38 protein-coding genes (1 of these 38 running past the window's edge) are annotated in these 44,824 nt (G+C 68.1%); 19 read left to right on the top strand and 19 right to left on the bottom strand.

The genetic code is table 11. From position 1 onward, the window contains the following. Positions 1-271 carry the end of an isochorismatase family protein gene (locus TSO5_RS06305; protein ID WP_109150792.1) on the top strand. It extends 482 nt beyond the left edge of the window, so only the last 271 of its 753 coding nucleotides appear in the window; the start codon falls outside the window, past its left edge; the stop codon is at positions 269-271. A 12-nt stretch (positions 272-283) separates the two neighbouring features. Here the strand turns inward: TSO5_RS06305 and TSO5_RS06310 are convergent, their stop codons facing one another. From TSO5_RS06310 to TSO5_RS06320, 3 genes are read right to left on the bottom strand one after another with little or no spacing between them, the layout of a single operon-like run. Next, positions 284-1,492 carry a glutathionylspermidine synthase family protein gene (locus tag TSO5_RS06310; RefSeq protein ID WP_109150793.1) on the bottom strand — a complete coding sequence of 403 codons (1,209 nt, stop codon included), beginning with the start codon at positions 1,490-1,492 and terminating at the stop codon, positions 284-286. Positions 1,493-1,496: 4 nt separating this feature from the next. Beyond that, a complete protein-coding gene (locus tag TSO5_RS06315; protein ID WP_109150794.1) occupies positions 1,497-2,081 on the bottom strand; it encodes a DUF1190 domain-containing protein in 585 nt (194 codons plus the stop codon). Between the two features lie 19 nt (positions 2,082-2,100). Next, positions 2,101-2,514, bottom strand: a complete 414-nt coding sequence (locus TSO5_RS06320) for a DUF350 domain-containing protein (RefSeq protein ID WP_109150795.1) — start codon at positions 2,512-2,514, stop codon at positions 2,101-2,103. A gap of 217 nt (positions 2,515-2,731) precedes the next feature. Here TSO5_RS06320 and TSO5_RS06325 point away from each other — a divergent pair, with 217 nt between their 5' ends. Genes TSO5_RS06325 through TSO5_RS06345 form a run of 5 tightly spaced genes read left to right on the top strand, consistent with a single transcriptional unit; the run spans position 2,732 to position 9,057 of the window. Beyond that, the gene (locus tag TSO5_RS06325) at positions 2,732-3,316 is read left to right on the top strand and encodes a TetR/AcrR family transcriptional regulator (RefSeq protein WP_199230813.1); all 585 of its coding nucleotides are present in this window, start codon (positions 2,732-2,734) and stop codon (positions 3,314-3,316) included. Further along, on the top strand, positions 3,313-6,726 hold the full coding sequence (locus tag TSO5_RS06330) for an acyl-[ACP]--phospholipid O-acyltransferase (RefSeq protein ID WP_109150797.1): 3,414 nt from the start codon (positions 3,313-3,315) through the stop codon (positions 6,724-6,726). Before TSO5_RS06325 ends, TSO5_RS06330 begins: the two co-directional genes overlap by 4 nt. Then, positions 6,723-7,400, top strand: a complete 678-nt coding sequence (locus tag TSO5_RS06335; protein ID WP_199230814.1) for a CDP-alcohol phosphatidyltransferase family protein — start codon at positions 6,723-6,725, stop codon at positions 7,398-7,400. The genes TSO5_RS06330 and TSO5_RS06335 overlap by 4 nt, the downstream gene beginning before the upstream one ends. Next, positions 7,397-8,083: a lysophospholipid acyltransferase family protein gene (locus TSO5_RS06340; protein ID WP_109150799.1), complete on the top strand. Its 687-nt coding sequence runs from the start codon at positions 7,397-7,399 to the stop codon at positions 8,081-8,083. The genes TSO5_RS06335 and TSO5_RS06340 overlap by 4 nt, the downstream gene beginning before the upstream one ends. Positions 8,084-8,103: 20 nt before the next feature. After that, positions 8,104-9,057, top strand: a complete 954-nt coding sequence (locus tag TSO5_RS06345; protein WP_109150830.1) for a phosphatidate cytidylyltransferase — start codon at positions 8,104-8,106, stop codon at positions 9,055-9,057. 58 nt (positions 9,058-9,115) lie between these two features. Here TSO5_RS06345 and TSO5_RS06350 read toward each other — a convergent pair whose 3' ends face one another. Then, positions 9,116-9,955, bottom strand: a complete 840-nt coding sequence (locus TSO5_RS06350) for an isocitrate lyase/phosphoenolpyruvate mutase family protein (RefSeq protein WP_109150800.1) — start codon at positions 9,953-9,955, stop codon at positions 9,116-9,118. A 328-nt stretch (positions 9,956-10,283) separates the two neighbouring features. Here TSO5_RS06350 and TSO5_RS06355 point away from each other — a divergent pair, with 328 nt between their 5' ends. From TSO5_RS06355 to TSO5_RS06400, 10 genes are all read left to right on the top strand, one after another. Continuing rightward, a complete protein-coding gene (locus tag TSO5_RS06355; protein ID WP_109150801.1) occupies positions 10,284-10,808 on the top strand; it encodes a sigma-70 family RNA polymerase sigma factor in 525 nt (174 codons plus the stop codon). A gap of 101 nt (positions 10,809-10,909) precedes the next feature. Beyond that, entirely contained in the window at positions 10,910-11,935 is a 1,026-nt protein-coding gene (locus TSO5_RS06360; RefSeq protein WP_109150802.1) for a FecR family protein, read from the top strand. A 129-nt stretch (positions 11,936-12,064) separates the two neighbouring features. Then, a complete protein-coding gene (locus tag TSO5_RS06365) occupies positions 12,065-14,554 on the top strand; it encodes a TonB-dependent receptor (protein WP_247870611.1) in 2,490 nt (829 codons plus the stop codon). Positions 14,555-14,590: 36 nt separating this feature from the next. Next, positions 14,591-15,739 carry a PepSY domain-containing protein gene (locus tag TSO5_RS06370; protein WP_109150803.1) on the top strand — a complete coding sequence of 383 codons (1,149 nt, stop codon included), beginning with the start codon at positions 14,591-14,593 and terminating at the stop codon, positions 15,737-15,739. Beyond that, a complete protein-coding gene (locus tag TSO5_RS06375; protein ID WP_109150804.1) occupies positions 15,736-15,921 on the top strand; it encodes a hypothetical protein in 186 nt (61 codons plus the stop codon). The genes TSO5_RS06370 and TSO5_RS06375 overlap by 4 nt, the downstream gene beginning before the upstream one ends. Positions 15,922-16,135: 214 nt before the next feature. Continuing rightward, positions 16,136-17,926, top strand: a complete 1,791-nt coding sequence (locus TSO5_RS06380; protein ID WP_348981049.1) for an ABC transporter ATP-binding protein — start codon at positions 16,136-16,138, stop codon at positions 17,924-17,926. Between the two features lie 47 nt (positions 17,927-17,973). Continuing rightward, complete coding sequence (locus TSO5_RS06385) at positions 17,974-19,509, top strand: ABC transporter substrate-binding protein (RefSeq protein ID WP_109150806.1); 1,536 nt, start codon at positions 17,974-17,976, stop codon at positions 19,507-19,509. An 85-nt stretch (positions 19,510-19,594) separates the two neighbouring features. After that, positions 19,595-20,518, top strand: a complete 924-nt coding sequence (locus tag TSO5_RS06390) for an ABC transporter permease (protein WP_109150832.1) — start codon at positions 19,595-19,597, stop codon at positions 20,516-20,518. Positions 20,519-20,523: 5 nt separating this feature from the next. After that, positions 20,524-21,378, top strand: a complete 855-nt coding sequence (locus TSO5_RS06395; protein ID WP_109150807.1) for an ABC transporter permease — start codon at positions 20,524-20,526, stop codon at positions 21,376-21,378. Beyond that, positions 21,375-23,129, top strand: a complete 1,755-nt coding sequence (locus tag TSO5_RS06400) for a M14 family metallopeptidase (RefSeq protein ID WP_109150808.1) — start codon at positions 21,375-21,377, stop codon at positions 23,127-23,129. Before TSO5_RS06395 ends, TSO5_RS06400 begins: the two co-directional genes overlap by 4 nt. Before the next feature lie 76 nt (positions 23,130-23,205). Here the strand turns inward: TSO5_RS06400 and TSO5_RS06405 are convergent, their stop codons facing one another. After that, the gene (locus TSO5_RS06405; protein WP_109150809.1) at positions 23,206-24,432 is read right to left on the bottom strand and encodes an ABC transporter substrate-binding protein; all 1,227 of its coding nucleotides are present in this window, start codon (positions 24,430-24,432) and stop codon (positions 23,206-23,208) included. Between the two features lie 51 nt (positions 24,433-24,483). Next, the gene (locus tag TSO5_RS06410) at positions 24,484-25,773 is read right to left on the bottom strand and encodes a hydroxymethylglutaryl-CoA reductase, degradative (RefSeq protein WP_109150810.1); all 1,290 of its coding nucleotides are present in this window, start codon (positions 25,771-25,773) and stop codon (positions 24,484-24,486) included. A 246-nt stretch (positions 25,774-26,019) separates the two neighbouring features. Between TSO5_RS06410 and TSO5_RS06415 the strand changes: the two genes are divergently transcribed. Then, complete coding sequence (locus TSO5_RS06415; protein WP_109150811.1) at positions 26,020-27,402, top strand: PLP-dependent aminotransferase family protein; 1,383 nt, start codon at positions 26,020-26,022, stop codon at positions 27,400-27,402. 39 nt (positions 27,403-27,441) lie between these two features. On the opposite strand, the gene TSO5_RS06420 is transcribed toward TSO5_RS06415, so the two are convergent. Beyond that, positions 27,442-28,410, bottom strand: a complete 969-nt coding sequence (locus tag TSO5_RS06420; protein WP_109150812.1) for a LysR substrate-binding domain-containing protein — start codon at positions 28,408-28,410, stop codon at positions 27,442-27,444. Positions 28,411-28,520: 110 nt separating this feature from the next. Between TSO5_RS06420 and betC the strand changes: the two genes are divergently transcribed. Beyond that, positions 28,521-30,062, top strand: coding sequence for a choline-sulfatase (gene betC, locus TSO5_RS06425; RefSeq protein WP_109150813.1), 1,542 nt, complete (start codon positions 28,521-28,523; stop codon positions 30,060-30,062). Between the two features lie 75 nt (positions 30,063-30,137). After that, entirely contained in the window at positions 30,138-31,127 is a 990-nt protein-coding gene (locus tag TSO5_RS06430) for a choline ABC transporter substrate-binding protein (protein ID WP_247870612.1), read from the top strand. Between the two features lie 163 nt (positions 31,128-31,290). Here the strand turns inward: TSO5_RS06430 and TSO5_RS06435 are convergent, their stop codons facing one another. From TSO5_RS06435 to TSO5_RS06490, 12 genes are all read right to left on the bottom strand, one after another. After that, on the bottom strand, positions 31,291-31,998 hold the full coding sequence (locus TSO5_RS06435) for an ABC transporter ATP-binding protein (RefSeq protein ID WP_109150814.1): 708 nt from the start codon (positions 31,996-31,998) through the stop codon (positions 31,291-31,293). Positions 31,999-32,003: 5 nt separating this feature from the next. Continuing rightward, a complete protein-coding gene (locus tag TSO5_RS06440; protein WP_247870613.1) occupies positions 32,004-32,786 on the bottom strand; it encodes an ABC transporter ATP-binding protein in 783 nt (260 codons plus the stop codon). After that, positions 32,783-33,835 carry a branched-chain amino acid ABC transporter permease gene (locus TSO5_RS06445; protein ID WP_109150815.1) on the bottom strand — a complete coding sequence of 351 codons (1,053 nt, stop codon included), beginning with the start codon at positions 33,833-33,835 and terminating at the stop codon, positions 32,783-32,785. Before TSO5_RS06445 ends, TSO5_RS06440 begins: the two co-directional genes overlap by 4 nt. After that, positions 33,828-34,721, bottom strand: coding sequence for a branched-chain amino acid ABC transporter permease (locus tag TSO5_RS06450; RefSeq protein WP_109150835.1), 894 nt, complete (start codon positions 34,719-34,721; stop codon positions 33,828-33,830). Before TSO5_RS06450 ends, TSO5_RS06445 begins: the two co-directional genes overlap by 8 nt. Positions 34,722-34,746: 25 nt before the next feature. Next, a complete protein-coding gene (locus TSO5_RS06455) occupies positions 34,747-35,958 on the bottom strand; it encodes an ABC transporter substrate-binding protein (protein WP_109150816.1) in 1,212 nt (403 codons plus the stop codon). Positions 35,959-36,065: 107 nt separating this feature from the next. Beyond that, positions 36,066-36,875: an enoyl-CoA hydratase-related protein gene (locus TSO5_RS06460; protein ID WP_247870614.1), complete on the bottom strand. Its 810-nt coding sequence runs from the start codon at positions 36,873-36,875 to the stop codon at positions 36,066-36,068. A 30-nt stretch (positions 36,876-36,905) separates the two neighbouring features. Then, positions 36,906-38,477: an AMP-binding protein gene (locus TSO5_RS06465; RefSeq protein WP_109150818.1), complete on the bottom strand. Its 1,572-nt coding sequence runs from the start codon at positions 38,475-38,477 to the stop codon at positions 36,906-36,908. After that, complete coding sequence (locus tag TSO5_RS06470; RefSeq protein WP_109150819.1) at positions 38,470-39,009, bottom strand: (2Fe-2S)-binding protein; 540 nt, start codon at positions 39,007-39,009, stop codon at positions 38,470-38,472. Before TSO5_RS06470 ends, TSO5_RS06465 begins: the two co-directional genes overlap by 8 nt. Continuing rightward, the gene (locus TSO5_RS06475; protein WP_109150820.1) at positions 38,997-39,833 is read right to left on the bottom strand and encodes an FAD binding domain-containing protein; all 837 of its coding nucleotides are present in this window, start codon (positions 39,831-39,833) and stop codon (positions 38,997-38,999) included. The genes TSO5_RS06470 and TSO5_RS06475 overlap by 13 nt, the downstream gene beginning before the upstream one ends. Further along, on the bottom strand, positions 39,830-42,868 hold the full coding sequence (locus TSO5_RS06480) for a molybdopterin cofactor-binding domain-containing protein (RefSeq protein WP_109150821.1): 3,039 nt from the start codon (positions 42,866-42,868) through the stop codon (positions 39,830-39,832). Before TSO5_RS06480 ends, TSO5_RS06475 begins: the two co-directional genes overlap by 4 nt. A 90-nt stretch (positions 42,869-42,958) precedes the next feature. Then, positions 42,959-43,834, bottom strand: a complete 876-nt coding sequence (locus tag TSO5_RS06485) for an AraC family transcriptional regulator (RefSeq protein ID WP_109150822.1) — start codon at positions 43,832-43,834, stop codon at positions 42,959-42,961. 567 nt (positions 43,835-44,401) lie between these two features. Beyond that, positions 44,402-44,824 (bottom strand): transposase (locus TSO5_RS06490; protein WP_247870615.1); only part of this gene is annotated, 423 nt, incomplete at its 5' end.

Consider the following 44,824-nt stretch of genomic DNA (forward strand, 5'->3'; position numbering starts at 1 on the left):
GGTGGACGGCATCTGCACCGACATCTGCGTGCTTCAGGCGGTGCAGGCCCTGCTGTCGGCGCGCAATCACGGCATGACCGGGCCGCTGCGCGAGATCCTGGTGTATGAGCCGGGATGTGCCACCTACGATCTGCCGCTGGACACCGCCCGCGACCTCGGCCTGCCGGACACCGCGGCCCACCCGCAAATGATCGCCCATCACATCGGGCTCTACCTGATGCAGGCGAGCGGCGCCATCATCGCCAACGAGCTTCTCTTCCGCGGCGCGTGACCGCAAGCACCGTCAGGGCGACGCGATCATGTGCGGGACGAAGCGGCTGGTATTGCCGGTGATCAGCGCGCGGTCCTCGCGAATTCCCAGACCGCAGGCCTTGTCGCCGGCCATCCAGACGCCGAAGACGGCATGGTTGCCATCGGCCTCCGCCAGCGGCGTGAAGGCCTGATACACCCAGCCCTCGTCGACATAGGGCCCGTCGGTCTGCGCGATCGGCTGACCGACCGGGAAGCCAGCGGCGTCGAGGGTGGCGATGCTCACGTTGCTGCCCTCGCGGCCGAGCAGCGGCTTTGCCACCACCATGCTGCCGGCCGGAAAGCCGGTGCGGTCGAGGGCCGTTGGCAACAGGTTGGGGTGGCCAGGGTTCAGTTCCCACAGCAGGGCGAACAGCCCCTTCGACGCCATCACCATCTTCCAGGCCGGCTCGATCATCCGGATCCGCCCTTGAGCGGCGGCGGCCACCAGTTCGCGGCCGGTCGTCTCCCGGATCATCCAGTCCCAGGGATACAGCTTCATCAGGTGCCGGATCGGCAGACCGGCATCGTCCAGAAAACAGCCGGAGGCGTCGTCATAGCGGATCGCCTGGATCGGCATCGCCTTGGTGGTCATGCCGGCGCGCAGGGCCAGGGTCTGGAGATAGGCGATGGTCGCCTCATCCTCCGGGTGCGGCATCAGGCAGGCGAAATGCACCGCCTCGGCCTGCGATGCCAGGGCAGGGAACGCCTGCTTGCGGGCCTGCCAGCGCTCGACCAGAGCCTCCTCCAGGCTGTTAAACTGGTCGGCGTCCGGATGGACGTCCTGAAGCCAGCACCATTGGGCGACGGCGGTCTCGTATAGGGAGGTCGGCGTTTCCGCATTCAGCTCCAGCGCTTTCGGCGGCCCGCCCTTGCCGTCCCAGGCGAAGTCGAAACGGGCGTAGAGCGCCATGTCCCGTCCCTCACGCTCCATCCAGCTCGCCTCGATGGCGGGAGCAGCCCAGCGGGGAAGTCCGACCGCCTCGTACAGGCCCCGCGTCACCACATGGCCGACCGCCTCCTCGCACAGCCGGTAGACCTCCTCGGCGGCGGCCTCCAGCGTCTCGATTTCGGCGAGGGAGAAGCGCCAGTAGGCGCTTTCGTCCCAGTAGGCCGTGCCATCGGCGTCGGTGTGGAAGGGAAAGCCGATCTCGTCGAGCTTGGTCTGCCACTGCGGGCGGGGGGCCGTCGGCACGCGCTCCATAGCCTCAGCTCCCCGAAAAGCCGCGTGACGACCCGGTCGAGCCGAAGCCGGCGCTGCGCCCGCTCGTGGTGACCGTGACGGACTTGCCGGCGTTGCCCGAACCCGGCCGATAGTAGGATCCGGAACTGGAGGTCACGCCCCCGCTGCCCTGGCGAATCTCGTCCCGGCGCTGCGGCGGGAGCGGTGTCTCGGCGATCCGGGTGTTGCCGCTGCGGGCGTAACCCTGACGGTCGAAATAAACCGGCTGGGCGTAACCGCCGGTCAGGCTGCGGCCGATCATGAAGCCGACCAGTGCCGGAACGAAGACGTTCCCCGTGCTGCTTCCCACGCCTTCATTTGCCGGAGTGCAGGCACCATCCCCCATCTCCGCTTCGCAGGCTTCCCGGCTTGAAAAACGGGGTGCGCCCGCCAGATGCTCTTCGCGGGCGGCGGCAAAGGCCTCGGCACAGTCGCTTGCCGGCTTCTCGGCGGTGCAGGCCTCGACGGAGGGATAGACGGTCGCCTCTTCAGGGCCGTCCTCGCCGCAAGCGAACAGGACCGGGCTGATTCCGCCCAGCAGCAGGGCCGCCACGGTGCGGGAGCGCTTCATCGGAAAGCCTTTCCTCGAATCAATAAGTCAGCGAGCCGTAGTTCAGCAGCCCGACCGCGATGGACAGGCTGGCGAGCAGGATGCCGTAAGCGGTGCGGTCGGCTTCGACACCGGCACGGAAATCCGGCAACAGCACGCGCGAGCCGATGACGTAGACAAGAAGCTGCGACACCAGCGCGATCATTCCCCACACCGTCAGATCGACGATGCTGGTCGTGTGGGAGGCGACGCTCGTCAACGGCAAGGCGAAGCCGATCATGGCGCCGCCCAGGGTCAGGGCCGCGGTCGAGTTCCCCTGACGGACCAGCGCCAGATCGCGATAGGGGGTAACGGCGGTGTAGGCCAGGATGAACAGCAGCAGGAACCCCAGCATCACGACAGCGAAGAGCAAATAGGACGGAAGGGTTGTCAGAGACTGGAGAACCGACGTCATACCTTCATCCAACGTTGTATCGCCACCCCCCAGCGTTGCATCGTTCGTGGACGTTCGACAAGGACGGATCGGGATGGCGGGGGGCAGAGCGCGGTGGCTCAAAGGTGGTATATCCATAGGCTGCGACTGGAACGCCCTGACTTATACTTTATCGTCGTTGTGCCCGTGAAATGGCCTCGTCACCTTGTGAGTGAACATTCACTCACAGGGAGGCGTCATGTCCACCGATGTTCGCCACAAGGTCCGCGATGCCGCCATCGCGCTGTTCGCCCAGAAGGGGGTGAAGGCGACGACGGTCCGTGACATCGCCCGTTCCGCCGGGGTATCGGAGGGAGCGCTCTACCGCCACTGGCCAAGCAAGGAGGAACTGGCGGCCGACCTGTTCGCGGCGGAATACACGGCCATGTCGCAAAGCCTGCGCGACGAGGCGGGCCAAGGTCCGGCGCCGGAGCGGCTGCGGCGGGTCATCCACCACGCCTTCCATCTGGCGGAGGCGGCTCCCGACCGCACCCGCTTCCTTCTGCTGTCGCAGCATGAATCGCTGCCCCTGGTCCCCAAGGGCCAGGAGACGCCGGTCGACGTGATCTGCGGCATCGTCGCCGACGGGATCGCGGAGGGCAGCATCGTTCCGGCCGACCGCGATGCGCTGTCCCACATCGTCATCGGCGCCATCGTGCTGAACGTGCAGTCGCAGGTTTACGGCCGGCAGACGGCGCCGCTCTCCAGCCTGGCCGACCCGATCGCCGACGCGATCCTCACCGGCATCGCGACCTCCACCGCCAGGACCGGAGCCGGACAATGAACGCGTCATCCCTTCTCGCGTCGCGGCGCTTCCTGCCGCTGTTTCTCGCCCAATTCCTCGGCGCCTTCGGCGACAATGTCCTGCGCGGCGCCATCGCGGTGCTGGCGGTGTATGGCGTGTCGGGCGGCGGCGCGCTGAGCGGAGCGATGATCTCGACCCTGGCGGCGGGCGCCTTTACCCTGCCCTTCCTGCTGCTGTCCGCCACCGCCGGCCAGCTGGCCGACCGTTACGACCGCACGGTGATCGCCCGCATCGTCAAGCTGGCAGAGATCGGGCTGATGGCGATGGCGTCCTGGGGCATCGTCGACGCCGACCTGCCGGTCCTGATCATCGCGCTGGTCGGCATGGGCGCCCATTCGACGCTGTTCGGGCCGGTCAAGTACGGCCTGCTGCCCGACCTGCTCGACCCGTCCGAACTGACCACCGCCAACGGTCTGGTCGAGGCCGGAACCTTCGTCGCCATCCTGCTGGGCACCATCGCCGGCGGCTCGCTTGCTCTGCTCCATCCCTGGGCGGTGCCGGGGCTGCTCGGCGCTTCCGCGGTGCTGGGCCTCGCCGCGTCGCTGTTCATCCCGCGCGCCGGCAATGCCGACCCGGCGGTGCGCGTTGGGCTGAACCCGCTGTCGGTGACGGCAAAGGTGCTGCGCGCGGCCTCCGGCGACAGGCCGTCGATGCGGGCGATCCACGGCATCTCGGTGTTCTGGGGCGTCGGCGCGGTGGTGATGGCGCAATTCCCGTCCATCGCCCGCGAGACGCTGGGAACCGACAGCGGCGGCGCCACCCTGTTGCTGGCGGTGTTCGCCATCGGCGTGGCCGCCGGCTCGGTGTTTGCCGGCCTTAGCCACCGCACGCCGTCCACCGCCGATGCCGGCCGCGCCGCACTGGCCGGTCTGGTTGCCGCGCTGGCGGGTGCCGTCCTGCCCCTGCTGACCCCGGCCGCCCCGGCGGCGAACCCGCTGTCGCCCCTGGCCCTGCTGGCTCAGCCCTGGGCGCTGCCGTTGCTGGCCGACCTGTTCGTCATCGCCGCCGCGGGCGGAGCCTTCGCCGTTCCGCTCTATGCCCTGATCCAGCATCGGGCGCCGGCGGGCTCCCGCGCCCGCGTCATCGCCGCCGCCAACGTGGTCAACGCGCTTTACATGGTGGCCGGTTCGGCCGCTGCCGCCGCGATGCTGGCGCTGGGTGCCTCGCCGCTGGCGGTCGCGTCGGTGGGCGGCGCCAGCATGCTGGTCGCCGTCGTGATGACGCTCGCCGTCGATGCGCAGGCGCTGATGCGCGTGGTCTTCCGTGGCCTGTTCCGGCTGGCCTTCCGGGTCGAGGTCCGCGGGGCGGAGCATCTGGCCGGTCTCGACGGCGCCGCCGTGGTGACGCCGAACCACCAGTCCTTCCTGGACGGCGCTCTGCTCGCCGCCTTCCTGCCGGGCATGCGCTTCGCGGTCGACACCCACATCGCCAAGCATCCGCTGGTCAAGCCGTTCCTGGCAATCGCCGACCATGTCACCATCGACCCGACCAACCCGCTGGGAACCCGCATCCTGGCCCGCGCCCTTGCCGACGGCGACAAAGTCTGCGTCTTTCCGGAGGGGCGGATCACCGTAACCGGGTCGCTGATGAAGATCAACGGCGGTCCCGGCATGCTGGCTGACAAGGCCCGCTGCCCGGTGGTGCCGGTCTGCATCGAGGGTGCCCAGCGTTCGATCCTGTCACGCATGCAGGGTCGGCTGCGGTTGGGCCTGTTCCCGCGCATCACCATCACCGTGCTGCCGCCGGTGACAACCCCCGACGTTGGCGGTCTGATCGGCAAGAAGCGGCGTGCCGCCCTGAAGTCCTGGCTGTCGCGCGTGATGACGGAGAGCGTCTTCGCCGCCCGCCCGCGGCAGGAGACGCTGATGCTGGCCCTGCTCGACGCCCGGGCCAAGACCGGCGCGCGGGAGGAGGCCGTCCAGGACGGCGACTTCTCCACCCTGTCCTATCGTGCGCTGGCGTCCCGCGCCCTGGTGCTCGGCCGCATCCTGACGCGCGGCACGCAGGCGGACGAGCCGGTGGGCGTGCTGCTGCCGACGGCATCGCCGACCGCGGCGGTGTTCTTCGGCCTCGCCGCCCATGGCCGTCCGGCCGCCATGCTGAACTTCACCGCCGGCCCGGACGCGGTGAAGGCCGCCTGCCGCGCCGCCGGGGTGCGCCGCATCGTCACCTCCGCCCAGTTCATCGAGAAGGCCCGCCTCGGCGCGCTGGTCGAGGCGCTGGCCGCCGACCACGCCATCATCCATCTTGAGGAGGTCAAGCGCGGGCTGCGGCTGGGCGACAAGCTGCGCGCCCTGGTAGCACTGGTCGTGCCGGAACGGCTGCTGCCGCCGCAGGGCAGCGGCGACGACATCGCCGCCATCCTCTTCACCTCCGGGTCGGAGGGGCCGCCGAAGGGCGTGGCGCTCAGCCACGGCAACCTGCTCGCCAACATGGCGCAGGTCGCGTCGGTGGTGGATTTCACCCGGCGGGACGTGGTGTTCAACTGCCTGCCCACCTTCCACTCCTTCGGCCTGACCGGCGGCATGCTGCTGCCGATCCTGAACGGGGTGAAGACGGTGCTCTACCCCAACCCGCGCCATGTCCGGCTGATCCCGGAACTGGTCTACCAGACCAACGCCACGGTCCTGTTCGGCACCGACTTCTTCCTGAACGCCTGGACGCGGTCCGCCGACCCCTACGACTACCGCTCGCTGCGCCTCGTTTTCGCCGGGGCCGAGCGGCTGCAGGACGAGACGCGGCGCGTCTACACCGAACGGCTGCGTGTCCATCTGCTGGAGGGCTACGGCACCACCGAGACCGCGCCGGTGATCGCCGTCAACACCCCGGCCCGTTTCCGTTCCGGCAGCGTCGGACAGGCGCTGCCCGGCATCGAGACCGAACTGGTGCCGGTGCCGGGCGTCGATGCCGGCGGGCGGCTGCGGGTGCGCGGGCCGAACGTGATGAAGGGCTACCTGCACGCCGACCGTCCCGGCGTGATCCAGCCGCCGCAGGATGGCTGGCACGACACCGGCGACATCGTCGAGATCGACGCCGACGGCTTCATCCGCATCGTCGGCCGGGTCAAGCGCTTCGCCAAGGTGGCTGGCGAGATGATCCCGCTCGGCCTGGTCGAAGAGTTGGCGAGCCTTGCCGATCCGGACGCCACGCACGCCGCCGTCGCCCTGCCCGATGCCAAGCGCGGAGAGCGGATCGTGTTGGCGACCACCAGCGCCGTCCTGGCCCGCGATGCGCTGGTCGCCGCCGCACGCAGCAGGGGAGCGCCCGAGATTGCCATTCCGCGCGACATCCTGCGCATCGACGCCGTCCCGCTGCTGGGCACCGGCAAGACCGATTATCCGGCCGTGACGCGGTTCGCCGCCGAGGCCGTTGCCAAGGAGCCTGCATGATGGAAACCTCTGCAACCGCCGCCAAGGCGGCCGCCGACCGGCGCCCCATCGCCACTCGGTCGGCCCGCTGGGCGCAACGGCTGGCGGCGTGGCTGACCACGACACCGGTGACCCCCAACCAGATCTCGCTGCTGTCGGCCGTGTGGGCGGCAATCGGCGGCGCCTTGCTGTTGCAGGGCGGTGTCCTGGCCTGGATCGGCGCCGCGCTGTGCGTCCAGCTGCGCCTTGTGTGCAACCTGCTCGACGGCATGGTCGCGGTGGAGGGCGGCAAGGGATCGCCAGTCGGCGCGCTCTACAACGAGATTCCCGACCGTGTCGCCGACACCGCCTTCCTGGTGCCGCTGGGCTATGCAGTCGGTCTGTCCTGGCTCGGCTGGGCGGCGGCGCTGGCCGCCATGATGACCGCCTATGTCCGCACCTTCGGCGGCGCCTTGGGGTTGGCGCAGGATTTCGGCGGCGTGATGGCCAAGCAGCGCCGGATGGCCGCCCTCACCGTCGCCCTGCTTGCCCAGGCGGCCGAGCATGCGCTGTGGGGTACGAGCTACAGCCTGCTTGCGGCAGCCTGGATCATCATGGCCGGCAGCCTGCTGACCGTCGCGACGCGCACGCTCGGCATCGCCCGCCGCCTGAACGCCCAGCATCTGGAAGCCCTCAAACCGGAGGTCCGGTCATGATCGCTCTTTTCCAACCGGCGCTCCGCCACGGTCTCTTGGGGCTGACCCGCCTGCTGGTCGGTGCCCGCGCAAGCTGGGAAGGCAGTGCCCCTGCGGACGTCCCGCGCATTTATTTCGCCAACCACAGCAGCCATCTCGACACGCTCGCCGTCATGGCGGCCCTGCCGGCGAAGCTGCGGGCGCGCACGCATCCGGTGGCCGCGCTCGACTATTGGGGCGGCTCGGCCCTGCGCCGCGCGGTGGCGGTGGGATGCCTGAACGCACTGCTGGTCGACCGCACCGGCAAGGCGACGGCGGAAGTGATGGATGCCATGGCGGCGGTGCTGGAAACCGGGCAGTCGCTGATCCTCTTTCCCGAAGGTACGCGCGGCGACGGCACCGTGGCGCCGTTCAAGAGCGGTCTCTTCCATCTCTCCCAACGTGTGCCGAAGGCCGAACTGGTGCCCGTCTTCATCGAGAACCTGCACCGCGTGATGCCGAAGGGCATGCCGCTGCTGGTGCCGCTGATCTGCACCATGCGCTTCGGCGCGCCGCTGGAACCGGTCGAGGGCGAGGGCAAGGCGGCATTCCTGGAGCGGGCGCGCGACGCGCTGGTGTCGCTGTCCCGGCCCGCCTCGCAGTCCAACTCCCAATCCGGCTCCCAGGCCAACCCCCAGCCCTCTGACCAACGGACCACCCGATGAGCAGCGTGATGAACTCAGTGATGACTGTTTTCACGACCACCGAACCGCTGTTCCTCTGGCTGTCGGGCGCCGCCCTTGGCCTGCTGGTCGTCGCCACCCTGATCGGCACCGTCCTGGCCTACCGCGTCCAGACGCCGGCCGGGCGCGACACGGTGCGCAACCTGAACGCCCGCATCCGTTCCTGGTGGGTGATGGTGGCGCTGTTCGCCGCGGCGATGCTGCTGGGCAGCGTGGTAACGCTGGTCCTGTTCACCCTGCTCTCCTATCTGGCGCTGCGTGAGTTCATTACGCTGACGCCGACCCGGCGCGGCGATCATGCCGGACTGTTCCTGTCCTTCTTCGTGGTCGTGCCGCTGCAATACTGGCTGATCGGGATCGGCTGGTACGGGCTGTTCTCGATCTTCATCCCGGTCTACGTGTTCATGGCACTGCCGTCGCTGTCGGTGCTGGGCGCCGACCCCACCGACTTCCTGACCCGCACCGCCAAGGCGCAGTGGGGGCTGATGCTGGCGGTCTATTGCACCAGCCACGCGCCGGCCCTGCTGTGGCTCGACATCCCCGGCTACGAACTGCCCAGCGCCCTGCTGCTGCTATACCTGATGACGGTGGCGCAGCTGAGCGACGTCTTCCAGTACGTCTTCGGCAAGCTGTGGGGCAAGACCCGGCTGTCGCCCGGCATCAGCCCGTCCAAGACGGTGGAAGGGCTGGTCGGCGGTGGGCTGACCGCCGTCGCCATCGGCACCGGGCTGCACGTCATCACGCCCTTCTCGCCGCTCCAGGCGGCGGGCATGTCGCTGATCATCGTGATCGCCGGATTCTTCGGCGGCTTCGTCCTGTCGGCGATGAAGCGCGACCTCGGGGTCAAGGATTGGGGCACCATGATCGAGGGTCATGGCGGCGTCCTCGACCGCCTCGACTCCATCGTGTTCTCGGCGCCGCTGTTCTTCCACCTCACGCGCTACTGGTTCACCTGACCAAGGGATGCGCCTGACAATGGGCAAAAGCTGAAAGTTGCTCCCTATTGCGACACACTCAATCGGAGCTGCGGCCGTGGGTCCGGAAGAAACCGTTGAGTGTGTCGAACGGTTCGGCTTCGGAAAGGGCATCGAAACGGCCTTGATCGGCCAACATCCGCGCCGCCCGGAGAAAGCCGCCCCACGCGGCGCGGCTGAGTGCGCTTCCAAGGCTGATCCGCCGCACGCCCAATTCGGCAATCTGCTGCACCGACAGACCGATCGGCGAGGAGACAAGCAGGTTGAGCGGCTTGGGTCCCACAGCATCGACCGCAGCCTTTATCACGCTCGGATTCCGCAGGCCCGGCGCATACAGGACGTCAGCCCCCGCCGCCGCGTAGGCAGGCAACCGGCGCAGCACCTCCTCGACAGCAGCCGAATGATCGACCAGCACGGCTTCGCAGCGGGCGGTCAGGAGAACGCCCGTTCCCCGCAGCGCCTCCGTCGCCGCCGCGATACGCTCGACGCCATGGGCAAAATCGTACAGCGGCTTCGATGGATCGCCGGTGGCGTCCTCCACGGACAGGCCGGCCACGCCGGTTTCGGCGCAGAGCCGCACATTGCGGGCCAGACCCTCGACATCATGGGCATAGCCGGATTCAAAATCGGCATTCACCGGCAGATCGGTTGCCTGAACGATGTCGGCGATGTGGGTCAGCATGTCTGCACAGGACACCGCCCAATCAGCATCTGAAAGCCCCCGCGAAAAGGCAAACCCCGCCGAGGTGGAGGCCAGTGCGCGGAACCCGAGGTGTTTCAGCATCATGGCGCTGCCGATATCCCAAGGGTTGGGAATGACGAAGCAGCCGTCCTTGTGCAGGTCGGAGAACGCGGTGCGAGTTTTGCTGTGGTCAGCCATCACGGACTCTTTCTGGAATGGCAGCACGGTCTCGGCTGAATGCCTCCCGCAAGGTACGGCAGCGGTCCGGCACAGTCCATTGGCAACGGCAGTTGCCCCGGCGGCGGCCTTGGTTCTGACCGCATTTCACCGCGATCCGGGCATGAAGGGCACCCTGCGATAATAAGAATCGTTCGCATTTCAAGTTCAGTGCGGCTATACCGGTGTGACCGGCATCAAAGGCGAAGGCCCCACGGATGCCGATCCCTTCGCATCCGCCATTCCGCGCATCCGTGACCGACCTTTCCTGCCCTGCCCTGTCCGATGACCTCCGTTCCTGGCCCGCCAGATGACCGGCCCTGTCGGCAATTGGGCGCGCAGGATCGCGGAACTGTTCGATGCGCATCGGCTACGGGTGGAGCGTGCCATCGCCCGGCGGACCGGCGACCCGCAGACGGCAGGCGATCTGGCGCAGGATGCCTTCCTGCGGCTGGCACGCCTTCCCGATGGCGAGGCGGTGCAGAACCCCGCCGGTCTGCTCTATGTGGTGGCCGACCGTATCGCGCTGGACCATTGCCGGGCAGCCCGGCGTCAGCGCATGCGCGAGGCGGGTCCGCCCGACGAGGAGTTGCCGGCCGCAGGCCCCGGCGCCGATGCGGTGGTGGAGCGGAACCAGACCATGGCCCGGCTGCGCGGCGCCATCGATGCCCTGCCGCCCAAGACCCGCGAGGTCTTCCTGCTCTACCATGTCGAAGGCCTGCCCTACCGCGCCATCGGCGAACGGCTCGGCATCTCCCCGCGCACGGTGGAGTACCATCTGCGCACGGCGCTGGAACAGTGCCGCGCCCACATGAAGCGGCGCCCGCTGCGATGATCGGCAATTTCCTTTCCTCTGCAGGGAATTTTCTTTGAGGGATCGGCCTGTGCTGGTCGTCTTATCCAACATGAGGCAACGGGAGCTTGCGGCAAGACGCGATGGATCATCGGGATGAACGGCATCGGGACCCGGCAGACGGGGAGCCGGCGGACGGTGGACCGGATGAGGACCGACTGTTCTCGGAAGCCAACGCGTGGTTCTTCCGCCTGCAGTCCGACGACCTCAGCCCGGCGGAGCGTACCGCCTTCGCCGGGTGGCTGAGCCGGAGCCCGGCTCATTCCCGCGCCTGGAGCGAACTGCGGACCCTCCTGCACGACCTGAAGGAACCTGCCCGTGCCGCCTATGCCGGCTCCCGCATTGCGCCTCCCCGCCGCCCCGTAGCGGTTCGGGTGCGACGCTTCGCTGCGGCGCTGGCGGTCCTGCTGGTGGCCGGCGGGTTTGGCGTCTGGCACGGACCGACGCTCTACCAGAATGCCGTCGCCGATCAGGTGACCTCGACCGGCCAGCGGCGGACATTGGCACTGCCGGACGGCTCCACCGCTGAGATGAACGGCGACACCGCGCTGGTTCTCGATTTCCGGGATGGTGAGAGGCGAGTCCGTCTCCTGCGCGGGGAGGCGTGGTTCCACGTCACCCGCGATCCCGACCATCCCTTCGTCGTCGATGGCGGGGCGGGCGCCGCCCGCGTGCTGGGCACCCGCTTCAGCGTCCGGCGCGAGGACGACCGCACGACGGTCACGGTCGGCGAGGGACTGGTGGAGGTCGCCGCCCAACGAGACGCCGACAGCCATGCCGCCTGGCCCGACAGCATCCGCCTGCACCCCGGCGAGAGCGCGGAGGCCGACTCACACGGCCTGACCGGGCCACGGGCGGTGGATCCCGCCGTTGCCTTCGCATGGCGCCAGGGCCAGATCGTCTTCCGCCAGCAGTCGCTCGCCTCGGTCATCGCCGCGCTGAACCGGCAATGGCCGGGCCGCATTGTCCTGCTGAACGGCGAGGCGGCGGAGCGCGTGGTCTCCGGCGTCTTCGCGCTCGACCGGCCGGATGCCGTGTTCGATGCGCTGGAGCGCGGCCTCGGCGTGCGTGCCACCCGCATCACCCCCTACCTGACCCTGCTCCGCTGAAAAAGTTCGGGAAGTCCGAAAAAACTTCCCAGGGATCTCCGTCTGCCCATCGTCATCACCGGGAAAGAAGAGAATGAGACGCAGTCGCAGAACGCGGCGCGGTCTCTCACCGGATGACAGAGGCGAGTGATGGCATCGGCAAAGTTTGGACTGGTGGATGTGATGATCGGACGCCGGAGCAGCGTCCATGGTGGTCGGTTCGGCCGTGTGTTCCTGGGGCGGCTGCTGGCGACGACGGTGATGATCGCGCCCGGCCTGCTGCTGTCCAGCGTCCCCGCAGCGATGGCGCAGACGAACCCGGCCGGCGCGGTGACCTTCGCCATTGCGCCGCAATCGGTGGACGGGGCGCTCGCCGCCTTCTCCGCCGCCACCCGCATCCAGGTGCTGAGCCCCGGCGTGGTGACGCAGGGCGTCGACTCCCCCGGCGTCAGCGGTTCGATGTCCGCGCGCGAGGGGCTGAACCGCCTGCTGTCCGGCACCGGGCTGGCCGCCCGCTTCCTCAACACCGAAACCGTGACGGTCGAGCGCGTGGCCGCCGGTGGCGCCATCCAGCTCGACCCGGTGCAGATCGAAGGCAGCGGGGCCGCGACCGGTCCCGGTGCGCTGCCCCCGGCCTATGCCGGCGGTCAGGTGGCGCGCGGCGGACGCATCGGCGCGCTGGGCAACCAGGACGCGATGGACGTTCCCTTCTCCGTCACTGGCTACACCGGCGAAACCATCCGCAACCAGCAGGCGGATACCGTCGCCGACGTGCTGGCCAACGACCCGGCGGTGCGCAGCGGCCTCGGCTACGGCAACTTCGCGGAGAGCTTCGTCATACGCGGCTTCCAGCTGATGGGCGAGGATCTGTCGATCGACGGACTCTATGGAACCGCACCGCGCCAGATCGTCGCCACCAACATGTTCGAACGGGTGGAGGTGCTGAAGGGCGCCAACGCCTTTCTGAACGGTGCGGCCCCCAGCGGGTCCGGCATCGGCGGCGGCGTGAATCTCGTACCCAAGCGGGCGGAGGATGAACCTCTGACCCGCCTGACCGCCAGCTATGCGATGGACAGCCGGTTCGGCCTGTCCGCCGATGTCGGCCGCCGGTTCGGTGACGCCAACCAGTTCGGCGTGCGCGTCAACGCCGCGATCCGCGGCGGCGAGACCGCCATCGACGACGAGGAGCGGACGCTGAAGCTCGGCTCCCTAGCGCTGGACTATCGCGGCGAGCGCGCCCGCGTGACGCTCGACGTCGGCACCCAGACCCAGCGGGTGGAGCAGGGCCGCCCCGTGGTCTATTTCGGCAGCTTCGTCCCAGCGGTGCCGTCGGCTTCCCAGAACTATGCGCAACCCTGGAGCTATTCGCAGATGCGCGACACCTTCGGCCAGATCCGCGCCGAATACGACATCCTGCCGAACCTGACCGCCTATGGCGCCTTCGGCCTGCGCAGCATGCGCGAGGACGGCGACTATGCCTCCCCCACCATCACGCGGCCCGACGGCACCGGCACCGTCAGGCGCCTGACCGTCCCGCGCGAGGATTTCACCAGCACCGGTCAGGCCGGAATCCGGGCCGACCTGCACACCGGTCCGGTCAGGCATCAGTTGAATGCCGGCGCCTCCGCGCTGCGGACGACCAACAACAACGGCTTCGAGTTCGGCACGACCACCGCCATCAACCTCTACAACATGGTCGGCTTCCCGCGACCGGCGACGACATCGGCCAGCGGCATGGTCGGCGATCCGCCAAAGGTCAGCGAGTCGGTGCTGCGCAGCGTCTATGCGTCGGACACGCTGTCGATCCTCGACGACCGGGTGATGGTCACCGCCGGCCTGCGCCAGCAGAACATCCAGGTCCGCGGCTTCAACCGTGCCAACGGCGCCCGCACCTCCGATTACGACCAGTCGGCGCTGACGCCGGTGGTCGGGCTGGTGGTGAAGCCGATCAAGGAACTGTCGCTCTACGCCAACCGGATCGAGGGGCTGGCGCAGGGGCCGACCGCCCCGTCCACGGCGGCCAATTCCGGAGAGATCTTCGAGCCCTACCGCTCCGTCCAGTACGAGGTCGGCGGCAAGTTGGACTTCGGCAGCTTCGGCGGCTCGCTGTCGCTGTTCCAGACCACCCAGCCCAGCGGCGTCACCGACGCGTTCACCCGCATCTACAGCGTGTCCGGCGAACAGCGCAACCGCGGCATCGAGCTGATGCTGTACGGCGAACCGGTGCAGGGCGTCCGGCTGCTGGGCGGCGCCACCTTCATCGATCCGGAGCTGACCGACACCGGCAGCGCCGCGACCGAGGGCAAGGACGCCGTCGGCGTTCCGCGCCACCAGTTCAATGCCAACGTCGAATGGGACCTGCCCTTCCTGCCGGCTTCCTTCCCCACCGTGACACTGACCGGGCGCGTGATCCACACCGGATCGCAGTATCTCAACACCGCCAACACGCTGAAGATCCCCAGCTGGACCCGCTTCGACGTCGGCGCGCGGATGGTCACCGACATCCAGAACCGTCCGGTCATCGTCCGGGCGGCGGTGGAGAACGTCACCGACAAGGCCTATTGGGCGTCGGCTTACGGCGGCTACCTGAGCCAGGGCGCTCCGCTGACCGCCAAGCTGTCGCTGTCGGTCGATTTCTGAACGCTGCATTCATGACGGCGGCATGAGGAGTGCCCGATGACCAACCGAACCATCCGGATTTGGACGCTGATCCACAAATGGACCAGCCTGATCTGCACGGTCTTCATGCTGCTGCTGTGCCTGACCGGCCTGCCGCTGATCTTCCATGACGAGATCGAGGCGCTGACGGCGGAGGACACCCTGCCGCCGATGCCGGCCGAAACGCCCTTGAAGTCATTGGACGAGGCGGTCGCCTCGGCGCTGGCCACCTATCCCGGCGAACGTCCGCTGTTCCTCAGCTTCGACGAGGACCGGCCAGTGGTGAACGTCACGACCGGCCCGACCGCCCGCCCGCCGGTGTCGCAGATGCACATCTCCGCCATCGACCTGCGCACCACGCGGATTCTGGCCGACCTGAACGACGACCAGGGCTTCATGCATGTGATGCTGCGCCTGCATGTGGACATGTTCGCAGGTCTACCCGGCGAGCTGTTCCTCGGCTTCATGGGATTCCTGCTGTTCCTCGCCACCCTGTCCGGCGTGGTGATCTATGCCCCCTTCATGCGCAAGCTGTCCTTCGGCACCGTGCGGGCCGGGCGCAGCAGGCGGCTGAAATGGCTCGACCTGCACAACATGCTGGGGATCGTCACGCTGATGTGGGTGGTGGTGGTCGGGCTGACCGGCGTCATCAACACCCTGTCGGTTCCGCTGGTCGCCTATTGGCGCGCCAACGAGCTGGCGGCGATGATCGCCCCCTATGAGGGCAAGCCGGTGCCGGAACGCTTCGCCTCCGTCGACGCGGCCGTCCGCACCGCGATGGAGGCCGCCCCCGGCATGCGCCCGCAGTTCATCGCCTTCCCCGGCGTACGGTTCTCCAGCAACCATCATTACGCGGTGTGGTTGAAGGGAGCCACTCCCGCCACCAACCGGATCCTGACCCCCGCCCTGATCGACGCGGAAACGGGGGCCTTCACCGACATGCGGTCCATGCCCTGGTACATGCTGGCGTTGCGGCTGTCGCAGCCGCTGCACTTCGGCGATTATGGCGGGCTGCCGATGAAGATCCTGTGGGCGGTGCTGGACATGCTGACCATCCTCATCCTCGGCAGCGGCCTGTATCTGTGGATCGCCCGCCGCCGCAACGTCCAGGAACAGGCCGGCGCAAGCCCCAGCCTGCGCGCCGTCGCCGGGGAGGCCGCGGAATGAAGCCGCGCGCTCCCCTCCCCCTGCTGGCGATCTTCGGCATTCCCATCGCTATCGCGCTCGTCACCACCGCCGGGCTGGTCACCGCCCTGCTGGACGACGGGCTGGTGGACGCGTTGTCCTGGGCGGCGCTGTCCGTCCCCATTCTGGCTGCGGCCTGGTCCTGGCGGAAACGCGAGCGCTGAACGCTCCTTCCGACACCACGGCGGGGAGCGGATGATAACATCGGGCGCCGCTATCGATCCGAAATAATTCATTGACGGAACTGGTAGATCCGGGAAACCTCAACCCCTTGACAATAGGGACACCAAGGTTCCGCGCCCGATGCAGCCATCCACCCGGAACGCCTCTCCAACTCCCGCACCGCCGACCACACCACCTTTGCTCAGCGTCGAGGACTTGTCTGTCGCGTTTGGCGGGCAGCGCGTCATTGAAGATCTCAGCTTCCGTGTCCATCCGGGGCGGACGCTGGCGATCGTCGGCGAGTCGGGGTCGGGCAAGTCGGTGACGTCGCTGTCGGTGATGCGGCTCGCCGACATGGTGGGGGCGCACTATCCCACCGGCCGCATCCTGTTCGAGGGCAGTCGGGGGCCGCGCGACCTGCTGACGGCCACGCAGAAGGAGATGCGGGCGATCCGCGGCAAGGAGATCGCCATGATCTTCCAGGAGCCGATGACCTCGCTGAACCCCGTCTTCACCATCGGCGACCAGATCGGCGAAACGCTGACCCTGCACGAAGGCATGGGCAAGGCCGCGGCGGCGGCGGAGGCCCGGCGGCTGCTCGACATGGTCCGCCTGCCGGATGCCGCCCAGATACTGAAGCGCTACCCGCACCAGCTCTCGGGCGGCATGCGCCAGCGGGTGATGATCGCCATGGCGCTGGCCTGCCGGCCCAGGCTGCTGATCGCGGACGAACCGACGACCGCGCTCGACGTGACGATCCAGGCGCAGATCCTGACCATCATGCGCGACCTGCAGGCCGAACTCGGCATGGCGATGATGTTCATCACCCACGATATGGGCGTGGTGGCCGAGATGGCGGACGACGTCGTCGTCATGTGGAAGGGCCGCAAGGTCGAGGAGGGCCGCGCCGCCGATCTCTTCGCCACCCCGCGCCAGCCCTACACCCGCGCCCTGCTGGCCGCCGTGCCGCGGCTGGGCGCCATGGCGGGAGAGGACCATCCCCGCCGCCTGCCGCTGACCGTCCTCGACGGCGACCACGTCACCACCATTGGCGAGGCCAGGGTGCAGGACACGGCCGACTACGGCGCGGCCCCCCTTCTGTCGGTTCGCGATCTGTCCGTCAGGTTCAAGTCCAGGACCAACTGGCTCGGCCGCGCGACGCATCAGGTCCATGCGGTGACGCAGGTCTCCTTCGACATCCATCCGGGCGAAACGCTGGCGCTGGTCGGCGAGTCGGGCTCCGGCAAATCGACGATCGGGCGCACCATCCAGCAGTTGCAGGACGCGACCTCGGGCCGCATCTCGTTCCGCGGCCGCCCCCTGTCGGAGATGGGGGCGGCGGACCGCAACCGGCTGCGGCGCGACGTCCAGTACATCTTCCAGGATCCCTTCGCGTCGCTGGATCCGCGCAAGACAGTCGGCTTCTCGATCGCGGAGCCGATCCGCACCCATGGCCTGCTCGACGGCGAGCGGGAGATCCGCAAACGGGTGGACGGCCTGCTGGAGCGGGTCGGGCTCGCCCCTGCCCACGCCGCCCGCTACCCGCACGAATTTTCCGGCGGCCAGCGCCAGCGCGTCTGCATCGCCCGCGCGCTCGCCTCCGACCCGAAACTGATCATTGCCGACGAGGCGCTGTCGGCGCTTGACGTGTCGATCCAGGCGCAGGTCATCAACCTATTCATGGACCTTCAGGCCGAACGCGGCCTCGCCTACCTTTTCATCAGTCACGATATGGCGGTGGTGGAGAAGATGAGCCACCGGGTGGCCGTCCTCTTCCTCGGCCAGATCATGGAAATGGGAAGCCGGCGGCAGATCTTCGAAAGCCCGGCGCACGACTACACGCGCCGCCTGCTGTCCGCGGTCCCGGTCGCCGACCCCTCGCGGCGCAGCCGCCGGGCGCTGCTGGATGGGGAGATCCCGAGCCCGGTCCGCGCCGTCGGCGACGACCCCGCGGTCCTGCCGCTGGACGAGGTGCAGCCGGGGCATTTCGTCCGCCGGAGCGCATGACCCGGCGCCCTCGTCAACCAACAACCATCGATCAAGGAACAGGTGTCATGGCATTGGGAGTGAAGGGATTCAGGGCCGCGTTCATGGCGGCGCTGCTGGCGGGGACGGCCTTCATGGCGACGCCCGCGGATGCCGCCGGGAAGCTGACGATCTCGTCGCCGCAGGATCCCGGAAGTTGGGACCCGATCGACACCTTTCTGGTCAACTGGGCCTCGGTCGGCACCAACATCTTCGACGGGCTGACCTACCGCGGCCCGGACCGCAAGCTGGTGCCCGGGCTGGCCGAATCCTGGACCGAGATGGACGGCGGCAAGCGCATCCGCTTCAAGCTGCGCAGCGGCGTGACCTTCCACGACGGCGAGCCGTTCAACGCCGCCGCCGTGAAGTTCACCTTCGACCGGCTGCTTGGCGAGGAAGGAGCTAAGGGGCCGCAGCGCTCCAACTACATCGCCATCGACAGCGTCGAGGTCATCGACGACACCACCGTCGATCTCAAGCTGAAGGCCCCCGATCCGGTCCTGCTGACCAAGCTGGCCGGCTATGGCGCGATGATCGTGCCGCCAAAATACATCCAGGAGAAGGGCGACGCCTTCTTCAACGTCAACCCGGTCGGCACCGGGCCTTTCAAGTTCGTCTCCTACGCCCCCAAGACCAGCATCAAGCTGGAAGCCAATCCCAACTACTGGGGCGGCGCGCCGAAGCTGTCGGAGGTCGAATACCGCTTCATCACCGAGCCGGCCACTGCGGTCGCGGAGCTTCAGGCCGGCCGCGTTGACGTCGTCCTGCCGCCGACCATTCCCATCGGCATGGTGCCGGTGATCCAGGCCGACCCGAAGCTGACGCTCCTCAGCGTGCCGGGGCCGACGGTGGACGCGCTACGCTTCAACACCAAAAGCGGTATCACCGCCGATCCGCGGGTGCGCAAGGCACTGATCATGGCGGTGGACCGCGCCGCCATCGTCAAGTCGATCCTGGCCGGTCAGGCGTCGGAAATCGCCAGCTTCCAGGGCGAGCTGTCCTTCGGCTACGATCCGACGCTGAAGCCGCTGCCCTTTGATCCGAAGGGCGCGCAGGCCCTGCTGGCCCAGGCCGGGGTGAAGCCGGGCGCCACGGTGCAGATCGACATCCGCGGCAACGACGCCACGATGAACGAGGTGGCCCAGGCCGTCGCCGCCTATCTGGGCGCGGTCGGCGTCGTCGCGACGATCAAGCCCTATGAGACCAACGTGCTGCTGAACGACATCATCCCGCAGGGCAAGACCGGCGCGATGTTCCAGCAGAAATGGGGCGGCTGGACCTTCGACTACGACAACACCGCCTACGCCATGTACCATTCCGGCGAGAAGTGGAACCCGTACGAGCAGGACGCCGATCTGGACAAGCTGCTGGAATCGCAACGCGCCATCACCGACGTGGCGGAGCGCGAGCGCATCCTGAAGCAGATCGCGCACACCGTCGCCGACAAGGCGCTGGAAATGCCGCTCTACAACTCCAACGCCATCTACGGCGTCGCCAAGCGGGTCAAGAACTTCCCGCCGGCATCGGACAACCGTCCGAAGCTGACCGAGGTGACGGTGGACTGACCGCCCGTCCGGCGCCGCCCGTCCCCTCTGGGGAGCGGCGGCGCCGGATATGGTTTCGCTCGGTTTCTTTTCAGGGTGGCATGTCTTGGCCGGTTTCCTTCTCAAGCGCCTGATCCAGGCGATCTTCGTCATGGTCGTGGTGACGCTGGTCGTCTCCTTCGCGATCCGCCTGACGGGCGACCCGGCCCTGATGCTGACGCAAGGGGCGGGCAGCATCACCGAACAGGATCTGGAGCGCATCCGCGAGGCGCTGGGGGTCAACCGGCCCTTCCTCGTCCAATACGGCGGCTTCCTGACCGGGCTGTTGCGGTTCGACTTCGGCAACAGCTTCCTTGGCGGCACCCCGGTGTCGCGGCTGATCGCCGACGCGCTGCCGGCCACGCTGCTGCTGGCGCTGATATCGATGGCCGTTTCCATCGCCCTGTCCATCCCGCTCGGCATCCGGGCGGCGACGGCGCGGGGCGGGGTCGCCGATCAGGCGATCCGCATCCTGTCGCTGGTCGGCCTGTCGGTGCCCAACTTCTGGCTGGCGACGATGCTGGTGCTGCTGTTCGCCATCACCTTGGGCTGGCTGCCGCCGAGCGGTATGGAAAGCCCCTCCAACTTCATCCTGCCGGCGGTCACCATGGGGGTCATCCTGACCGCGACCAACGTGCGGCTGGTGCGCAGCGCCATGCTGGAAACCCTGCAGTCGCAGTATGTCATGGTGGCGCGCGCCAAGGGGCTGAGCGAGGGCAAGGTCCTCTACAAGCACGCGCTGCGCAACTGCGCCATCCCGCTGATCACCTATTTCGGCCTGCAGTTCGGCGGCCTGCTGGGCGGCATCGTCGTGGTGGAGCGCGTCTTCAACTGGCCGGGGCTCGGCACGCTGGCCTTCGACGCGGTGGCCGCGCGCGACTACCCGGTGCTGCAGGGCGTCATCACCGTCCTGTCGCTGCTGATCGTCGGCGTCAACCTGCTGGTCGACATCGCCTATGGGCTGGTCGATCCGCGCATCCGGACCTCGTGACCGCCATGGCCGCTGCGCTCTCCTTCCTGCGCTCCCCGCGCTTCCGCAACCTCGAATTCCTGCTCGGCGCGTCGCTGACCCTGGTCATCTGCGTGGCCGTGCTCTTTTCCGACCAGCTGTTCCCCGGCGGGGCGGACAAGATGGACCTGCTGGCTCGTCTGTCGCCGCCCTTCCGGAATGCGGCGCACCCGCTGGGCACCGACCCGCTCGGGCGCGACGTGCTGGCCCGTGTGGTTGCGGGCGGCAAGATCTCGCTGCTGGTTGGTTTCGTCTCGGTCGCCGGGGCGGCGGTGATCGGCGTGCTGATGGGCCTGATTTCCGGCTACTACCGCGGCATCTGCGACATCGTGGTGATGCGCTTCGCCGACGTGCAACTGGCGCTGCCCTTCATCCTGCTGGCGATCACCTTCATCGCCATCGTCGGCGGCAGCCTGACCAACACCATCATCCTGCTGATCGTGTCGCAGTGGGTGCAGTACGCGCGCCTCGTCCGCGGCTCCGTCCTGGCATTGCGCGAGCGGGAGTTCATCCAGTCCGCCCGCGCCATCGGGGTCAAGGACTGGCGGATCATCGTCCAGCACCTGCTGCCGAACCTGATCGGCCCGGTGATCGTGCTGCTGACGCTGAACGTCGCCAACAACATCCTGCTGGAAAGCAGCCTGACCTTCCTCGGGCTCGGCATCGATCCGACCATCCCCAGCTGGGGCGGCATGCTGGCCTCCGGGCGCACCTATCTCCAGGTCGCCTGGTGGGTCAGCGTCTTCCCCGGCCTTGCCATTCTTCTGACCGTGCTGGGCCTGAACCTGCTCGGCGACTGGCTGCGCGACAGCCTCGACCCCACCGGGAGAACGTCACGATGACCGTCCTGTTCGAAGCCTCGTTCGAGCGGACGCTCGATCAACTGTGCGCCCAGCTGAACGGCGGCGCCCAGAGCGGCAATTCGGTGGAGGCCTGGACCTTCGACGATGCGCGGAGCCGCCGCGCCGCCGAGCGGCGCCTCGCGGAGCGCGGCGTGTCCGCCCGAATCCGCAGCGCCTACAAGCCCCTGCTGCACTTCTTCCTGGAGGAGGTGGAGCGGGGCGATCTGGCGGCCGTGACCGTCGCCTATCCGGTCCACCCACAGGCTCCGGCGAACCGCTTCCTGCTGGAGGCCTATCCGCTGGCCGCCCTGCTGGACGGGTTGAAGGTGGCGTTCCACCCGCGGGCGGACGGCGCGTTCCATTACGACGTGACGCTGACCTTCAAGGATGGCCGGCGGGAGGAACAGCGGGTGGCCGCGCCCAACCGCGTCCACACCGACATGGCGGGGGAGACCAGCGTTTCGCCGACCGGCTGGCTGCGCCTGGGCGACAATGAGGACGGGGAACGGCTGGAGACCGATTACGAGCGGCTGTTCGAAGCCGCCATGACGGCCATCATTGCCCACCCCTGGACCGGCGGCGAGCCCTATTTCGAGGAACTGAGCATCCGCGTCGACTATCCGGCGGCGGACGAACCGCTGGGCTTCGCCGACGAGGTTGTGAGCCTGCGTGAAGCCTTGCACGAGGACTTCTATTTCTCCCTGCTGGAGGTGTTCCAGCGCAAATCCGGCCGGCCGCTCGGCGACCGCGGGCTGAAGCCGGGCCAGATCGCACCGGACATCGGGCTGAGCGATGGCGCAGTGCGGGTGCGGGTGGAACTGCGTCCCCTGTCATGCGACGCCGCCACGGCCGCCGACGAGCCATTGGACGTCCCCTCGCTGGACCGCGCCGCCGCTCCGGTCGGAGACGCGGCGATCCGTGCCGGATTGGAGCGGATCGGCGGTGACCCGTTCGAGGCGGGAACGCGTAGCGGACGCCCGGTGCTCGCCCGCTATGTGCGGGGCAGCGACGTACCGGTGATGATCAGCGGCGGCCAACACGCGAACGAGACGACCGGCGTGGTGGGCGCCCTGCGGGCGGCAAGCCGGCTGGCGCAGCGTCCGGGCGCGCATTTCACCGTTTCGCCCCTGGAGAATCCGGACGGCTACGCCCTGCATCAGCGGCTGCGGGCCGCCAACCCGCGCCACATGCACCACGCGGCGCGCTACACCGCGCTCGGCGACGACCTGGAATACCGCGATCCGGCGACGGCCGGTCCCCATCTCAATGAAAAGGCCATCCGGCTGGAGGCGGAACGGTTGAGCGGCGCCCGTCTCCACCTGAACCTGCACGGCTACCCCTCGCATGAATGGACCCGGCCGCTGTCGGGCTATGTCCCCCGCAACTTCGCCATGTGGACCCTGCCCAAGGGCTTCTTCCTGGTGATGCGCCACCACGCGGGTTGGGAGACGGTGGCGGAGCGCCTGCTCGACCGGGTGACGGCGCATCTTGCCACGATTCCTGAACTGGCGGCCCGCAACGCCGAACAGATCGCACTCTACGAAATCCATGCCGGCGAGACTGGATTCCGCATCATCAACGGCTTCCCCTGCCTTTCGTCACTGGATGAACGCAGCACGGTGCCGGTGACGTTGATCACCGAATATCCGGACGAGACCATCTACGGCGATGCCTTCATCCAGGGCCACACCGCGCAGATGGCGACGGTGCTTGCCGCCTACGAGGCCTGGCAGGAGCTTGTCGTGAGCTGACCGGCGCCATCATGGCATGCCCAGGCCCACGAGAGCGGGCCTGGGGCTGTCGGTTAAGCCGGGCCGGTGACCCGCCTTACTTCTCCACCAGCGGGCAGCCACCTTCAGACAGCGGGCGGAACGCTTCGGGGCCAGGGATGGTCTTGACCAGCTTGTAGAAGTCCCAAGGTCCCTTCGATTCTTCGGGCTTCTTGACCTCGAAGAACAGCATGTCGTGGACCGCCCGGCCGTCAACGCGAACGCTGCCCTTGCCGAACAGGGGATCATCGGTCGGCAGGTCCCGCATCTTGGCGGCGACGACGGCGCCATCGGTGCTGTCGGCGGCCTTGACCGCCTTCAGATAATGAAGGGCGCCGGCATAGACGCCGGCCTGGTTGCCGGTGGGACGGCGCCCGTCCATCCGGGCAGCGAAGCGGTCGGCAAAGGCCCGGGTGCCGGGATTCAGATCCCAATAGAAGGCCTCGGTCAGATACAGTCCCTGCGCATCCTTCAATCCGACGGCGGCGACGTCGCTCAGCTGCATCAGCAAGGCGGCCAGCCGCTGGCCGCCGGCGGTGATGCCGAACTCGGTCGCCTGCTTGACCGACCCGATGGTGTCGCCCACCGCGTTGGCCAGCCCGATGACCTGTGCGCCGCTGCCCTGCGCCTGTAGCAGGTAGGAGGAGAAATCAGACGCGTTGGGCGGATGGCGGACGCTGCCGACAATGGTGCCGCCCATGCTCTTGACCACCGCCGAGGCGTCGCGCTCCAGCGCATGACCGAAGGCGTAGTCGGCGGTCATGAAGAACCAGCGCTTGCCCCCGCTCTCCGTCACCGCCCGCGCCGTGCCGTTGGCCAGCGCCCAGGTATCGTAGGTCCATTGGATGGTATTGGGGGAGCATTTCGGGCCGGTCAGCTCCGTCGTACCGGGACCGGATGCGATGAAGACGGCCTTGGACTTGCGCGTCACCTCGTTCACCGCCAGCGCCACCGACGAGAAGGGCACGTCCAGAACCGCGTCGACATGCTCCTGGTCCAGCCAGCGGCGCGCGGTGGCGGCGCCGATGTCGGGCTTGTTCTGGTGGTCTGCGTGGATGACCTCGATGGTGACGCCGGGCAGCTCCTTGGCGAAATCCTCCGCAGCCAGTTCCGCAGCCACCACCGAGCCCCGGCCGGTGCTGTCGGACGCGAAGCCGCTCATGTCGGTCAGCACCCCCAGCTTCACCCGGTGATTCGCGATCTCGGCCGATGCCGGGACGGTGCCGATCGACAATGCGACGAGGCTGGCGGCGGCCATGCCGGCCAGCGTGTATCCGGTCTTCATCAAGGTCCTCCCCTTATTCATTTTGATGCTCTACGGTTTTGCCCGCTGCCGTCAGGCGCCGGTGGCCCCGCCACGCAGATCCCGCAGGACCTCCTGGGCGATGTCCTGGCGCACGCTGCCGCGCTCCACCAACGCGGCGGCGACGCGGTCGATCTCGTCGCCGACCGCGCCGGCCATCATCGCGATGTTCTGGGCGTGCAGAGCCATGTGGCCTTTCTGGATGCCGGTGGTCGCCAGCGCCTTCAGCGCCGAGAAGTTCTGTGCCAGCCCAACCGCGGCGATGATGCGGGCGAGACGTTCGGCGCTGGTTACGCCGAGGATCGCCAGACAGGCCTGCGCCGTCGGATGCGCCTTGGTGGCGCCACCGATCAGCCCGACCGCCATCGGCAGTTCGATGGAGCCGCTGAGCTGTCCGTCGGCGGTTACCTCGAAGCGGGTCAGGCTGCCATACTGGCCGCTACGGGCGGCAAAGGCATGGGCGCCGGCCTCCACCGCACGGGTGTCGTTGCCGGTCGCCAGCACGACGGCGCTGACGCCGTTCATGATCCCCTTGTTGTGGGTGGCGGCGCGATACGGGTCGGCGGCGGCAAAGTGATAGGCGCTGATGATGCCGTCGCGCACCGACTCGCCGCCGATCTGGTCGAGCGGCCACACCGCATGCGCCCGCGCCAGCCGGCGGTCGGCCAGATTGGACAGGATGCGCAGATACACCCGGCCGCCGCTCCAGGCGGCGATGTGGGGGGCCAGCTTCTCCGCCATGCTGTTGACGGCGTTGGCGCCCATCGCGTCGCGGGTATCGACGATCAGATGGGTCACCAGCATCGGGCCGCCCTGGCTGTCGAGCACACGCACCTCGACATCGCGGAAGCCGCCGCCGAAAGACAGCAGTACCGGATCGCAGCCGTCGCAGATCGCCTTGATCTCCTCGCGTCGCCCGAGGATGCGCAGGCGGGCCGCATGGGGATCGGCCACGTCGACCGCCTGGATCTGCGCGATCATCAGCGTGCCGGACATCGAGGTGGTGAAGCCGCCGGCGTCATAGCATTGCCGGGCCGCGTTGCAGACCGCGGCGACGACCGACGACTCCTCCGTCGCCATTGGGATCAGCACATCCTCGCCGTCGACCCTCATATTGGTCGCGATCCCCAGCGGGATATTCATCGACCCGATTACGTTCTCGACCAGACGGTCGGCAAGGCCCAGATCCAGGTTCCCGGTGTCCGACAGCCGCGCGGCGGCGGCGGCATCGAGGCCGGCGAAGTCCGAGACGATGCCCAAGCGCTCCGCCGGCGATTTCTTATGGAATCCGGAAATGCGGGAACTGCGGGTGGTGTCGTTCATTCCTGAACCCTGTCGTGCGCTTTGTGGATGCATTCCCTTCCGGCGCCGCGCGGCGGAGCGCACCGGATGGGATAATGAGGGCGGGACAATGCTGGTGCTGGTCGAACGGGCGCCGCGGGCTGCCCCGCCATCACCATTCGTTTCATTGATGATCAGTGATACAAAGGGACAGCACAAGGGACAGTTTCCCGAAATCTCCGGGACACTGTACCAGCGCATTTGTTGGGACACTGAAACGGTGACGCGATGACACGGGTGGGTAGCATCGTCGACAGGATCGCCGGCCTGATCGGCGAGGGCCTGTTGAAGCCGGGAGAGCGTCTCCTGTCGGTGCGGGCCGGCGCCGTCGAGCACGGCGTCTCGAAGAACACTATGGCGGAGGCCTACGACCGTCTGGTCGCGCTGGGCCATGTCGAGGCGAAGCAGGGGGCCGGCTATTACGTCGCCCGCGTCCGCCATGCCGTGGTCGGGCAGCAGTCCGCCCATGTCGCCGAAGCGGTGGACTTCGTGTCTCTGCTTCGCGAACAGCTGGTGCAGAGCTATGCCGTGCGGATCGGCGATGGCCGGCCGCCGCCGTCCTGGATGGAGCGGTTCGAGGTCGGTGGCAGCCCGCGTTTCCTGGCCGCAACCCGCAGCCTGACGCCGGAACACGGCTACGGCTCCCCCTGGGGCTTCCTGCCGTTGCGGGAGCGGCTGGCGCTGACGCTCGGCGAACGGTCGATCACGGCGTCGCCGGACCAGATCCTGCTGACCCAGGGCGCGAACCACGCACTCGACCTCGTGGCCCGCCAGATGCTGGAACCGGGGGACACGGTGCTGGTCGACAGCCCCGGCTATTATCCACTGTTCGGCAAGCTCCGGCTGTCGCGGATCAGCATCGTCGGCGTCCAGCGGCGCCACGACGGCCCCGACCTCGACGATCTCGCCGCCAAGGCCGCCGCCCACAAGCCGAAGCTGTTCTTCACCCAGTCGCTGGCGCACAACCCGACCGGCGGCTCGATCACGCCCGCCGTCGCGCACCGCCTGCTGCGGATTGCCGAACAGCACGGCCTGTACGTCGTCGAGGACGACCCCTTCGCCGATGTCCTGCCCGCCGCCAGCCCGCGGCTCGCCGCGCTCGACCAGTTGGAGCGGGTCATCTATGTCGGTACCTTCTCGAAAACCCTGTCGGCCAGCCTGCGTGTCGGCTATGTCGCAGCGAAACGCCCTCTGATCGACCGGCTGTGCGACGTCAAGATGCTGACCGTCGTCAGCACCTCCGACTATGTCGAGCGGATCGTCTACGCCTTCATCGCCTCCGGCCAGTATCTTCGACATCTGCGCCGGCTGAAGACGCTGATAGCGGAGCATACGGAAAAGGCGACGCTCGCATTGACCCGCATCGGTGTCCGGCTGCCGCCGGCCGCTCCCGGGGGATATTATCTGTGGGGTGAGCTTCCTGACCGCATCGACGAGGCCGAACTGGTGCGCCAGGCTGCGGAACAGGGGATTTTCCTGGCGCCCGGCACACTGTTCCTGCCGACGCGGACGGCCACTGCGCCGGCGATGCGGATCAACATCGCCTACGCCGACGACCCCCGCTTCATCGCATTTCTCGGCGACCGTCTGCACGCAAACGGCGCGCGGTAACCGGAACCGCGCTGACCCGCCGCTTCGCCACGATGGGCACTATCTGCCGTCGCCATCCCGGCGGCTTTCCTCGACGACCCAGCGGCGGAAGCGGTCGCGACGCTCATCCGGCGTGCGCCGGTTGGAGACGACGAGGAAATAGCCCCGTTCCGTCTGAACCGGCCGGTCGAACAGGGCAACCAGATGCCCGTCCCGCATCAGATCGGCGATCAGCGGGCTCCATCCCAGCGCCACCCCCTGGCCCATCAAGGCAGCCTGCAGGACCAGCGGGTAATTGTTGAAGGTCAGATCATGGCCGCCGGCCGGCACGGGCAGCCCGTGCAGGGTGAACCAATCACCCCAGGACAGCCAGGCGGCCGGCCCGATGCATTCCAGATGCAAGAGCGGCAGGGAGGCCAGATCGGCCGGGTCGGCGGCGGCCCCAGCGGCGGCCCCAGCGGCGGCCCCGGTGGCGGCCCCGGTGGCGAACTGGGCGCGGCTTGCCCGGAAAGCAGGGCTGCAGACCGGCAGGACCCGCTCGGGAAACAGGAGTTCCGCCTCGCAGCCTGGCCAATGGCCGTGACCGAAGGTGATGGCGATGTCCGCCGCCTCGCGGCGCAGGTCGATCGCATTCTGCGTCGTCACGATCCGCACATCCAGTTCGGGCAAAAGCTGGCGCAAGGCGCCGAGACGCGGCAGCAGCCAGCCGGAGGCGAAACCGAAATCGGTGGCGACGTTCAGAACGCCCGGCCGTTGCCGATCGCGGATGCGGGTCACCGCATCGCCGATGCCGTCCAGCGCCTCGCGCGTCGCCTCGTAGAGCCGCACGCCGTCCGGCGTCAGCGCGACTCCGCGGTGAAGGCGACGGAACAGCGCCGTCCCCAGATCGGCCTCCAGCCAGCCGATCTGGTGGCTGACGGCCGACTGGGTGCAGGCAAGCTCGCGGGCGGCAGCGCTGAAGCTGAGCAGCCGGCCGGCAGCCTCGAAGAAAATCAGGGTGCGCAGTGGCGGCAGGCGGTCCTTTCCCATGAGCACCCCTCATACCGGCATGATGAGACAGGGGCTTCACGCCCCTGTTGGGCGCGTCAATTCTATCGTTCTCGAACGATCTGTCCATAAACGGTATGAAGTAGGCGGATATGGCACGGCGCCCCAACATCCTCATCCTCATGGCCGACCAGATGATCCCGCAGGCGCTCGGCGCCTACGGCAACCCGACGGTGCGGACGCCGCACATCGACCGCTTGGCGGAGGGCGGCGTGGTGTTCGACAGCGCCTACTGCAACAGTCCGCTCTGCGCCCCCTCGCGCTATGTCTTCCTGTCCGGGCGGTTGCCCTCGGCAATCGGCGGCTACGACAACGCCGCCGAATTTCCCTCCGCGGTTCCCACTTTTGCCCATTACCTGCGGCTGGCCGGTTACCGGACCATTTTGTCCGGCAAGATGCATTTCTGCGGGGCCGACCAGCTTCACGGTTTCGAGGAACGGCTGACCACCGACATCTATCCGGCCGATTTCGGCTGGACGCCGGACTGGACCCGGCCCCAGGAACGGCCGAGCTGGTATCACAACATGAGCTCGGTGCGCGATGCCGGCCCCTGCCTGCGCACCAACCAGCTCGACTTCGACGAGGAGGTGGTTTTCACCGCCGAGCGCAAGCTGTACGACATCGCCCGCGGCCGGCGGGAACGGCCCTTCTGCTTCGTGGTGTCGCTGACACATCCGCACGACCCCTACGCCATCACCGAGCGCTACTGGAACCGCCACACCGACGCGGAGGTCCCGCTGCCGCGCGTCACTCTGGCGCCGGGCACGATGGACCCGCATTCGCGGCGTTTGCGTCACGTCTGTGCGATGGACGAGAGGCCGCTCAGCGAACGGCAGATCCGCAACGCCCGCCGCGCCTATTACGGGTCCGTCGCCTATGTGGACGACCAGATCGGTCGGATGATGGGGGCGCTGGAGGAAACCGGACTGGCCGAGGACACCGTCATCGTCCTGCTGTCCGACCATGGCGACATGCTGGGCGAACGCGGGCTGTGGTACAAGATGAGCTTCTTCGAGTCCGCCTGCCGCATCCCGCTGATCATCCGGGCGCCGGGCTGGTTCCAGGCCGGACGGGTCGCCGCCTCGGTCTCATCGATGGATCTGCTGCCGACCCTGGTCGACCTCGCCCATGACGGGGCGGCACCAGGCTGGCGGACGCCGATCGACGGGCGCAGCCTGCTGCCGCACCTTCAGCGCAGCGGCGGCCATGACGAGGTGATCGGCGAATATCTGGCTGAAGGTGCCCTGGCCCCGATCGTGATGATCCGGCGCGGCCGCGAGAAATTCATCCATTCGCCAGCCGATCCTGACCAGCTCTACGATCTGTCCGAGGATCCAGACGAGCTGGTGAACCGGGCGGAGCAGCCCACCGCCGGCTCGTCGGCGGCCGATGCCCTGCGACGCTTCCGCGCCGAGGTGGAACAGCGCTGGGACTTGGCGCGGCTGTATGAGGAGGTTGTCGCCAGCCAGCAGCGGCGCCTCCTGGTGGGTGATGCACTGCGCCAGGGGCAGCACCGCTCCTGGGATTTCCAGCCCTTCACCGATGCAGGCACCAGCTATATGCGCAACCATCTGGATCTCGACGATCTGGAAGCCATGGCGCGCTTCCCGCGCCCTGGCACCCCGGCGCATTAAGACGGCGCGCCGGCGCGCCGGACGTCGACCATCACCCGACAGGAGGGAGAGCACATGCGTGCACCGGAGCTTGCAATGGGCGGTTTGACAGCGGGGCGTTCGGCACTGGCCGGTCTGGTGGTCGTGATCGGGATGACGGTCGGCGCGCTGGCGATTTCGGCAGCGGCATCGGAATCGGCGACTGCGGCGGAGCCCGCGAGTTGCCAGACGGTGAGGATGGCCGATCCCGGTTGGACGGACATCACCGCGACCAATGCGGTGGCGGGAGCGCTGCTGGGAGCCATGGGCTATCAGCAGAAGATCGAGACGGTCGCCGTGCCGATCATTTTCCAGGGGCTGAAGACCGGGCAGATCGATGTCTTCCTCGGCAACTGGATGCCGGCGCAATCCACCTTCCTCGACAAGCTGATCGCCGAGAAATCCGTCGAGATCGTGCGCCCGAACCTGGAGAACGCCAAATTCACCCTGGCGGTGCCGACCGCGGTGGCCAATGCCGGCGTGCACAGCTTTGCCGACCTCGCCCGGTTCGGCGACCGGTTCGAAAAGAAGATCTACGGGATCGAGCCGGGGGCGCCGGCGAACCAGAACATCCAGCGTATGCTCGACAAGAAGGATTTCGGGCTGGAGGGCTGGACCCTGGTCGAATCGAGCGAGCAGGCCATGCTGGCACAGGCGATGCGCCGGACGCGCAACAAGGATTGGGTGGTCTTTCTCGGCTGGCAACCGCACCCGATGAACACCCGGATCGACATGACCTATCTCAGCGGCGGCGACGCCTATTTCGGCCCGAACTATGGCAGCACCACGGTCAACACCCTGTCCCGGCGCGGCTACGGCAATGAATGCACGAACGTCCACCGCCTGTTCAGCCAACTCGCCTTCACCGTCGAGATGGAGAACGAGATCATGGCCGCCATCACCGAAGACAAGAAAGCCCCCAAGGACGCAGCGGCCAGCTACCTGAAGGCGCATCCCGACCTCATTGGCCCCTGGCTGGCCGGCGTGTCGACCCGCGACGGCAAGGACGCCGCCCCGGCCGTGCGCGCGGCGTTGGACCTGAAGTGACGCAACCAAACGATAAGGAGACGAACAACCATGCTTGCCGCGTTGCGCGCATGGGTCCGGGCCCGCTTCCCATCCTGGTTCAGGCCGGCCTACCGGCCTGAACGCCATTACATGCGGGGTCCCTCCGGTTTGCGATGAGGCCGGAGGGGGAAGGACCGCCGGATCATACGGCAACCATCTCCATCAGCCGGGCACGGTCGGCCGGGGAAGCCGCTTCGCCGTGGAGCGTGATGCGCCCCCGTTCCACCGCGTAGAAACGGTCAGCGACATCCAGGGCGCGGTGGATGTTCTGCTCCACCAGCAGGATGGTCAATCCCGCCCGCTTCAGCTCCGTGATGATCGCGAAGATCTCGTCGACGATCATCGGCGCCAGACCTTCCGTCGGTTCGTCGATCAGCAACAGCTTGGCGGTACCCACCATCACGCGGGCCATCGCCAGCATCTGCTGCTCGCCGCCAGACAAGGTGGTGCCGAGTTGCCGCCGCCGTTCGGCCAGCCGGGGGAAGCGGGCGAAGGCCTGTCCGATCGCCTGTTCATTCTCCCGGCGCGCCCGGCCGGGACATTGGCGCAGCCCCAGCCGCAGATTCTCCTCGACGCTGAGGCCTGGGAAGATGCGGCGATCTTCCGGCACCAGCCCGAGCCCAAGGCGGGCGATCGCGTCGGGCGTCTGCCCGGCCAGATCAATGCCGTCGAAGCGGATCGTGCCGGAACTGGCCGGCACCCAGCCGGCGACGGATTTCAGAATGGTGGTCTTGCCGACGCCGTTGCGGCCGAACAGCCCGACCACCTCGCCCGGACCGGCCTGCAGGGACACCCCTTGCAGAACATGGCTCAGGCCGTAATGCGCGTGCAGGTTCTCGATGGAAAGCATGGGTGTCACCCGTGTCCGAAATAGGCGGCCTGTACGGCGGGATCGGCGCGCACCACGGCGGGCGGCCCTTCGGCAATCTTCCGGCCCTGGGCCATCACGACGACATGGTCCGACAGGCTCATCACCAACCCGATGTCGTGTTCGATCAGCAGCACGGTCAGGTCGCCGGCCAGCGAGCGGATCAGCGCGCCGGTGTCGGCGGTGTCGCCGTGGCTCATGCCCTGGGTCGGCTCGTCCAGCAGCAGCACCCGCGGTTCGGCGGCCAGCGCCACCGCGATCTCCAGCCGCCGCTGTTCGCCGTGCGACAGGTTGCCGGCAAGCTCGCGCGCCTTGGCCGACAGACCGAACCGCTCCAGCAGCGCGTCGGCCTTGGCCAGCGCCCGGCGGCTGTGGCCGACCGGGCGCAAGGCATGCCAGGGCCGTTCCAGAACCTGCGCGGCGATCCGCAGGTTTTCCAGCACCGGCAGCTCGAAGAACAGGTTGGTGATCTGGAAGGACCGCGCCAGCCCGGCGGCGAGCAGGCGGTCGGGGGACCGCCCGGTGACATCGGCGCCGTCCAGGGTGACCCGGCCGCCGGTCGGGCGGATGGCGCCGCTGATCAGGTTGAACAGCGTGCTCTTGCCCGCCCCGTTGGGTCCGATGACCGAGGTGATCCGTCCGGCTGCGGCCTCGAAGCCGACGCCCGCCACCGCCTGGAGCCCGCCGAAATTCACCGACAGGTCGCGCACGCCCAATGCACAGGCGCCGCCTGCGCTGGCCGTCGCCGCTTTGAGGGAGGATGCCATCATGGCGTCGTCCTCCCGGTTTCGCCCCTTGAGCCATTGTGCCGGTTCAGCCGGGCCAGCAGAGCGCCGACCAGCCCCTTGCGCAGGAAGATGACGGACAGCATGAAGATGACCCCCACGACGATCAGGTGATGCTCGGTCCAGGATCCGACGACCGAGCGCAGGGCGGTCAGCAGCAGGCTGCCCACCACCGGCCCGACCAGCGTGCCGACGCCGCCGACGATGACGGTAATGACGGCGTTGCCGGAGGTTTCGAAGAACATCAGTTCCGGCGAGACGAAGCCGCGCAGCATCGGATAGAGCGCCCCCGCCAGCGCGGCGACGCAGGCCGCCAGCACATAGACCGCCAGCTTGTAGCGCCAGGCGTTGAAGCCCAGGAACGGTACGCGCTTCTCGTTGGCGCGGATGGCGGCCAGGGTGCGGCCGAACGGCGCGTCCATCAGATAGGCCAGCCCTGCATAGGCCGCGACGGTTAGGGCCAGCACCAGCAGGAAGAAGGACAGCGGATCGGCGGTGTCGAGACTGAACGGCCCGAATCCGACCTGGACCTGCGGGATGCCGATCAGCCCGTCCGACGCGCCCAACGCGCGGGTGTTGTAGACGGTCTTGGCGGCGACCTGCGCCAGCCCGAAGGTGATGAGTGCGAAATAGACGCCCTTCACCCGGTTGGCGATGACGCCGCCGATCAGGCCCGCCACGCCGCCGGCCAGCAGGGCCGCTCCCATCGCCAGCCAGAAGCTGGGGGCGACGTCGCGCAGGACGAGCGCCGAGACATAGGCGCCCAGCCCGAAATACAGCGCCTGTCCCAGCGACAGCAGGCCGTTATAGCCGAGCAGCAGGTCGACGCTCATCGCCAGCCCGGCGAAGATCAGCGCTTCGGTCGCCAGACGCAGGTAGAAGCCGTTGCCGGTCGCCCAGGCGACGGCGGCGAAGCCCAGCGCCGCCGCCAGGAAACCAAGCGCCAGCCAATGGACCGGCGCCAGACGGGAAAGCCGGGAAACCGGCCCGGCCCTGCCGGGGTCGGAGAGGGTGCGCAGAGTGGCTTCAGGCATGTCCGAGCCTCCCGAACAGGCCCTGCGGCCGGACCATCAGCACCAGCACCATGATCCCGAACACCAGCGGGTCGGACCACACCGGCGAAATGTAGAGGCTGGAGAGCGCCTGCACCTGGGTCAGCAGCAGGCCGGCGATCACCGCCCCCTGGATCGACCCCATGCCGCCGACGATCACCACGGTGAAGGCCATCAGGATGAAATCGCGGCCCATGGTCGGGAACACCGAATAGATCGGCGCCAGCAGCACGCCGGCCAGCCCGGCCAGAGCGACCCCGAAGGCGAAGGTGCCGGCATAGACGCGGCGCACCGGCACGCCCAGCGACGAGGCCATGTCCTTGTCGAAGGCCGCCGCCCGGACCATGGCGCCAAGCCCGGTGCGGAAGACCACCAGCCAGACCGCGGCAATCAGTGCGAGGCCGAAGCCGATCAGGAACAGCCGGTAGTTCGGCAGGAACATGCCGAGAATCTCGGTGCCGCCCTCGATCGGGTTCTCGGGCCGCAGGGTGTTGGGTCCATAGACCAGCTTCAGCAGATCCTCCAGGATCATCCCCAGCCCGAAGGTCAGCAGCAGGGTCAGAATGTGGCGGTCGCGGCTGTGGAAGACCCGTGCGATCAGCCAGCGCTCGGCCATCCAGCCGATCGGCAGCATCAGCAGCGGCACCAGCACCAGCAGCGCCCAGAACCCGACGCCCAGCCCGGCCAGGGTCAGGGACAGGAAGGCGCCCATGGCGTAGAACTCGCCATGGGCCATGTTGATGACGTCCAGCAGCCCGAAGATGATGGTCAGGCCCAGCGCCATCAGAACGACGGCAACCCCGAGCGACAGACCGTTCAGCGCCTGCGGCGCCAGGACGAATTGCAGATAGTCGATGAGATCGGCCATGGCCATCGGCTCCTTGACTGCGTCCTCAGAAGCGGGTGCAGAGGTCCGGCCCGATGGCCTTCTCGCCCGGAACGGTGCCGACCACGTCGAAGCGGTTGTTGGTGCCGTCCGACGAGATGCGCACGGCGTACATGTCCTGGACCGCCTGATGGTCGCCGGCCCGCATGGTCTTGGTGCCCTGCGGCGTGCTCCAGCTCAGCCCCTCCATCGCCTTGCGCAGCGCGTCGGTGTCGGTGCCGCCGGCCTTCTCCACCGCCGCCTTGAAGAAGCCGATCAGGCCGTAGCTGTCGGCGCCGTAGAGGTCGGGGGCGGTGTCGTAGGCCTTGCGGAAGGCGGTGACGAAGGCCTTGTTCTCGGGCGTCGCCAGTTCTGCAGAATAACCGACGCCGGTGACGAAGCCGTCGGCCGCCTTGCCGATGGCGCCGATGTTCTGGGCGGTGACGGTGCCGGACGCGCCGACGATGGTCAGGTTGCGCAGCAGCCCGTACTCGCCCATCTGCGTCAGCAGCCGCACGGTGTCGTTGCCGGCGGTGGAGGTGTAGAGCACGCTGGGCCGCGCGGCGCGGAGCTGGCCGAAATACTGCGAGTAATCCTTGCTGCCGAGCGGCGCGAAGACCTCGCCGGTCGATTGCGCCCCGGTCTTCTCCGCCGCCTCCTTGAAGGCCGCGACGGTGGACCGGCCCATCTCGTAATCGGGGCCGAGATAATAGACCTTGGCCTTCGGCTTGTCCTTGGCCAGCCATTCCGCCAGCGCCGCCGACTGCTGCCCCGCCCGCGCATTCACCCGGAAGACGTTGGGCGAGCATTTGTCGGTGGTGATGGCGTCGGAGAAGGAGACGGTGGTGGCGATCAGCCGGCCGTTGCGCTCCGCCAGCTGCCCGACCGCCAGGGTGGAGCCGGAATTGACGGTGCCGGTCAGGAAATCGACCTTGTTAACCTGGAACAGCTTTTCCGCCTTCTGGGTGGCGACGGCGGGGTTGGCCTCCTCGTCCTCGAACAGCAGCTCGACCTGACGGCCGAGAATGCCGCCGGCGGCATTGACCTCCTTCGTCGCCAGTTCCAGGCCCCAGCGGACCTGCTGGCCGATCGGCGCGTAGGTGCCCGACAGCGGGGTCACCACCCCGATGCGGATCGGATCGGCGGCCTGCGCCGCCCCAGGGGCTGCAAGTGGCGCCGCCAGCAGGGCCAGCAGCGGCGAAAGGGTGTAGATTGACCTCGGAAGAGCGTTCTTGGACATGGATGGTCTCCCTCACTGGCGCAATGCCGCGCCCTGTTGTTGGAAAGGCGGCGCCCGCTCGTTCGATGGCGGGCGCTCGACGTCGGTGCCGAAACCGGAGCCGGGGATCAGTTGCCCGTGAAGACGGGCTTGCGCTTCTCGTGGAAGGAGGCGACGCCCTCCTTGAAATCCTCCGAGCCGCGCAGGCGGCCGTAGGCCTGCCCTTCGATCTCGATGGCGCCGTTGACCGATACGTTGTTGCCGCTGTTCAGCACGCCCTTGATGGTGCGCTGGGCCAGCGGCGAGAAGCCGCGCAGTTCATCGACCAGGGCGGCGACCGTCGCCTCAAGTTCGGCGTCGGCGACGCAGTCGGTGACGAAGCCCCAGTCGGCAGCCTGACGGCCGGGGATGCGCTTGGCCCGCATCACCATGTCCTTGGTCCGGCAGATGCCGATCATGTGCAGCAGGCGGGCCGAGCCGCCGGAACCGGGGATCATGCCGATGCGCATTTCCGGCAAGGCGAACTGCGCGGTCTCCGACACGATGCGGAAATCGCAGGCCAGCGACAGCTCGAAGCCGACGCCGAAGCAATAACCGCGGACCTGGGCGATCACCGGCTTGCGGCAGCGTTCCGGGGCGGCGATGTTGACCGCCAGTTCCGACACATGCTCCGCCGACTTCTCCATGAAGCCGGCGATGTTGCCGCCGGACGAGAAGTTCTCGCCCTCGGCGCGCAGGACGATCACCCGCACCTTGGGATCGCGGTCCAGCGCCGCGAACACTGCGGCGAACTGGTCGCGCTGAAGCATGCTGACGATGTTGAAGGGCGGACGGTGCAGCACGATGTCGGCGCGTTCGTTGGCCTCGTCGATCTCCACGCGGAAGCCATCGAGGTCGGCGAGCAGGCGGTCGGTGCTGTCGAAACGGTAGGGGGTCACGGTCGGAAACTCCATGGATGAAGGCGGTGTTCAGGAGAGTGTCGGGCTGTGTTCGGCCGGGTTGTGTTCGGCAGAGCTGTGCTCAAGGGTGAATTCGCCGGCCTGGAGCTTGCGGCGCAGGATCTTGCCGACCGGCGATTTCGGGATTTCGTCGAGGAAGACGTACTCGCGCGGGCGCTTGAAATTGGCGAGGCCGGAGGTGCGGCAATGGTCGTCGAGATCCTTCGCCTCGACGCCACGGGCGCGCTTGACGAAGGCGACGACCCGCTGGCCCCAGCGCTCATCGGGCAGGCCGGCGACCGCGACCTCCAGCACGCCGTCATGCAGCGACAGCACGCTTTCGATCTCGACTGGCGAGACATTTTCGCCGCCGGTGATGATCATGTCGTCGACTCGGCCGGTGACGAAGAGGTCGCCATCGGCGTCGAGGAAACCGATGTCGCCGGTGAAGTACCAGCCGGCATGCAGCGCCTTGGCGTCGGCGTCCGGCCGCTTCCAATAACCTTCAAAGGATTCGTCGCCGGAAAGGTCGGCGACGATCTGCCCCTCCTCCCCGGCCGCTGCGCACGCGTCGGGATCGAAGCTGCCGAGGCGGACGATGCGGATGCGCTGGTTCAGCGCCGCCTTGCCGGCCGACCCCGGCTTGGCCGGAGCATTCTGGTCGATGGTGAAGGTGTAGATCTCGGACGAGCCGTAATGGTTGACGAACAGCTCGGGCCGGAAGGCGGCGTCCAGCCGCTTCAGCAGGCCGTCGGTCATCGACGCCCCGGCGAAGCCCAGCTTGCGCACCGACGACACGTTGGTCTGTGCGAATTTCGCGTCGGCCAGCAGATCGTGGTAGAGCGTCGGCACCAGATAGAGGCAGGTCAGCCGCTCCGCCGCGATCAGGACGAGCGCTCGGCCGGTGTCGAAGCGCGGCAGGCAGACGAAGCAGCCGTCGACCAGCGCCATCGCCAGCAGCGAGCGTACTCCCATCGTGTGGTAGAGCGGCATCACCCCCAGCGTGCGCTCGCCCCGGCGGTAGCAGTTCTGGGCGACATGGGCGATGGCGGAGGCGCGCTCCGTCCGGTGACGGCGCGGCACGCCCTTTGGCTTGCCGGTGGTGCCGGAGGTGTAGAGGAACAGCGAGACATGCTCCGCCATGGCGCGGGGTTGCGCTTGGGCCATCTCGCTGTCCAGCAGATCGGCGAACCGGTGGTCGCTTCCATCGCCCGGATGGCCGACCGCGATGCAGGGCAACGCCCGTGCCGCAGCGGAGTCCCGGACCGCATCGGCCGAAACATCCTGATAGAAGAGGGCACGCACCTCGGCGTCGGGGAGGCAATAGTCCAACTCGTCGGCCTTCACCCGCCAGTTCAGCGGCACGACGGCGATACCGGCCAACTGGCAGGCCCAATGGATGGTCGCCATCTCCCAAGTGTTCTGCAGCGCGGTGGCAATGCGGTCGCCGGGGCGCAAGGCCAGCCGGTCGAAGGCGCCGACCAGCCGGCGGATGCGCTCCAGCCATTGCGCGTAGGTCAGCCGCAGGTCGCCGTCCACGATGGCGACCGCGTCGGGGCTGCGTTCCGCGCTGGCCAGGATACTGCGGCCGAGGTCAAACATGGGTGACCTCCTTCACCGTCTGGCCCGTGACCTCAATCACGGCGCGGACGATGCCGGCATATCCGGTGCAGCGGCAAAGATGGCCGCTCAGCATGTCGCGTAGCTCCTCTTCGGTGGGTTTGGGATTGCGGTCCAGGTAATCAGTCAGCGACATCAGGATGCCGGCCGTGCAGAAGCCGCATTGAAGGGCGTGGTGCCGGCGGAAGGCCTCCTGAAGCGCGGTCATGCGCCCCTCATTGGCCGCCGCCAGCCCCTCGACAGTGTCGATGCGCCGACCGTCGGCCTGGACCGCCAGCGTCAGGCAGGCGCGAACCGCCATGCCGTCGATGCGGACGGTGCAGGCGCCGCAGACGCCATGTTCGCAACCGACACGGGTGCCGTGGGCGCCCAGCTCGTGGCGCAGGAAATCGCTCAGCAGCAGGCGCGGATGGGCATGGCCGGTGCGCGGCGTGCCGTTCAGAACGATGGAGACGGCGTGCTGTGTCTCGGCCGCCAGGATCGGCGGAGTCTCGGGGGAGGTCAGCGGCGGCATGACAGGGCCTCTTCAAGGACGGTGCGGCCGATCCGGCGGACGAGGTCGCGGCGGTAGCGTGCGGTGGCGTGCTGATCGTCGTCGCCGCCGAGATCCCAGGCGAAGGCGTTCAGCGCCTCGTCGAGATCCGGCGGCAGGCGGCCGGCGGCGAGCGGCCAGGAGCGCAGCGTCGGCCGGTCCGCCACCCCGCCGACGGCGAGGCTGGCGCGCTCCCCATCCACCGTTGCGGCGCAGGCGGTGATGGCGAAATCGCCGTGCCGCATCGACTGCTCGCGGAAGGCATGGCCGCTGCCCGGTCGGGCCAGGGGAAAGCGGACGCATTCGACGATCTCGTCCGCCGCCTTCACCGTGGTCAGCGGCCCCAGGAAGAAATCGGCAGCGGGGGCGGTGCGGCGGCGGCGCAGGTTGCGCAGCACCACCTCGCCGCCGGTGGCGACCAGACAGAGCGGCGTCTCGGCGCTGGGATCGGCATGGGCGACCGACCCGCAAAGCGTGCCGCGGTTGCGGGTCTGGAAATGGCCGACCCACGGCAGGGCGGCGGCCAGCAGCGGCACCTCCCGCGCCAGGGTCGGACGGGCCAGGACCTCGGCCTGGGTGATGGCGGCGCCGACGGTCAGCCAGCCATCTTCGGCCCGCAGCGTGCGCAGTTCCTCCAGCCGGCCGAGATCGATCAGCAGGCGCGGCTGGACCAGCCGCATGTTCAGCATCGGCATCAACGACTGGCCGCCGGCGATCACGCGGGCATCGTCGCCCCCGGCCGCCAGCGCCGCCAGCGCATCGGCAACCGTCGCCGGCCGCAAATAGTCGAAGGACGCGGGTTTCATCGCTTGAGTCCCAGAAGGCGCAGCAGGCGCGCCAGAAGTGTCGGGTGTTCGGCCGGTGCCGCAGGGCCGCCGGCACGGGCGACCAGCTTCTCGAAGAACTGGCCGATCAGCAGGCGCGACGCGCTGTCGAGCATCCGGCCGCCGACCGCGGCGACCTTGCCGCCGACCGACGCGCCATACCGGTAGGTGACGCGCGTGCCGGTGGGCGTGCGCTCCAGCGTGACATGCCCGGTGCCGCTACCCGATCCCAGCGCGCTGGTACCGCTGCCGGTCAGGGTCAGCGCGTTGGGCGGGTCGAGGTCGGACAGCGCCACCTCCGCCGTGTAGTGGCCGCGCACCGGACCGATGCCGACCACCACCTCAGCCCGGTAGGCATTGGGACCGACGAGGTCCAGCGCCTCGCAGCCGGGCAGCAGCGCCGCCAATTCCCTCGGATCGAGCAGGATGGCCCAGACCTGTTCAGGCGTCGCCGGCACCTCGCGGCTGCCCTCCCCGGTCAGGCCGCGCCCGCCTTTGGCGACGGCCGACGGCGGACTTTCCCTGGAACCGGCGGCAGATGACGGGCGCGGCGGTTCGGGCGGATGGATCAGCGCCGCCAGTTTAGCGGGGGTGATCGGCAGGGACGGCGGCTCATCCACGGAAACGGCCGACAGCGCATCGGCCACCGCGTTGGCGAGGCAGACCGGGGTGCTCATGCAATTCCCCTCCCCCACCCCCTTGGCGCCGAGCGGCGTTACCGGCGACGGGCTTTCACGATGGAGGATGACGGGCTCCGGCACCTCGCAGGCGGTCGGCACCAGATAGTCGGCGAAGGTGCCGGACAGGAACCGGCCGTCCTCGCCATAGGCGTATTCCTCGTACAGCGCGGTGCCGACGGCATGGGCAAAGCCGCCCAGAATCTGGCCTTCCACCAGCAGCGGGTTCAGCAGCCGGCCGGCATCGTGCATGGTGACGTAGCGGTCGATCCGCACCGCACCCGTCGTCCGGTCGATCTCCACGCCGCAAAAATCGAAGATGAAGCCGTAGCAGGCCGAACTGTTGATGTGGTCGGCGTCGGTCGGCGCCTTCAGCGGTTCCGGCGTCCAGAAGGCGGTCTCGCGCAGCGCCGCCTCCTGCCCGTCGGGCAGCGTGCCGGGCGCCCAATGGCCGGCGGCGGCGACGCGGGAGAAGGACAGGCTGTTGTCCGGGTTGGCGTCGGAGAAGACCTTGCCGCCGGCGAAGCGCACATCGTCGGCCCGGCAATTCAGCTGGCCGGCGACCAGCACCGCCATGCGGCCGCGCAGCCGGGTCGCCGCCACCTGCGCCGCCCCCGCCACCGCCCCGGCGAAGCGGCTGGAATAATTGCCCGACGCGATCGACCAGGCGTCCTTGCCGGTGTCGAGGTCGGTGTTGACGCGGATCTCCTCGAAGCGCAGGCCGAAGACATCGGCCACCACCTGGGCCAGCACGGTGCGGTGCCCCTGCCCCTGGGGAGCGGACGCCACCGTCACCGACACGCCGCCGGTGGGATCGACCGCAACGCTGGCGGTCGCCTGCGCGCCGTTCTTCGGCCCGGCCTTGCGCCGTTCTTCGGCGGTCAGGACGGTGGTGATGTAGCCCATGTTGGAGATCGACGGCTCCACCACCGCGGCATAGCCGATGCCGTAGAGCCGCCCCTCCGCCCGCAGCGCATCGCGCCGCGCCTTCAGCGCGTCGAGCGCACCCTCGCGCACCGCCTGTTCGAGCGTCGCGCGGTAATCGCCGCTGTCGAGCGTGCCGCCCGATGCGGTGCGGTAGGGCATGGAGTCGGCCGCCACCAGATTCCGGCGGATGACGTCGAGCGGATCGAGCCCCAGTTCCGCCGCCACCCGGTTCATCAGCCGCTCCAGCCCATAATAGAGCTGCCCGCCGCCGAAACCGCGGTTGAGGCCGGTCGGCGTCTTGTTGGTGACAACGATGCGGTTGGTCACCGACAGATGGGGGATGTCGTAGGCACCGGTCAGGTTGCCGTGGTTGCGGTAGAGCGAGGCCGGTTCCGGCGCCCGCAGATAGGCGCCGCAATCCTCGGTCTGCTCCATGCGCAGCGCCAGCACCCGGCCGTCCGGCTCCACCGCCGCGTCGATGCGCATGCGGCGTGCGGTGGCCGAGGTGGCGGCCATCAGATGCTCCAGCCGGTCCTCCACCCACTTCACCGGCCGGCCGGCAACGCGGGCGCACAGCCCCATCAGCACGACATAGGGGAACACCGCCTGCTTGTTGCCGAAGCTGCCGCCGGAATGGGGCGGCGTCTTCAGCCGCAGCCGCGATCCCGGCACGTTCAGCGCGCGCGCCATCACCGGATGGACGGCGAAGGGGCCGGAGAAGTTCGACAGCACCTCGTAGGAATCCTCGGCCGCGTCGTAGTCGGCGAGGACGACGAAACACTCCATCGGGGTACAGGAATTGCGCGGATACTCGACCTCGACCGACACGGTGCGGGCAGCGCGGGTGAAGGCGGCCTCGGGATCGCCGTAACGGAAGCTGCGGCTGTTGACGAGGTTGGAGCCCACCGCCGGATGCAGCGGCTCCGATCCTTCTTCCAATGCCTGGGCGATCGAGGTCACCGGCGGCAGCGGGCGGTAGCGCACCTCGATGCGGTCGAGCGCGTCTTCGGCCAGATAGCGGCTGTCGGCCAACACCACCGCCACCGGTTCGCCGACATGGCGCACACGGTCGATGGCGAGGCACCAATGTTCCATCGGCGCGCGGATGCCGACCAGGAACGCGCTGGCATGGCGTTTGGCGTCGGCCCCGGTCACCACCGCGGCGACACCGGGAACCGCCAGCGCGGCGGCGGTGTCGATGCCCAGCAGGTCGGCATGGGCGTGCGGCGAACGCAGGATCGCGGCGTGCAAGGTACCGGGCTTCACCGGCAGATCGTCGGCATAGCGGGCAACGCCGGTCAGCAGCGCCGCATCCTCGACCCGCGGCATCGCGCGGCCGACGAATGGCGTCGGACTTGCTTTGATTTCAATGGTCTGCGTGGCGGTCGCAGGGGCCGTCTGGGTGCCCGTCATCGTCATCCTCCGGTTACCGGAGAAGACTAGACCGTTCGCCCCGCAAAGCTTTTACCGTGGAGTGTCGCGATTTACCCTAGCGTCTCATTTTCATGCATGCCCGGCCTCAGGCGGCCCCCCGCCTGCGCGGTCCACCAGATTGACGACGCGGCGGTATTCGGTCGGCGTCACGCCCTGGTGATTGCGGAAGAAGCGGCTGAAATGGCTGGGCGCCGAAAAGCCGAGCCGCCCGGACACCTCGGTGGCGCTCTCCAGCCCGGCGGCCATGGCGTCGATGGCCGCTTCCATCCGAAGCACGTTGAAATAGAGCGCCGGGGTGATCGCCATCGTCTGCTGGAACAGCCGGAACATGTGGGCGCGCGACAGACCGGCTGCGGCGGCGACGCGGCCGGCGTCGAATTCCTCGCCCAGGGTTCCCCGCATGAAACGAATGGCCTGACGGATGCGGAAGTCGCCGGCCGCCGGGGCGGCATAGCGCGTGCCGCCCAGTGTCCGCCATTCGGAGAAACGGTCGATGATGGCGATCATCAGGTCGAACAGCGCCTCCTCCATCCGCTCGCCCGACGGATCGTCATACAGCAGCTCCGCCGCCATACGGTCGGCCAGCCGACGGATGTACGGCGTCAGCTCGCCGCAGGACTGCGCGAAGAAGCCGGGATTGCCGCTGGCGTTGAGTTCCCGCTGCATGGCGCCGAGCCAGCGCGGCTCGATGTACAGCGCCAGGATGACGGTGCGCGGCGCACCCGGTTGGTGGGCGTAGGAATGGGCCTCCCAGCTGTTGACCAGCACCGCGGTGTCGTCGCGCAGCGGATAGAGCTGCTCCCCCACCGCGAAGCGGGTGTCGGCCCCGGACGCCTTGATCAGCACATGGCAATGGGGATGCGCGTGATGGATCAGCGCATTGTCCATGTCCAACAAGGCGACGCGGCCAAAGCTTCCCTGATGGATGCGCATCGCTTTCGACATAGCGTCCGATCCCTTTCTACCCGCCCGCAGCCAGCGGCCGCCGGGGTAATCTTCGATAGTTTGCTTTACAAGCTAATCATCAGTGGCCGCCTTTACCAGATCCATCGGACGGGATCCCTTGGACGCATGGCTGTCGGTAGGAGGAGGAGCGGCAAAAAGAAGGGTCGGCGCGCTGCACGACATCAGCTTGCCACCGATCCAAAAAGGTGGAAAGACCGTCCACCACATCAGCTCACACCTCCTCCGCAGCGGCAAAGCGGTGCGACCACCGTCTCGGCGCCCAGCGTCCAATTACAGGGGCTTCAGCATAGACTTTTGGCGTGAGTCCGCTGCCGTTCCAGGCCTCGACATGACCGCGCCAATAGCTCTCCAGACCTGACCCGACATCCCCTTACCCCGTCGAACTGCGATCAGCGGGGATATCTCATGAACCAGGATCACGTCGGATGTGTCGTCACCCAACGCTTACGGTCCAGCCGGACCATTCGGACAGCAAAAAGCCCACGCTCCGGGTGGAGGCGGGCTTTTTGTTGATTTGGTTGCGGGGGGGGGCGCAACCACCAAGAATTAACGTTGCCTGTAGCGAAGATTTGATCGGACTTTGCTCTCTACGATCTGATTTGCGCTACCAATCGCAGAAAGAGGCGGAGCGAGTATCGCGTAACACTCCGGCAGATAGCCGTGCGCCCCGGTCATAGGGCCGCATCCCACGACTGCGGCGTCGGGATGGCGCTCATGCACGGCTGCGTAGACCCCCGTGCGGTCATACGCACCATCCCCGATCACAATGGCCACCGGCTCGGAGATCTGATCGAGCAGGGGGCCGACTTGCGAGGCATCATCGACGCCGCGGTCGGTCAGCGTGGCGGCAACAATCCGGCCGCTGCCCGCGTCCATGCCGATGTGCATCGCGTGCCAGGAGCGCCGCTTCTTGGTACCATGCTTCTCGATCAGCCATTCGCCCGGCCCACACAGCTTCAGCCCGGTGCT

This window comes from Azospirillum sp. TSO5, assembly GCF_003116065.1.
Taxonomy (GTDB): domain Bacteria; phylum Pseudomonadota; class Alphaproteobacteria; order Azospirillales; family Azospirillaceae; genus Azospirillum.

What these genes read in the sequence shown, in the direction of transcription:
- TSO5_RS06310 (WP_109150793.1), bottom strand. Translation starts at nt 1,492, where the DNA reads ATGGAGCGCGTGCCGACGGCCCCCCGCCCGCAGTGGCAGACCAAGCTC.
- TSO5_RS06315 (WP_109150794.1), bottom strand. Translation starts at nt 2,081, where the DNA reads ATGAAGCGCTCCCGCACCGTGGCGGCCCTGCTGCTGGGCGGAATCAGC.
- TSO5_RS06320 (WP_109150795.1), bottom strand. Translation starts at nt 2,514, where the DNA reads ATGACGTCGGTTCTCCAGTCTCTGACAACCCTTCCGTCCTATTTGCTC.
- TSO5_RS06325 (WP_199230813.1), top strand. Translation starts at nt 2,732, where the DNA reads ATGTCCACCGATGTTCGCCACAAGGTCCGCGATGCCGCCATCGCGCTG.
- TSO5_RS06330 (WP_109150797.1), top strand. Translation starts at nt 3,313, where the DNA reads ATGAACGCGTCATCCCTTCTCGCGTCGCGGCGCTTCCTGCCGCTGTTT.
- TSO5_RS06335 (WP_199230814.1), top strand. Translation starts at nt 6,723, where the DNA reads ATGATGGAAACCTCTGCAACCGCCGCCAAGGCGGCCGCCGACCGGCGC.
- TSO5_RS06340 (WP_109150799.1), top strand. Translation starts at nt 7,397, where the DNA reads ATGATCGCTCTTTTCCAACCGGCGCTCCGCCACGGTCTCTTGGGGCTG.
- TSO5_RS06345 (WP_109150830.1), top strand. Translation starts at nt 8,104, where the DNA reads ATGACTGTTTTCACGACCACCGAACCGCTGTTCCTCTGGCTGTCGGGC.
- TSO5_RS06350 (WP_109150800.1), bottom strand. Translation starts at nt 9,955, where the DNA reads ATGGCTGACCACAGCAAAACTCGCACCGCGTTCTCCGACCTGCACAAG.
- TSO5_RS06355 (WP_109150801.1), top strand. Translation starts at nt 10,284, where the DNA reads ATGACCGGCCCTGTCGGCAATTGGGCGCGCAGGATCGCGGAACTGTTC.
- TSO5_RS06360 (WP_109150802.1), top strand. Translation starts at nt 10,910, where the DNA reads ATGGATCATCGGGATGAACGGCATCGGGACCCGGCAGACGGGGAGCCG.
- TSO5_RS06365 (WP_247870611.1), top strand. Translation starts at nt 12,065, where the DNA reads ATGGCATCGGCAAAGTTTGGACTGGTGGATGTGATGATCGGACGCCGG.
- TSO5_RS06370 (WP_109150803.1), top strand. Translation starts at nt 14,591, where the DNA reads ATGACCAACCGAACCATCCGGATTTGGACGCTGATCCACAAATGGACC.
- TSO5_RS06375 (WP_109150804.1), top strand. Translation starts at nt 15,736, where the DNA reads ATGAAGCCGCGCGCTCCCCTCCCCCTGCTGGCGATCTTCGGCATTCCC.
- TSO5_RS06385 (WP_109150806.1), top strand. Translation starts at nt 17,974, where the DNA reads ATGGCATTGGGAGTGAAGGGATTCAGGGCCGCGTTCATGGCGGCGCTG.
- TSO5_RS06395 (WP_109150807.1), top strand. Translation starts at nt 20,524, where the DNA reads ATGGCCGCTGCGCTCTCCTTCCTGCGCTCCCCGCGCTTCCGCAACCTC.
- TSO5_RS06400 (WP_109150808.1), top strand. Translation starts at nt 21,375, where the DNA reads ATGACCGTCCTGTTCGAAGCCTCGTTCGAGCGGACGCTCGATCAACTG.
- TSO5_RS06405 (WP_109150809.1), bottom strand. Translation starts at nt 24,432, where the DNA reads ATGAAGACCGGATACACGCTGGCCGGCATGGCCGCCGCCAGCCTCGTC.
- TSO5_RS06410 (WP_109150810.1), bottom strand. Translation starts at nt 25,773, where the DNA reads ATGAACGACACCACCCGCAGTTCCCGCATTTCCGGATTCCATAAGAAA.
- TSO5_RS06415 (WP_109150811.1), top strand. Translation starts at nt 26,020, where the DNA reads ATGACACGGGTGGGTAGCATCGTCGACAGGATCGCCGGCCTGATCGGC.
- TSO5_RS06420 (WP_109150812.1), bottom strand. Translation starts at nt 28,410, where the DNA reads ATGGGAAAGGACCGCCTGCCGCCACTGCGCACCCTGATTTTCTTCGAG.
- betC (WP_109150813.1), top strand. Translation starts at nt 28,521, where the DNA reads ATGGCACGGCGCCCCAACATCCTCATCCTCATGGCCGACCAGATGATC.
- TSO5_RS06430 (WP_247870612.1), top strand. Translation starts at nt 30,138, where the DNA reads ATGGGCGGTTTGACAGCGGGGCGTTCGGCACTGGCCGGTCTGGTGGTC.
- TSO5_RS06435 (WP_109150814.1), bottom strand. Translation starts at nt 31,998, where the DNA reads ATGCTTTCCATCGAGAACCTGCACGCGCATTACGGCCTGAGCCATGTT.
- TSO5_RS06440 (WP_247870613.1), bottom strand. Translation starts at nt 32,786, where the DNA reads ATGATGGCATCCTCCCTCAAAGCGGCGACGGCCAGCGCAGGCGGCGCC.
- TSO5_RS06445 (WP_109150815.1), bottom strand. Translation starts at nt 33,835, where the DNA reads ATGCCTGAAGCCACTCTGCGCACCCTCTCCGACCCCGGCAGGGCCGGG.
- TSO5_RS06450 (WP_109150835.1), bottom strand. Translation starts at nt 34,721, where the DNA reads ATGGCCGATCTCATCGACTATCTGCAATTCGTCCTGGCGCCGCAGGCG.
- TSO5_RS06455 (WP_109150816.1), bottom strand. Translation starts at nt 35,958, where the DNA reads ATGTCCAAGAACGCTCTTCCGAGGTCAATCTACACCCTTTCGCCGCTG.
- TSO5_RS06465 (WP_109150818.1), bottom strand. Translation starts at nt 38,477, where the DNA reads ATGTTTGACCTCGGCCGCAGTATCCTGGCCAGCGCGGAACGCAGCCCC.
- TSO5_RS06470 (WP_109150819.1), bottom strand. Translation starts at nt 39,009, where the DNA reads ATGCCGCCGCTGACCTCCCCCGAGACTCCGCCGATCCTGGCGGCCGAG.
- TSO5_RS06475 (WP_109150820.1), bottom strand. Translation starts at nt 39,833, where the DNA reads ATGAAACCCGCGTCCTTCGACTATTTGCGGCCGGCGACGGTTGCCGAT.
- TSO5_RS06480 (WP_109150821.1), bottom strand. Translation starts at nt 42,868, where the DNA reads ATGACGGGCACCCAGACGGCCCCTGCGACCGCCACGCAGACCATTGAA.
- TSO5_RS06485 (WP_109150822.1), bottom strand. Translation starts at nt 43,834, where the DNA reads ATGTCGAAAGCGATGCGCATCCATCAGGGAAGCTTTGGCCGCGTCGCC.